Annotated in this window: 48 protein-coding genes (2 of these 48 only partly in view); 15 read left to right on the top strand and 33 right to left on the bottom strand. The window is 69.1% G+C overall.

The genetic code is table 11. The features are described from left to right. Positions 1–954, bottom strand: the 5' portion of a protein-coding gene (locus tag AC1IQ6_RS23350; RefSeq protein WP_146196949.1) for an N-acetylmuramoyl-L-alanine amidase. 432 nt of this gene lie to the left of the window's left edge; only the first 954 of its 1,386 coding nucleotides appear in the window; it begins with the start codon at positions 952–954; the stop codon falls past the left edge of the window. Then, a complete protein-coding gene (gene tsaE, locus AC1IQ6_RS23345; RefSeq protein WP_102775504.1) occupies positions 882–1,421 on the bottom strand; it encodes a tRNA (adenosine(37)-N6)-threonylcarbamoyltransferase complex ATPase subunit type 1 TsaE in 540 nt (179 codons plus the stop codon). Before tsaE ends, AC1IQ6_RS23350 begins: the two co-directional genes overlap by 73 nt. Positions 1,422–1,583: 162 nt before the next feature. Here tsaE and fumC point away from each other — a divergent pair, with 162 nt between their 5' ends. After that, the gene (fumC, locus tag AC1IQ6_RS23340; RefSeq protein ID WP_111826408.1) at positions 1,584–2,969 is read left to right on the top strand and encodes a class II fumarate hydratase; all 1,386 of its coding nucleotides are present in this window, start codon (positions 1,584–1,586) and stop codon (positions 2,967–2,969) included. Between the two features lie 117 nt (positions 2,970–3,086). On the opposite strand, the gene AC1IQ6_RS23335 is transcribed toward fumC, so the two are convergent. Next, on the bottom strand, positions 3,087–3,980 hold the full coding sequence (locus AC1IQ6_RS23335) for an AEC family transporter (protein ID WP_209166812.1): 894 nt from the start codon (positions 3,978–3,980) through the stop codon (positions 3,087–3,089). A gap of 242 nt (positions 3,981–4,222) precedes the next feature. Between AC1IQ6_RS23335 and AC1IQ6_RS23330 the strand changes: the two genes are divergently transcribed. Next, positions 4,223–5,206 carry a tripartite tricarboxylate transporter substrate binding protein BugE gene (locus tag AC1IQ6_RS23330; RefSeq protein ID WP_102775506.1) on the top strand — a complete coding sequence of 328 codons (984 nt, stop codon included), beginning with the start codon at positions 4,223–4,225 and terminating at the stop codon, positions 5,204–5,206. 89 nt (positions 5,207–5,295) lie between these two features. Here AC1IQ6_RS23330 and AC1IQ6_RS23325 read toward each other — a convergent pair whose 3' ends face one another. Further along, positions 5,296–6,201: a LysR family transcriptional regulator gene (locus tag AC1IQ6_RS23325; RefSeq protein ID WP_209166813.1), complete on the bottom strand. Its 906-nt coding sequence runs from the start codon at positions 6,199–6,201 to the stop codon at positions 5,296–5,298. Between the two features lie 110 nt (positions 6,202–6,311). Here AC1IQ6_RS23325 and ggt point away from each other — a divergent pair, with 110 nt between their 5' ends. Next, positions 6,312–8,078: a gamma-glutamyltransferase gene (gene ggt, locus AC1IQ6_RS23320; RefSeq protein ID WP_181391068.1), complete on the top strand. Its 1,767-nt coding sequence runs from the start codon at positions 6,312–6,314 to the stop codon at positions 8,076–8,078. Between the two features lie 181 nt (positions 8,079–8,259). Here the strand turns inward: ggt and AC1IQ6_RS23315 are convergent, their stop codons facing one another. The 3 genes from AC1IQ6_RS23315 to AC1IQ6_RS23305 are packed head-to-tail and all read right to left on the bottom strand — an operon-like array spanning position 8,260 to position 12,137. Continuing rightward, on the bottom strand, positions 8,260–9,396 hold the full coding sequence (locus tag AC1IQ6_RS23315; RefSeq protein WP_209166814.1) for a CoA transferase: 1,137 nt from the start codon (positions 9,394–9,396) through the stop codon (positions 8,260–8,262). Between the two features lie 11 nt (positions 9,397–9,407). Further along, the gene (locus AC1IQ6_RS23310) at positions 9,408–10,388 is read right to left on the bottom strand and encodes a Bug family tripartite tricarboxylate transporter substrate binding protein (protein WP_485865373.1); all 981 of its coding nucleotides are present in this window, start codon (positions 10,386–10,388) and stop codon (positions 9,408–9,410) included. 48 nt (positions 10,389–10,436) lie between these two features. Then, positions 10,437–12,137, bottom strand: a complete 1,701-nt coding sequence (locus AC1IQ6_RS23305) for an acyl-CoA dehydrogenase family protein (RefSeq protein ID WP_485865372.1) — start codon at positions 12,135–12,137, stop codon at positions 10,437–10,439. A 123-nt stretch (positions 12,138–12,260) separates the two neighbouring features. Between AC1IQ6_RS23305 and AC1IQ6_RS23300 the strand changes: the two genes are divergently transcribed. Then, positions 12,261–13,169: a LysR family transcriptional regulator gene (locus tag AC1IQ6_RS23300; protein ID WP_102775511.1), complete on the top strand. Its 909-nt coding sequence runs from the start codon at positions 12,261–12,263 to the stop codon at positions 13,167–13,169. A gap of 136 nt (positions 13,170–13,305) precedes the next feature. After that, positions 13,306–14,982 (top strand): SulP family inorganic anion transporter, encoded by a 1,677-nt coding sequence (locus AC1IQ6_RS23295; protein WP_485865371.1) that lies wholly within the window; start codon positions 13,306–13,308, stop codon positions 14,980–14,982. Here the strand turns inward: AC1IQ6_RS23295 and purU are convergent. The 6 genes from purU to AC1IQ6_RS23265 form a co-directional block, all read right to left on the bottom strand. Beyond that, on the bottom strand, positions 14,979–15,833 hold the full coding sequence (gene purU, locus AC1IQ6_RS23290) for a formyltetrahydrofolate deformylase (protein WP_111826415.1): 855 nt from the start codon (positions 15,831–15,833) through the stop codon (positions 14,979–14,981). The genes AC1IQ6_RS23295 and purU overlap by 4 nt on opposite strands. Positions 15,834–15,869: 36 nt before the next feature. Next, positions 15,870–16,979, bottom strand: a complete 1,110-nt coding sequence (locus AC1IQ6_RS23285; RefSeq protein ID WP_485865370.1) for an NAD(P)/FAD-dependent oxidoreductase — start codon at positions 16,977–16,979, stop codon at positions 15,870–15,872. 3 nt (positions 16,980–16,982) lie between these two features. Next, positions 16,983–17,504, bottom strand: a complete 522-nt coding sequence (locus AC1IQ6_RS23280) for a flavin reductase family protein (RefSeq protein ID WP_102775515.1) — start codon at positions 17,502–17,504, stop codon at positions 16,983–16,985. Positions 17,505–17,533: 29 nt separating this feature from the next. Next, positions 17,534–18,163: a pyridoxamine 5'-phosphate oxidase gene (gene pdxH, locus AC1IQ6_RS23275; protein WP_102775516.1), complete on the bottom strand. Its 630-nt coding sequence runs from the start codon at positions 18,161–18,163 to the stop codon at positions 17,534–17,536. A gap of 112 nt (positions 18,164–18,275) precedes the next feature. Then, complete coding sequence (locus AC1IQ6_RS23270) at positions 18,276–18,926, bottom strand: gamma-glutamylcyclotransferase (protein WP_209166817.1); 651 nt, start codon at positions 18,924–18,926, stop codon at positions 18,276–18,278. Then, on the bottom strand, positions 18,923–20,050 hold the full coding sequence (locus tag AC1IQ6_RS23265; RefSeq protein ID WP_168202233.1) for an MFS transporter: 1,128 nt from the start codon (positions 20,048–20,050) through the stop codon (positions 18,923–18,925). Before AC1IQ6_RS23265 ends, AC1IQ6_RS23270 begins: the two co-directional genes overlap by 4 nt. A gap of 484 nt (positions 20,051–20,534) precedes the next feature. Between AC1IQ6_RS23265 and macA the strand changes: the two genes are divergently transcribed. The 4 genes from macA (at position 20,535) to AC1IQ6_RS23245 (ending at position 26,352) form a co-directional block, all read left to right on the top strand. Continuing rightward, positions 20,535–21,716 (top strand): macrolide transporter subunit MacA, encoded by a 1,182-nt coding sequence (macA, locus tag AC1IQ6_RS23260; protein ID WP_111826419.1) that lies wholly within the window; start codon positions 20,535–20,537, stop codon positions 21,714–21,716. 1 nt (position 21,717) lies between these two features. Next, positions 21,718–23,676, top strand: a complete 1,959-nt coding sequence (locus AC1IQ6_RS23255) for a MacB family efflux pump subunit (protein WP_485865369.1) — start codon at positions 21,718–21,720, stop codon at positions 23,674–23,676. 8 nt (positions 23,677–23,684) lie between these two features. Further along, positions 23,685–25,100, top strand: a complete 1,416-nt coding sequence (locus AC1IQ6_RS23250) for an efflux transporter outer membrane subunit (RefSeq protein WP_485865368.1) — start codon at positions 23,685–23,687, stop codon at positions 25,098–25,100. 421 nt (positions 25,101–25,521) lie between these two features. Continuing rightward, complete coding sequence (locus AC1IQ6_RS23245) at positions 25,522–26,352, top strand: tRNA threonylcarbamoyladenosine dehydratase (protein ID WP_485865367.1); 831 nt, start codon at positions 25,522–25,524, stop codon at positions 26,350–26,352. A gap of 3 nt (positions 26,353–26,355) precedes the next feature. On the opposite strand, the gene AC1IQ6_RS23240 is transcribed toward AC1IQ6_RS23245, so the two are convergent. Genes AC1IQ6_RS23240 through AC1IQ6_RS23230 form a run of 3 tightly spaced genes read right to left on the bottom strand, consistent with a single transcriptional unit; the run spans position 26,356 to position 28,420 of the window. Further along, positions 26,356–26,667 (bottom strand): non-heme iron oxygenase ferredoxin subunit, encoded by a 312-nt coding sequence (locus AC1IQ6_RS23240; protein WP_102775522.1) that lies wholly within the window; start codon positions 26,665–26,667, stop codon positions 26,356–26,358. 12 nt (positions 26,668–26,679) lie between these two features. Next, positions 26,680–27,153, bottom strand: a complete 474-nt coding sequence (locus AC1IQ6_RS23235) for an aromatic-ring-hydroxylating dioxygenase subunit beta (RefSeq protein ID WP_102775523.1) — start codon at positions 27,151–27,153, stop codon at positions 26,680–26,682. A gap of 1 nt (position 27,154) precedes the next feature. Next, the gene (locus AC1IQ6_RS23230; RefSeq protein ID WP_102775524.1) at positions 27,155–28,420 is read right to left on the bottom strand and encodes an aromatic ring-hydroxylating dioxygenase subunit alpha; all 1,266 of its coding nucleotides are present in this window, start codon (positions 28,418–28,420) and stop codon (positions 27,155–27,157) included. A 170-nt stretch (positions 28,421–28,590) separates the two neighbouring features. Here AC1IQ6_RS23230 and AC1IQ6_RS23225 point away from each other — a divergent pair, with 170 nt between their 5' ends. Then, a complete protein-coding gene (locus AC1IQ6_RS23225) occupies positions 28,591–29,493 on the top strand; it encodes a LysR family transcriptional regulator (RefSeq protein WP_102775525.1) in 903 nt (300 codons plus the stop codon). A gap of 15 nt (positions 29,494–29,508) precedes the next feature. Here AC1IQ6_RS23225 and AC1IQ6_RS23220 read toward each other — a convergent pair whose 3' ends face one another. From AC1IQ6_RS23220 to uvrA, 3 genes are all read right to left on the bottom strand, one after another. Continuing rightward, entirely contained in the window at positions 29,509–30,141 is a 633-nt protein-coding gene (locus AC1IQ6_RS23220; RefSeq protein WP_102775526.1) for an aminotransferase class IV family protein, read from the bottom strand. Positions 30,142–30,214: 73 nt separating this feature from the next. Beyond that, positions 30,215–31,351, bottom strand: coding sequence for an aminodeoxychorismate synthase component I (locus AC1IQ6_RS23215; RefSeq protein WP_485865366.1), 1,137 nt, complete (start codon positions 31,349–31,351; stop codon positions 30,215–30,217). A gap of 16 nt (positions 31,352–31,367) precedes the next feature. After that, positions 31,368–37,130, bottom strand: a complete 5,763-nt coding sequence (gene uvrA / locus AC1IQ6_RS23210) for an excinuclease ABC subunit UvrA (RefSeq protein ID WP_485865365.1) — start codon at positions 37,128–37,130, stop codon at positions 31,368–31,370. Positions 37,131–37,370: 240 nt separating this feature from the next. Between uvrA and AC1IQ6_RS23205 the strand changes: the two genes are divergently transcribed. The 4 genes from AC1IQ6_RS23205 to AC1IQ6_RS23190 all read left to right on the top strand — a co-directional run bounded on the left by AC1IQ6_RS23205 (position 37,371) and on the right by AC1IQ6_RS23190 (position 40,029). Beyond that, positions 37,371–38,156, top strand: coding sequence for an IclR family transcriptional regulator (locus AC1IQ6_RS23205; protein ID WP_247747911.1), 786 nt, complete (start codon positions 37,371–37,373; stop codon positions 38,154–38,156). A 19-nt stretch (positions 38,157–38,175) separates the two neighbouring features. After that, a complete protein-coding gene (locus AC1IQ6_RS23200) occupies positions 38,176–38,817 on the top strand; it encodes a bifunctional 4-hydroxy-2-oxoglutarate aldolase/2-dehydro-3-deoxy-phosphogluconate aldolase (protein WP_111826426.1) in 642 nt (213 codons plus the stop codon). Then, entirely contained in the window at positions 38,810–39,742 is a 933-nt protein-coding gene (locus tag AC1IQ6_RS23195; protein ID WP_485865364.1) for a sugar kinase, read from the top strand. Before AC1IQ6_RS23200 ends, AC1IQ6_RS23195 begins: the two co-directional genes overlap by 8 nt. Before the next feature lie 158 nt (positions 39,743–39,900). Continuing rightward, complete coding sequence (locus AC1IQ6_RS23190; RefSeq protein WP_006226408.1) at positions 39,901–40,029, top strand: hypothetical protein; 129 nt, start codon at positions 39,901–39,903, stop codon at positions 40,027–40,029. Positions 40,030–40,123: 94 nt separating this feature from the next. Here AC1IQ6_RS23190 and AC1IQ6_RS23185 read toward each other — a convergent pair whose 3' ends face one another. After that, a complete protein-coding gene (locus tag AC1IQ6_RS23185) occupies positions 40,124–41,089 on the bottom strand; it encodes a LysR family transcriptional regulator (protein ID WP_102775532.1) in 966 nt (321 codons plus the stop codon). A 224-nt stretch (positions 41,090–41,313) separates the two neighbouring features. Between AC1IQ6_RS23185 and AC1IQ6_RS23180 the strand changes: the two genes are divergently transcribed. Next, complete coding sequence (locus tag AC1IQ6_RS23180; RefSeq protein ID WP_485865363.1) at positions 41,314–42,249, top strand: glycosyltransferase family 2 protein; 936 nt, start codon at positions 41,314–41,316, stop codon at positions 42,247–42,249. A gap of 31 nt (positions 42,250–42,280) precedes the next feature. On the opposite strand, the gene AC1IQ6_RS23175 is transcribed toward AC1IQ6_RS23180, so the two are convergent. The 13 genes from AC1IQ6_RS23175 to AC1IQ6_RS23115 all read right to left on the bottom strand — a co-directional run. Further along, positions 42,281–43,015, bottom strand: a complete 735-nt coding sequence (locus AC1IQ6_RS23175; RefSeq protein WP_111826428.1) for an ABC transporter ATP-binding protein — start codon at positions 43,013–43,015, stop codon at positions 42,281–42,283. Then, positions 43,016–44,809, bottom strand: a complete 1,794-nt coding sequence (locus AC1IQ6_RS23170; protein ID WP_485865362.1) for a branched-chain amino acid ABC transporter ATP-binding protein/permease — start codon at positions 44,807–44,809, stop codon at positions 43,016–43,018. After that, positions 44,806–45,846 (bottom strand): branched-chain amino acid ABC transporter permease, encoded by a 1,041-nt coding sequence (locus tag AC1IQ6_RS23165; protein WP_111826430.1) that lies wholly within the window; start codon positions 45,844–45,846, stop codon positions 44,806–44,808. Before AC1IQ6_RS23165 ends, AC1IQ6_RS23170 begins: the two co-directional genes overlap by 4 nt. A 118-nt stretch (positions 45,847–45,964) precedes the next feature. Continuing rightward, positions 45,965–47,116 (bottom strand): ABC transporter substrate-binding protein, encoded by a 1,152-nt coding sequence (locus AC1IQ6_RS23160; protein ID WP_209166826.1) that lies wholly within the window; start codon positions 47,114–47,116, stop codon positions 45,965–45,967. Between the two features lie 171 nt (positions 47,117–47,287). Further along, positions 47,288–48,016, bottom strand: coding sequence for an SDR family NAD(P)-dependent oxidoreductase (locus AC1IQ6_RS23155; RefSeq protein WP_111826432.1), 729 nt, complete (start codon positions 48,014–48,016; stop codon positions 47,288–47,290). 25 nt (positions 48,017–48,041) lie between these two features. Continuing rightward, positions 48,042–48,827: a cyclase family protein gene (locus tag AC1IQ6_RS23150; RefSeq protein ID WP_102775539.1), complete on the bottom strand. Its 786-nt coding sequence runs from the start codon at positions 48,825–48,827 to the stop codon at positions 48,042–48,044. A gap of 38 nt (positions 48,828–48,865) precedes the next feature. Next, a complete protein-coding gene (locus AC1IQ6_RS23145) occupies positions 48,866–50,107 on the bottom strand; it encodes an SDR family NAD(P)-dependent oxidoreductase (RefSeq protein ID WP_111826433.1) in 1,242 nt (413 codons plus the stop codon). Next, on the bottom strand, positions 50,104–51,276 hold the full coding sequence (locus AC1IQ6_RS23140; protein ID WP_102775541.1) for a thiolase family protein: 1,173 nt from the start codon (positions 51,274–51,276) through the stop codon (positions 50,104–50,106). The genes AC1IQ6_RS23145 and AC1IQ6_RS23140 overlap by 4 nt, the downstream gene beginning before the upstream one ends. Next, positions 51,273–52,922 carry an AMP-binding protein gene (locus tag AC1IQ6_RS23135; protein WP_485865361.1) on the bottom strand — a complete coding sequence of 550 codons (1,650 nt, stop codon included), beginning with the start codon at positions 52,920–52,922 and terminating at the stop codon, positions 51,273–51,275. The genes AC1IQ6_RS23140 and AC1IQ6_RS23135 overlap by 4 nt, the downstream gene beginning before the upstream one ends. A gap of 9 nt (positions 52,923–52,931) precedes the next feature. Further along, complete coding sequence (locus tag AC1IQ6_RS23130) at positions 52,932–53,423, bottom strand: aromatic-ring-hydroxylating dioxygenase subunit beta (RefSeq protein WP_485865360.1); 492 nt, start codon at positions 53,421–53,423, stop codon at positions 52,932–52,934. Next, on the bottom strand, positions 53,420–54,739 hold the full coding sequence (locus tag AC1IQ6_RS23125) for an aromatic ring-hydroxylating dioxygenase subunit alpha (RefSeq protein ID WP_102775544.1): 1,320 nt from the start codon (positions 54,737–54,739) through the stop codon (positions 53,420–53,422). The genes AC1IQ6_RS23130 and AC1IQ6_RS23125 overlap by 4 nt, the downstream gene beginning before the upstream one ends. A gap of 23 nt (positions 54,740–54,762) precedes the next feature. Beyond that, entirely contained in the window at positions 54,763–55,740 is a 978-nt protein-coding gene (locus AC1IQ6_RS23120; protein WP_485865359.1) for a PDR/VanB family oxidoreductase, read from the bottom strand. A gap of 62 nt (positions 55,741–55,802) precedes the next feature. After that, positions 55,803–56,704, bottom strand: the 3' portion of a protein-coding gene (locus AC1IQ6_RS23115) for an indolepyruvate oxidoreductase subunit beta family protein (protein WP_111826438.1). The gene runs 643 nt beyond the window's last position; the window shows 902 of its 1,545 coding nt (coding positions 644–1,545); the start codon falls outside the window, past its right edge; the stop codon is at positions 55,803–55,805.

Here is a 56,704-nt window from a genome sequence, read left to right as displayed (position 1 = left end):
CGAGGAGCCGTTGGCCGAGGGCTTGACCCAGGCGTCGGCGTGGATCGAAATGAACAGGTCGGCGCGCACCCGCCGCGCCTTCTGCACGCGCACGTGCAGCGGCACGAAATAATCGTCGTCGCGCGTCAGGTAGGCGCGCATGTAGGGCTGGCTGTCGATCAGCGCCTTCAGGCGCCGGGCGATGCGCAGCACCACGTCTTTCTCGCGCAGGCCGCTGCGGCCGATGGCGCCGGGGTCCTCGCCGCCGTGGCCCGGGTCCAGCGCGATGGTCAGCATGCGCTGCTTGCCGCGGCTGGCGGTGGCCGGCGGCGGCTTGGGCGTGGAGGGCAGGGGCGCGGCGGGCTGCTGGCCCGGCACGCGCGGCGGTTCGGGCGGATCGGCGCGGGTCACCGGGTTGCGCTGGATGTCTTCGAGGATGCGCGCCAGCGGGTCGTCCACGTCGGGGCCGCTCTGCTTGTTCAGGATGGCGATCAGCGGGTCCTGGGCGATCTTCGGGTACAGGTCCAGCACCAGCCGGTACTGGTAGTCGGCCACGGGCTTGAGGGTGAACACCTGCGGCGCCACGGGCTGCTTCAGGTCGAACACCAGGCGCACCACGTTGGGGCGGTTCTGCGCCACGCGCAGGCTCTGGATGTAGGGATCGTCCGGCCGCACCTTGGAGATCAGGTCGTTCAGCGCGGCGCTGATGGTCAGCCCTTCGATGTCCACCACCAGGCGGTGGGGGTTTTCCAGTGTGAATTGTTCGGCCTTGAGCTCGCTGTCGAGTTCGAGCGTGACCCGGGTGTATTCGTCGGCCGGCCAGGTCCGCACGGCGAGGATGGTCGCGGCCTGGGCCAGGCGCGGCAGGACCGGCAGGACGAGCAGGGTGGCTGCGACGCTGATCAGGCGGCGCCGGGTGGCGCCTGCCGAGGGGAGGGCGCCGCTGGGGGCGGGGGGACAATCGCGTTCAACCATGTTTGTCCTCGGGCGGTGTACGCGGTCAGGGTGGCGTCGCGTCCCTCGCCGGCGTAGGCCAGGGAAATCAGCAGGTCGGGCGGGGGTAAAAGACCCTCCGCCCGTTCAGGCCATTCGATCAAAACGACCGCGTCGTCACGCAGCAAATCCCGGAATCCTGCGTCCAACCATTCGCGCGAATCACTAAATCTATAAAAATCAAGGTGATAGAAGTATAAGTTAGAAACTTTATAGGATTCAAGTAGGGCGTAGCTCGGACTTTTGATTCGGCCGGTGATGCCGCATTCGCGCAACAATGCCCGTGTGAACGCCGTTTTTCCGGCTCCGAGGTCTCCGCGCAGGTGGATATGGGCGCCCGCCGGTCCGCCCTGGCGGCCGGACACCATGGGGGCGAGCTGGCGCGCCAGCGACTCGGTGGCGGCCTCGGAGGGCAGGTGCAAGGTCAGGCTGCAGAGAGGGGCGGACATGGCGCGGGGCGAGTGGTAAAAACAGTGAAGAAAGCTCGAAGGTACGCGCAATTATAGGAATGCGGGTTTCTGCTAACCTAGTATTGATTGTCATTCTCAATTTCCCGTGGCCGGCGCGCCGCAGCCGGCCGCGATCGACGTAGCCACGGAGTTGCAAGCGCCATGAAGACCCGCATCGAAAAAGACACGTTCGGCCCCATCGAGGTGCCCGAAGACCATCTCTGGGGCGCCCAGACGCAGCGCTCGCTGCATTTCTTCGCGATTTCCACCGAAAAAATGCCGGCCCCGCTGGTCGAGGCCATGGCGCGCCTGAAGCGCGCGGCCGCCAAGGTCAACGCGGACCTGGGCGAACTCGATCCCAAGATCGCCGACGGCATCGTCCGCGCGGCCGACGAGGTGATCGCGGGCAAATGGCCCAACGAATTCCCGCTGTCGGTCTGGCAGACCGGCTCGGGCACGCAGAGCAACATGAACATGAACGAGGTGCTGGCCAACCGCGCCTCCGAGCTGCTGGGCGGCGTGCGCGGCGAAGAGCGCAAGGTCCACCCCAACGACCACGTCAACCGCGGGCAGTCGTCCAACGACACCTTCCCCACCGCCATGCACGTGGCGGCCGCCGTGCAGGTCGAGCACCACCTGCTGCCCGCGCTGAAGGCCTTGCGCGCCACGCTGGCCGCCAAGAGCGCGGCCTTCTACGACATCGTCAAGATCGGCCGCACCCACCTGCAGGACGCCACGCCGCTGACCCTGGGCCAGGAACTGTCGGGCTACGTCGCCCAGCTCGACCTGGCCGAGCAGCAGATCCGCGCCACGTTGCCGGGGCTGCACCAGCTCGCCATCGGCGGCACCGCGGTCGGCACCGGCCTGAACGCGCATCCGCAGTTCAGCGCCAAGGTGGCCGCCGAACTGGCGCACGCCACCGGCACGGCCTTCGTGTCGGCCCCCAACAAATTCCAGGCGCTGGCCTCGCACGAAGCGCTGCTGTTCGCGCACGGCGCGCTCAAGGCGCTGGCGGCCGGCCTGATGAAGATCGCCAACGACGTGCGCTGGCTGGCCAGCGGCCCGCGTTCCGGCCTGGGCGAGATCAGCATTCCCGAGAACGAGCCGGGCAGCTCCATCATGCCGGGCAAGGTCAATCCCACGCAGTGCGAGGCCGTCACCATGCTGGCCGCGCAGGTGATGGGCAACGACGTGGCGATCAACATCGGCGGGGCCAGCGGCAATTTCGAACTCAACGTGTACAAGCCGCTGGTGATCCACAACTTCCTGCAGTCGGTGCGCCTGCTGACCGACGGCATGGCCAGCTTCGACCAGCATTGCGCGGCCGGCATCGAGCCCAACCGCGAGCGCATCGCCGAACTGGTGGACCGTTCGCTGATGCTGGTGACGGCGCTCAACCCGCACATCGGCTACGACAAGGCCGCGCAGATCGCCAAGAAGGCCCACAAGGAAGGCCTGTCCTTGAAGGAGTCGGCGCTGGCGCTGGGTTATCTGACCGAGGCGCAGTTCGCGGAATGGGTCGTTCCGGCGGCTATGACTAATAAATAGGTCCCCCCCCGAAGCGCTGCGCGCTTCCCCCCCGGGGGGGCGTCGCTGCGGACCGGCGGAGCCGGATCCGCGCGACCCGGGTCGGGGGAGGGCGGCTGTTCAGGGGCGTGCTTTTTTCTAGCCTGTGAGCATCAGCCACAACGGGATCGACAGCGCCGAGAACAGCGTTCCCAGCGAAATCAGCACCGCGACCATGCGGCCGTCGCCGCCCATGCGCATGGCCAGCACGTAGGCCGCGGAGGCCGTGGGCAGCGCCGCGAACAGCAGCAGCATGCGGGCTTCGAGCGGCGGCAGGCCCAGCAGGCGCGCTACCAGCCACGCAATCGCGGGCAGCGCCAGCAGCTTGACCGACAGCATCCAGCCGATCAGCGCGCCATAGCCCTTGCCGCCTTCCCAGGACAGGCTGGCGCCCACGCAGATGATGCCCAGCGCGATGGCGGCCGCGCCCAGCCTGGCCAGCACCGTGTCCACCGGGCCGGGCAGTTGCAGCCCGGCCAGATTACAGGCCAGTCCCAGCAGGGTGGAGACCAGCAGCGGATTGCGCGCCAGTTCGCGCAGCAGGCTGCCGCCGCTGTGGCGCGCCAGTCCGTAGACCGCGGCGAGGTTGGCCATGGGCACCGCGAAGCCCACGATCAGCGCCATGACGGTCTGGCCCTGCGTGCCGCCCAGGCTGGCCGACAGCGCCAGGCCGATATAGGTATTGAAGCGATAGCCGCATTGCGCCGACGAGGCCAGCGCCAGCGACGAGGGCCGCAGCACCGGCCCGGCCAGCCACGACAGCGCCACGCCCGAGCCGATGACGGCGGCCGTGGCCTGCAGCAGCATGGCGGCGTTGCCGGCCGTGATGGGCGTGCGGATGATGGATTGGAACAGCAGCGCGGGGAACAGCACGAAGTAGACCAGCCGTTCCGTTCCGGCAAAGAATTCGCGCGAAAAACCGAGTTTGTGACGCAGCGCCCAACCTAGCGCAACCAGCATGAAATCAGGGAAAACCAGGAGGGCTACCGACATGGGCGAGTACGATTTGATGGGCGTCAAGCGCGCCGCGGCGCGCTATGCGACTGTAAGCATTTGCTGCTATTCTCCGACATTCTGGCGGCCGCGTGTGCCACAAGCAACCAACAAAAGCAGTGCGATTCGACCAGCACCCTAGCCGCGCGCCGTCTAAGTCAATGGCTGACCCGTCTACAGGCGGGCACATCACGCAGGGTCCCGTTCACATACGGGCTCGCATTATTGGAGGAAACACTTCTATGAACAACGTCCGCTCCCTGGCTGCGGCCATCGCTCTGGCCGCCGGCGCCCTCGGCGTTTCAGCCGCCCACGCCGCCGACGCATACCCGAGCAAGCCGATCCGCGTCATCGTTCCGTTCGCGCCTGGCGGTTCCACCGACATCATCGCGCGCCTGGTGACGCAGCGCATGAGCCAGGAACTGGGCCAGCCCATGGTCGTGGAAAACAAGGGCGGCGCCGGCGGCGCCATCGGCGCTTCGGAAGCCGCGCGCGCCGATGCCGACGGCTACACGCTGTCGATCGCCACCGTGTCGACGATGGCCGTCAACCCCGCCTGCCGCCCCAATGACCTGCCCTACGATCCGATCAAGGATTTCCAGCCGGTCACCAACTTCGCCAACACCGCCAACGTGGTGGCCGTGAACCCGAAGTTCCCCGCCAAGGATTTCAAGGGCTTCCTGGAAGAGCTGAAGAAGAACCCGGGCAAGTACTCCTACGGCAGCTCGGGCACCTGCGGCGTGCTGCACCTGATGGGCGAATCGTTCAAGATGGCCACCGGCACGGACATCGTGCACGTGCCGTACAAGGGCTCGGGCCCGGCCGTGGCTGACGCCGTCGGCGGCCAGATCGAAATCATCTTCGACAACCTGCCGTCGTCGATGCCGCAGATCCAGGCCGGCAAGCTGCGCGCCATGGCCATCGCGTGGCCGGACCGCATCGCCGCCATCAAGGACGTGCCGACCTTCAAGGACGCCGGCTTCCCGGTGCTGAACCAGCCGGTCTGGTACGGCCTGCTGGCGCCCAAGGGCACGCCGATGGACGTCGTGAACAAGCTGCGCGACGCCGCCGTGGTGGCCCTGAAGGACCCCAAGGTCATCAAGGCGCTGGACGACCAGGGCTCGGCCCCGTCGGGCAACACGCCCGAGGAATTCGCCAAGGAAATCAAAGAGCAGTACGACTGGGCGAAGGACGTCGTGAAGAAGCAGAACATCAAGCTGGACTGATGGCGCGCGGGGCGGCGCTGTCCGCCCCGGCTGCATGAATCACGGGCGCCTTCGGGCGCCCGTTGCATTTTGCGCGCGGCCCGCCCGCGTCAGGCGATATCGTCGAGCGCGGCCAGGCGCGCGGCGCAGCCGGCCTTGAGCCGGTCTATCAGGTCGCGGTGCAGCGCCGACAAGGGGTCCTGGTTGCGCACCATGATGCTGATGGGCACGCGCAGCGGCGGGTCCAGCCGGCGCAGGTGCATGCCGGGGCGCAGCATGGCCTGCGCGGTGATCGCGTCCACGATGGCGTCGCCGCAGCCGGCGTCCACCAGCGCGCAGCCCACGTAATGGGTCTGCACCTGGATGGCGACCTGCGGGTCCAGGCCCTGCGCGTCCAGCGCCATCTGCAGCAGCGCGCCGGAGGCGTCGCACGCGTCCAGCACGATCAGCGTATTGCCCGCCATGTCGGACAGCTCGGCCAGCCGCAGCGGCCCGCGGCCGGGCTTGCGGCTCAGGTGCACCAGCTCGGTGTGGCCCAGGCCCATGCGGGTCAGGCCGGGATAGTCGTTGGTGTCGAAGGTGATGGCCAGGTCCAGTTCGCGCGTGAGCAGGCCCTGCACCAGCTCGGCGCTGTGATGGGTGTGGATGTCGAAGGTGATGCCGGGCTGCGCGTCGCGGCTGTCGCGCACCACGCCGGGCAGCAGCCCCAGGCCCAGCGCGGGCGCGCAGCCCAGGCGCAGATGGCCGTGGGGGCGGTCGCGCAGGCTGGCGGCCAGCCGGCGCACGCTGTTGAGGTCCTGGTTCAGGCGCGCGACCTCGGGGGTGAGGATCTCGGCCTCGCGCGTGGCCACCAGCCGGCCCTTGACGCGTTCGAACAGCTTGAAGCCCAGCTGGGCCTCGGCGTGCGCCAGCAGCTTGCTGGCCGCGGGCTGCGAAATGTGCAGCGCGGCGGCGGCCTCGGTCAGCGAACCGGTGCGGCGGATCGCTTCGAAAATCTCGATGTGGCGCAGGCGCATGGCACGGGCGGGAAAGTCGATGAAAAACCGGATTCTATGCCGGATACGGCGGCGCGGCGCGTTGCTATGATGGACGCCTGCCGCCATGCCGGCGAACCAAGGAGCTTCCCATGCGCGCACCCGGTCCCGCCGCAGCGATCCTGCTGGCCGCCGTCCTGGCCCTTCCGGCCGCCATGTCCTCCGCCTGGGCGCGCACGCCCCAGGCGGCCGAAGACCTCAATCCCGAAGCCGCCAGCGGCACGCAGGCGCGCCAGCTGGCCCGCGCAAAGCATTTCATGATGGCCTCGGCCAATCCGCTGGCCACGCGCGCCGGCGACGAGATGCTGCGCCGCGGCGGCAGCGCGGTGGACGCGGCCATCGCGGCCCAGCTGGTGCTGAACCTGGTCGAGCCGCAATCGTCCGGCATCGGCGGCGGCGCCTTCATGGTGCTGTATACGGCCGGCGGCGGCGCCATCCAGACCTACGACAGCCGCGAGACCGCGCCCGCGGCCGCCCGCCGCGACCGCTTCCTCGACGCCGCGGGCAAGCCGCTGCCGTTCGCGCAGTCGGTCAACAACGGCATGGCGGTGGCCGTGCCGGGCCTGCTGCGCGGCCTGGAACTGGCGCACCGGGAGCACGGCGTGCTGCCCTGGGCCGAGCTGTTCCAGCCGGCGATCCGGCTGGCCGAGCAGGGCTTCGCCGTATCGCCGCGCCTGCACAAGCTGCTGGCGGGCAACAAGGAACTGCCCAGGCAGCAGGCCGCCGCGGCCTATTTCTACGCGCCCGACGGCTCGCCCTGGCCGGTCGGGCACATGCTGAAGAATCCCGAATTCGCGCGCACGCTGCGCGCGGTGGCGCAGCAGGGCGCGGACGCGTTCTACCAGGGCGAGATCGCGCGCGACATCGTCGCCGCGGTGCAGGGCCATGCCGTGCCCGGCGACCTCACCGAGGCCGACCTGGCCGCCTACCGCGCCGTCAAGCGCGATCCCGTCTGCGGCGCCTATCGCGGCTATCGGCTGTGCGGCATGGGGCCGCCCAGCAGCGGCCCGCTGGCCGTGCTGCAGATGCTGGGCGAACTCGAGCAATACCCCATCGGCCGCTACGCGCCGGGCAGCGTGGAGGCGGTGCATTACTTCTCCGAGGCCGGCCGGCTGGCGTTCGCCGACCGCGATTTCTACGTGGCCGACCCGTCCTTCGTGCAGGTGCCCGTGAACGCCTTGCTGGACCCCGCCTACCTGCGCGCGCGCGGCGCGCTGATACGGCCGGACCGCAGCATGAAGGTCGCCTTGCCCGGCGACCCCGAAGGCAAGCTGCTGTCGCTGGGCAAGGACGACGCGCTGGAGCTGCCGTCCACCAGCCATCTGGTGGCGGTCGACGCCAAGGGCAACGCGCTCAGCATGACGACCACCATCGAAAGCGAATTCGGCAGCAAGATCTTCGTGCGCGGCTTTCTGCTGAACAACGAGATGACGGACTTTTCCTCGTCCTACCAGGACCCCGAAGGCCGGCTCGTGGCCAACCGCATCGAACCCGGCAAGCGCCCGCGCAGCTCGATGGCGCCCATGATCGTGCTGCGCGACGGCAAGCCGTACCTGCTGGTGGGCTCGCCCGGCGGCAGCGCCATCATCAATTACGTCGCCAAGACGGTGGTGGGCGTGCTGGACTGGGGCCTGGACATCCAGGCCGCCATCGACCTGCCCAACATGGGCAGCCGCAACAAGGACACCGAACTCGAAAAAGGCACGCCGCTGGAGGCGCTGGCGCCCGAGCTCGAACGCATGGGGCATCCCGTGCGCATCACCGAGTTTCCCAGCGGCATCCACGGCATCGTGATCGGGCCCGAGGGGCTGCAGGGCGGGGCGGACCCGCGGCGCGAAGGCGTGGCGTCGGGAGGGTAGGATGGGTGTAGCGCGAGACTATATGAATAAAAATTCGAATTCCGAGCGCGCGTAACCCATCGGGCGGCGCGAGCCGCCATTTTTTATGCTTGCCACGAAAATCGGCGGCTTTCGCTGCCCGATGGGTTGCGCGCGCTCGATACCTGAGTTCTTGCTCAAGGATTCTCGCGCTCCACCCCTCCTACGACCCGTCTCCCCGCGCTCCCTCGGCCCCGAGATCCGGCGGCAATCTCCGCAGCGTCGCCGGCGTGCGCGACAGCTTGATCGGGGAGCCGACCCCGCGGTAGTCGCCCTGTTCCAGCACCATGCCGCGATGCCGGGTATGCGGGTGCGCCAGCGCCTGGTCCACGGTGAGCACCGCGGCGGCGGGCACGCCGTTGCGCAGCAGGCGGTCGGCCAGTTCGGCGGCGTCGAATCCGGCCAGCAGCGCCGACAGGTCGGCGCGCAGCGCCTGGCGGTTCCGCAGGCGGTCGGCGTTGGCGGCGTAGCGCGGGTCTTCGGCCAGCGCGGGCGCTTCCAGCGTCTGCGCCAGCAGCGCGAACTGGCGGTTGTTGCCCACCGCCAGGAAGATCGGGCCGCTGGCCGTGGGCAGGGTTTCGTAGGGCGCGATGTTGGGATGCGCGTTGCCGCTGCGCGCCGGCACCTTGCCGCTGTAGAAGTAGTTGGGCGCGTGCGGATGCAACAGCGACAGGGCGCAGTCGTACAGCGTGATATCGAGGAACTGGCCCAGGCCGCTGCGCACGCGCTCGTTGAGCGCGAGCAGGATGGCCACCGCCGCGTTCAGGCCCGTCACCATGTCCACCACCGGCAGGCCGACGCGGGTGGCTTCGCCGTCGGCCTCGCCGTTGACGCTCATCAGCCCGCACATGGCCTGGGCGCAGGCGTCGTAGCCCGGCAGGCCGCCCAGTGGCCCGTCGGCGCCGAAGCCGCTGACCCGGCAATGGATCAGCGCGGGGAATTCCTGTTTCAGCGTCTCGTATCCCAAGCCCCATTTCTCCAGCGTGCCGGGCTTGAAGTTCTCCACCAGCACGTCGGCGTCGGCCAGCAGCCGGCGCAGCAGCTCCTGGCCCGCAGGCTGCGACAGGTCCAGCGTCATGCCTTCCTTGTTGCGGTTCACGCCGACGAAGTAGGAGGCCGTGGCGCCCAGGAAGGGCGGCCCCCAGCCGCGCGTCTCGTCGCCGCCGGGCGGCTCGATCTTGAGCACATCGGCGCCGTGGTCGGCCAGGATCTGCGTGCAATAGGGGCCGCCCAGCACGCGCGACAGGTCGATGACCTTGCAGCCGGCCAGGGCGCCGGCATTGGGGAGGGTTGCTGCCATGGAAAAGTCCTTCAGTCGATGGAGACGTGGGCGCTGGCGATGACGTCGCGCCACTTGGGCACTTCGGCCGTGATGAAGGCGGACAGGCCTTGCGGCGTCTTGTCCTGCGCCTCGACGATGCCCTGGCTGCGCAGCGTGTTGGCCACCTCGGGGTCGGCCAGCGCGCTCTGGAAGGCTTTGTTCAGGGTCTCCACGACCGGCGCCGGGGTATTTTTGGGCGCGACGATGCCGAAGAACACGCTGACGTCATAGCCCTTGAGGCCCTGTTCGGACAGCGTGGGCAGGTCGGGCAGGGCGTCGGAACGTTGCGCGCTGGCCAGGCCGATGGCGCGCAGCTTGCCGGCCTTGACGTAGGGCAGCGCGGTCAGGATGTCGGTGAACGACATGGACACCTGCCCGCCCAGCAGGTCGTTCAGCGCCGGGCCGGTGCCCTTGTAGGGAATGTGCATGATCTGGGTGCCGGCCATGCGGTTGAACAGAATGCCGGCCAGGTGCGAGGACGCGCCGTTGCCCGACGAGGCGTAGCTCAGCGCGTCCGGGTTTTTCTTGGCGTAGGCGATCAGTTCCTGCACGTTGGTGGCCGGCACCGACGGGTTCACCACCAGGATGTTGGGCAGGTGGCCGATACGGATGATGGGGGCGAAGCTGGTCTGCGGATCGTAGCCCTGCTTCTTGTACAGGCTGACGTTGATGGCCAGCGGCCCGGAAGTGCCGAACAGCAGCGTGTAGCCGTCGGGCTTGGCGTTGGCCACGTATTCCGAGCCGATATTGCCGCCCGCGCCGCTGCGGTTCTCGACGATGACGTTCTGCTTCAGCGGCTGCCTGAGCTTGTCGGCCAGGCGGCGCGCCAGGGCGTCGGTGGGGCCGCCGGGCGGGAAGGGCACGACCAGGGTGACCGGGCGTTCCGTGGGGAAGGCCTCGGCCGCCAGCGCGGGCGCCGCGGGCAGGGCCGCGGCGGCGGCCAGCAGCAAGGGGGCGAAGTAGCGGTTCATGTTTGTCTCCAGTGGTGGATGCGCGCCGGCTGTGCCGCCGGCGTCGGTTTACAGCGCGTATTGCAGGATTTCCCGGCAGGCGGCGCTTTCGTCGGGCGGGATGGCGTAGGGATCGCGCGGGCCCAGGCGATGCAGCAGCACCTGGTCGGCCAGCCTGGCGCGAGCGGCCAGCGGCGGGTCCGCGGCTTCCCAGCGCAGCGCGGCCAGGGACACCGCGTGGTACAGCAGCGACGCGGCCTGGCGCGCCAGCTCGGCGCGGTTTTCCCGCGCGGCGTGTTCGGCCAGCGCGTAGGTCTGTTCCAGCGCGCGGGCCTGCATGTCGGCCAGTTCGGGCGGGCAGGGCGCGCCCTCGGCCAGCAGGCGCTCGATGTGGGCGCGCAGCGCCGGCAGCGATTGTTCGCGCGTGATGGCGCGCAGCACGTCCAGCGCCACGATGTTGCTGGTGCCTTCCCAGATCGAGCCCAGATGCGCGTCGCGCACCAGGCGCGGTTCGGTCCACTCCTCGATATAGCCGCAGCCGCCGCGCACCTCCATGGCGTCGCCGGTCACTTTGCGGGCGTCGCGGCAGGCGCGGAACTTGATGAGCGGGGTCAGGATGCGCGCCAGCGCCGGATCGCCGCCGCCCTGGTCGGCCTCGGCCAGCGCGCGCGCGGTCTGGAACATGACGCTGCGCGCCTGTTCGGCCCAGACCGTCATCTTGACCAGCTGGCGCTGCATCAGCGGCATGTCGATGAGCCGCTTGCCGAAGGCGCGGCGGTGCTGCGAGAAATACACCGCCTCGGTGACGGCGCGGCGCATCAGGCCGGCCGCGCGCATGCCGTTGGACAGGCGCGAGTTGTTGATCATGTCGGCCATCTGCTTGAAGCCGCGGCCGCGTTCGCCCACCAGCCAGGCCACGGCGCCTTCCAGGCGGATTTCGCCGCTGGCCATGGAGCGCGTGCCCAGCTTGTCCTTCAGGCGCAGGATGCGGTAGTGGTTGTGGCCGCCGCCGGGCAGGTCGCGCGGCAGCAGGAACAGCGACACCCCCTCCAGGCCGGGCTGCGGCTCGCTGCGGGCCAGCACCATGGCGTAGCCCGCGTCGGGGTTGGAGCAGAACCACTTGTCGCCCGACAGGCGCCAGCTGCCGTCGTCCTGCCGTTCGGCCGTGACCTCCGTGGCGCTGACGTCCGAACCCGCGCCTTGCTCCGTCATGAACATGGCGCCCTGGCGCAGCGCGTCGAAATCCTGCGTCGTCACCTGCGGCAGCACGCGCGCCACCAGGTCGGCGTCGCCGAACTTGCGCAGCGTGCGGGCCAGCGAATCCGTCATGCTGACCGGGCAGCACAGGCCGAACTCGGCCTGCACGAACAAATGGCTCAGCGCGTATTTGGCGGCGGCCGGCATGGGCTCGGGCCAGCCCAGCACCCCGCCGCGGTGCGACAGCGCGGCCAGGCCGAACTCGCTGTAGGCCAGGCGTTCCAGTTCCACATAGGCCGGGTGCTTGTCGATGCGGGATTCGTCCTGGCCGGCGCGGCTGCGCACCGACAGCGTGGGCGGATGCTTGTCGGCCGTGGCGGCCAGCTCGTCCATCAGGCCGCCGGCCAGCTCGCCGAGCCGCTCCAGGTGCGGCAGCAGGTGCGCGTGCAGCGCCGGCGGCAGGTAGCGCCGGCACAGCGCCGCGGCATAGGGGTCGGCGTGGAACAGGTTCAGGCCGCGCGCATCCGGAATCGGGGTGGCGGCGGGCGTGGCGGTCTTGACGGGGGCATCCATGGCGGCATCCTGCGCAAAACGGGGGATGCCTCATGGTGCTTGCCTGGATTAATCTATACAAATACTGTTTTGATTTAGAACAATCCAAAAAAAGTATAGATAGGCAAATCAAAGGGAACGCGCATGGATCTGGACCCGCGCCTGCTGCGGTATTTCATCGCCGTGGCCGAAGAGCGCCATTTCAGCCGGGCCGCCGTGCGACTGCACATCTCGCAGCCGCCGCTGAGCTACGCCATCCGGCAGCTGGAGGAAAACGTCGGCGCGCGCCTGCTCAACCGCAGCAGCCGCCACGTGGAACTGACCGACGCCGGCCAGGTGCTGTACCGCGAGGCCCAGACCCTGCTGCGCCAGGCCGAGGACGTGCGCACGCTGGTGCAGCGGGTGGACGCCGGCCTGCGCGGCAGGCTGCGCATCGGTTTCGTGGGGTCGATGCTGTACCGCGGCCTGCCCGCGCTGCTCAATGCGATGCGGGCCGAGCTGCCCGACGTCGAGCATGTGCTGACCGAGCTGAACTCGCACGACCAGATCGAGGCGGTGCGCCGCGGCGAGCAGGACCTGGGCTTCATCCACGCCAATCCCCTGCCGCCGGGCGTGCAGGCGCGCGACCTGGTGGCCGAGCCTTTCGTGGTGTGCCTGCCGCAGGACCACCGGCTGGCCGGCCGCGAATCGCTGCGGCTGGACGAACTGGCGGGGGACGATTTCGTGTTCTTCGCCCGCGCGGCCTCGCCCAGCTACTACGAGACGGTGCTGGCCATGTGCGTATCGGCCGGCTTCATGCCCGTGATCCGCCACGAGGTGCGGCACTGGCTGAGCGTGGCCTCGCTGGTCTCGCAAGGGCTGGGCGTGTCCATCGTGCCCGCCTGCCTGTCGCGCAGCGGCCTGGCGGGCACGCGCTTCATTGCCTTCGAGCACGCCGCGCGCTCGGTCAGCCAGGCGATCTGGCCGCAGGCCATGCGCACGCCGCTGCAGGAAAAAGCCCTGGAACTGGTGGCGCGGCACTATGCCGGGGCCGGGACATTGGGGGTACACTGACCCGGCCATGTCCTACCGATCGATCCAGCCGCTGACGCGCCGCAAGCGTTTCATTACCCGGCTGCGCCACTGCGGCCCTCCGGCGAAGCACTGAAACCCGTTCCAGGGCTTTTCGGTTTCTTCTCCGGAGTCGATCGTGGATCTTCCCTTTTCGTTTCGTCCGCGCCTCTTGAGCGCGTTGCGCGGTTACGACCGCATCCGTTTCGTGCAGGACCTGGGCGCCGGCCTCACGGTCGCCGTGGTCGCGCTGCCGCTGGCCATGGCCTTCGCCATCGGCTCGGGCCTCAAGCCGGAAGCGGGCCTGTTCACCTCCATCATCGCGGGCTTCCTGGTCGCCCTGCTCGGCGGCAGCCGGGTGCAGATCGGCGGGCCGGCGGGCGCGTTCATCGTCATCGTCTACGACATCGTGCAGCAGTACGGCGTGGCCAACCTCATCATCGCCACTGCGCTGTCCGGCGTGCTGCTGTTCGTGATGGGGCTGCTCAGGCTGGGCACGCTGGTGCGCTTCATCCCGGTGGCCGTCATCATCGGTTTCACCAACGGGATCGCGGTGCTGATCGCGCTGTCGCAGGTCAAGGACTTCCTGGGCCTGGCGATCCCCGAGATGCCGGGCGATTTCTTCGGCATCCTGGGCGCGCTGGGCAGCCACCTGTCCTCCTTCAATCCCTGGGCCGCGGGCGTGGCGGTGGCGTCGCTGGCGCTCATCGTGGCCTGGCAGCGCTGGCTGCCGAAATGGGGCGGACCCAGGGCCGCGCCGCTGGCGCGGGTGCCGGGCTCCATCGTCGCGCTGGTGCTGGCCACGGCCGCGGTGGCCCTGTTCGGCCTGCCGGTGGAGACCATAGGCAGCCGCTTCGGCGGCATACCGGCGGCGCTGCCGGACTTCACGCTGCCGGCGTTCAGCTGGGAATCGGCCCGCTACCTGCTGATGCCCACGATCACGCTGGCGCTGCTGGGCGCGATCGAATCGCTGCTGTGCGCGCGGGTGGCCGACGGCATGATCGGCGACCGCCACGACCCCAACCAGGAACTGATGGCGCAGGGCATCGCCAACTTCGCCACGCCGTTCTTCGGCGGCATGCCGGCCACCGGCACCATCGCCCGCACCGTGACCAACGTGAAAAGCGGCGCCACCAGCCCGATCGCGGGCATGACGCACGCCGTGGTGCTGCTGCTGGTGATCCTGGTGGCCGCGCCGCTGGCGTCTTCCATCCCGCTGGCCACGCTGGCGGCCATCCTGATGTTCGTGGCCTGGAACATGGGCGAGTGGCGCGAATTCGCGCGCCTCAAGACCTACCGGCTGCCTTACCGCGTGACGCTGCTGTCGGTGTTCCTGCTGACGGTGGTGTTCGACCTGACGGTGGCGGTGCAGTTCGGCATCTTCGCCGCCTGCCTGACCTTCATCTACCGCATTTCCAGCCTGTCGCGCGCCGAACGCCTGACGCCGGCCGAGCAGCCGGCGCTGGCCGGGCTGGAGGCGCAGGTGGCGGTATGGCGGCTGTACGGCACCGTGTTCTTCGGCGCGACCAAGCTGGTGGAGTCGCTCGAGGACCATTTGCCGGCGCGCGCGCTGGTGCTGGACCTGAAGAACGTGATCTACGTGGACTCGACCGGGGCCGAGGCGCTGGAAAGCCTGAGCCGGGCCTGCGAGGCGCACGGCGTGCGGCTGATGGTCTCGGGCCTGCTGGGCCAGCCGCTGGACATCGTGCGCCGCGTCGGCCTGTACCAGCGGCTGCTTGGCGACCTGCGGCCGGACGTGGCCGGCGCCACGGCGGCGGCCGTGGCGCTGGCCCGGGGGGAGCGGCAGGATTCCTAGCGGAACACCACCGTCTTGTTGCGGTTCAGCAGGATGCGGTGTTCGACGTGGCTGCGCACGGCGCGCGACAGCACCAGGGATTCGATGTCGCTGCCGACCTGGGTCAGGTCCTGGGCGGTCATCGTATGGTCCACGCGCTCGATGTCCTGGTCGATGATGGGGCCTTCGTCCAGGTCCGAGGTCACGTAGTGGGCGGTGGCGCCGATGATCTTGACGCCGCGGGCGTGCGCCTGATGGTAGGGGCGGGCGCCCTTGAAGCTGGGCAGGAAGCTGTGGTGGATGTTGATGGCGCGGCCGTTGAGCGCGCGGCACATGTCCTCCGACAGGATCTGCATGTAGCGGGCCAGCACCACCAGGTCGATGTTTTCCTGCTCGACCAGGGCCAGCACCTGGCGCTCCTGCTCGGCCTTGGTGTCGGGCGTGACCGGCAGGTGGTGGAACGGGATGCCGTAGGAGGCCGCCAGGCCGGCGTAGTCGTTGTGGTTCGACACGATGGCCGCCACTTCGGCGTGCAGGTGCCCGCTGTGCACGCGGAACAGCAGGTCGTTCAGGCAGTGGCCCTGCCTGCTGACCATGATGAGCAGGCGTTCCTTGCGGCGCGCGTCGTGCAGCTTCAGCTCCATGCCGTATTCCTCGGACATGGGCGCCAGGCGGGCGCGCAGGTCGGCGGCGGCCACGCCGGCCGGCGCGTCGAAGTGCACGCGCAGGAAGAAGCGGCCGGTTTCCTCGTCGCCGAACTGCTGCGAATCCAGGATGTTGCAGCCCAATTCGAACAACAGGCCGCTGACGCGGTACACGATGCCCGTGCGGTCGGGGCAGGACAGGGTCAGGATGTAGTCGTTGTGCTGCATGTGCGTAAGAAAGGGCTGAATGGAAAGTCGTGGAGGTCAGGCGGCCAGGCGGGCCAGGGTTTCTTCGGCCAGGGCCAGGCTGGCCGTCAGGCCGGGAGATTCGATGCCGAACAGGTTCACCAGGCCGGGCACGCCGTGCGCGGCCGGGCCGGCGACGACGAAGTCGGCCGCCGGTTCGTGCGGGCCGGAGATCTTGGGCCGGATGCCGGTGTAGCCGGGCGCCAGCGCGCCGTCGGGCAGGGCCGGCCAGTAGCTGCGCACGGCCGCGTAGAACACGTCGGCGCGGGCCGGATCGAGCGTGTAGTCCTCGACGCCGATCCATTCGGTGTCGGGACCGAACTTGGCCTGCCCGCCCATGTCCAGCGTCAGGTGCACGCCCAGGCCGGCATGCTGCGGCACCGGGTAGATCAGGCGCGAAAAGGGCGCGCGGCCGGACAGCGTGAAATAGCTGCCCTTGCACAGGTAGTCGGCCGGGATGCTGGCGGGCGGCACGCCGTCGATGCGGCGCGCCAGCGCCGGCGCATGCAGGCCGGCCGAATTGATCAGCACATTGCAGCTCAGGCTCATGGCCTCGTCGCCGCCGAACTGCAGCTCGAAGCCGCCCTCGGGGCGCACGCGGCCCGACACCAGCGGCGTGTGGAACACGCACTGGGCGCCCGCGTTCTCGGCGTCGCCCTGGTACGACAGCATCAGCGCGTGGCTGTCCACGATGCCGGTGGACGGCGAGGACAGCGCGGCCGCGCATTGCAGCGCCGGCTCCAGGCGCATGGCGTCTTCGCCCGACAGGAACTGCAGGTCGTCCACGCCGTTGGCGCGGGCGCGCTGCGCGATGCTTTCCAGCTGCGCGGCCTGTTCGGCGTCCGCGGCGACGATGAGCTTGCCCAGGCGCTTGTGCGGCACGCCGCGTTCGGCGCAATAGGCGTACAGCAGGTGCTTGCCGCGCACGCACAGGCGGGCCTTGAGGCTGCCCGCCGGATAGTAGATGCCCGCGTGGATGACTTCGGAGTTGCGCGAGCTGGTGCCGGTGCCGATGGCCTCGGTGGCCTCGGCCACCAGCACTTCGCGCCCGGTGCGGGCCAGCGCCCGCGCGATCGCCAGGCCCACCACGCCCGCGCCGATGACGACGCAATCGATATCTGCGCTCATGGGCTATCCCTTTTTTTCCGCGCGGTCGCCGGCCGGCGTCAGGTCGAAGCCGCCGGCATGGAAGACCAGCGGCGGCTCGGCGCTATGGCCGCAGCGCTCCACCTCGCCCACCATGATGATGTGATCGCCTTCGACGTAGCGGCTGCGGTTGTGGCATTCGAACCAGGCCGCGCAGTGGCCGTCCAGCATGGGCGTGCCGCCGGGCGCGCGGTGCACCGGCAGCCCGGCGTAGCGGTCCGGGGTCTTGCCGGTGGCGAAGCGGCGCGCCAGCGCGATCTGTTCGGCGCCCAGCACGTTGACGACATAGCGCTCGCACTGCTCGAAGGCCGCCAGCGAGGACGAGCCGCGCGACAGGCTCCACAGCACCAGCGGCGGGTCCAGCGACACGGAGTTGAAAGAGCTCACCGTCAGCCCGATGGGCGCGCCGTCCAGGCCGGCGGTCGTCACGACGGTCACGCCCGTGGCGTAGCGGCCCAGCGCGGTGCGGAAAAAAGCAGCGTCAAAATCAGGGGAGGAGGCGGTCATGCAATCATGGATAGGGGGCGCGCCCGGCATCAGGGCGACAGGCGTTCGATCTTCCAGGCCGGGCCGTCGGCGACGTAGCGCAGGCGGTCGTGCAGCCGCGAAGGCCGGCCCTGCCAGAATTCGAAGGCGGTGGGCTTCAGGCGGTAACCGCCCCAGTGCGGCGGGCGCGGCGGCGCGTCGCCGTAGCGTTCGCGGAATTCCTGTTCACGGGCTTCCAGCTCTTCGCGGGTGATCGGCTGGCTCTGGCGCGAGGCCCAGGCGCCGATGCGCGAGCCGGCGGGCCGGCTGTGATAGTAGGCGTCCGACTCCTCGGCGGGGACTTTTTCGACCACGCCTTCGATGCGGACCTGGCGCTCCAGCGGCTGCCAGAAAAACAGCAGGCTGGCGCGCGGCTCGGCCTGCAGGTCCAGGCCCTTGCGCGATTCGTAGTTGGTGAAGAAGGTGAAGCCGCGCTCGTCGAATCCCTTGACCAGCACGATGCGCGCGCTGGGCTGGCCGTGGGCGTCCACCGTGGCCAGGGTCATGGCGTTGGGCTCGGGCACCTTGGCGGCCAGGGCCTCGTCGAACCAGAGCGCGAATTGCGCGAACGGCGAAGCCAGGGCCTGGCTTTCGAGCAGGACATGCTTCTCGTAGCTTTGACGCAGATCAGAGACGGACATGGGAGTAAGGGTCAGCGTTGATAACAGGAAGTTTATACCGCTTGGGCGACTGTCCCTATATTGACCCTGCTCAGGCCGCCGGCAAGCGCCGTCCGGCGGCGCGGCGGCGGCTTCAGGCGCCTTCCGGCAACGGGTGCCCTTCCTGCTCGAGCCGGCGCGCGATGGCGTCCAGGCGGGCATCGTGGATGCCCGCGGCGCGCAGCGCCTGGGCGGTCTGCACCACGTAGTCGGTGCAGGGGCCGTAGCGGCCGGCGGCGCGGCGCACGATGGCCAGCAGTTCCGGTTCGGGCAGCGCCCGGATGTAGGCCGGATTGTCGCGGTTCATGATGAAGACCAGCGCCCGGACGTTGCCGCCGTCGGTGGTGCAGTTGATCCAGCGCGGCAGATAGGCGCCGGTGGACATTTCGCGCTCCCAGAGCGCCGGGAAGTAATTGGGCACCTGGCTGCCGGCCAGCCGGTAGACCACGCCGCGGCAGGAGCCGCCCCGGTCCAGGCCGAACACCAGGCCCGGGCATTCCGGCGTGCCGCGGTTGACGCGCGACCACAGGCACAGCGCCCGGTGATGGCCGCGCAGCGTGGCCAGCCGGCGCTCCACGAAGTCGAAGTCGGGGCGCCAGATCAGCGATCCGTACCCATATACCCATACGTCCTCGCCCGACTGCCAGTGGCGCAAGGCCTCGTCCAGAGAGGCCTGCCGCTCTTCGGGGGTCCAGAGGCGAAACGGCAGGCTGGCGCCGGAGGGAATGGGGGATGGGGTATTCACGGCTTACGGTCGGATTCGATCGGGGGATTGCGATTGGCCCAGCCGCCGGCCATCAGCGCCAGCGAATAGGCCCAGAACAGCGGGGCCACGCCAATTACCGCACCGAGCGCGCCGAAGGTCAACGGCAGGGAAACCTGGGAACCGTTGATCAAGGCCATGCGCAGGCCCACGGCCTCGGCCGCGCGCCCCGGGGGCGAGTGCTGGTGCAGCAGAGACAGCATGCTCGGCTGGCAACAGCCCAGGGCCAGCCCCAGGATGAAAGACAGCACGATCAGCACGGTAACGTCGGTGAACAGCGGGTAAAGCATGAAGTCGATGGCGGCCGTGGCCATGGCCGCGCGGACCAGCGTCCAGGAACGTACCCGGCGCTGGATCAAGGGCAATACCAGACGGATGACGAAAGTTGCCGCCGCGAACGAAGCAAGAATGACCCCGATGGTGGTGGCCGACAGGCCGATGGCCACGCCGAAGATGGGCACGACGAACAAATGGGTGTCCCAGGCGCCGGACAAGATGGTGTTCACCATCAGGATGCGGCGCAGCGCCGGCACGGCCAGCAATTCGGTGACGCGGCGGCGTTCGGCCTCTTTTGCGCCGGAAAGCAGCGCATCTGCCGCCTTCAATTGGTGACGCAGCATGTAAAGCCCGCCCGCCGACAGCAGCGGACCCAGGGCCAGCAGCCCGAAGGCCAGGCGCGTGCCCAGGTGGTCGATGGCCAGGCCGGCGATCAGCGGGCCGGAGAAGCCCGAACCGGCCAGCGCCAGCGACATGAAGGAGAAATTGCGCAGGCGCTGCGCGGGTTCGGCATGGCCGAGCAGGTCCTGGGTGGCCACCTGGTGCAGCATGAAGCCGATGCCGATACAGCACGAGGCGATGAGCAGCGCCAGCTGCGTCTGGAAGACAAAGGGCAGCAGGGTGCCGACGGCGACCAGCGAGGTGCCCAGCACCAGCGGGCGGACGATGCCGACCCGGTCCACCCAGCGCCCGGCGCGCACCGAGAACAGCATGGGCAGGACGGCGAAGACCGCGACCAGCGTGCCGACCTTGAAGGTGGACAGCCCCATCTGCAGCGCCGTCAGCGAGACAGTAATGCGTCCCCCTGTCAGCGCCACGTGATTCATCATGGCCAGCACGCACAAGAGCGCCGCCCCGGAAAACTCCGGGGAACCTGGGGAAGAAGAGGGGGATCTAGGGGAACTGGACACGGCCACGACGTAACTGCAGCCATTCTGTCCCCAACGTCTACCAATGTCGAGGCAAGCTTGTTTTGCGCTGCCGCAAACGGTGGCGTGTAGGGGTTTCACGATAGGCATCATGTAGAGGCAAACTCCGGGGCTTATGGTGCAAGATGCCGGCGTGTTCGGCGCTTCTGGGCGCATTCAGCATGAGTATCCGCCGAAGCCGAACGCTGTATCGTTCTCACAACGGAACAATCAGACTGGTCCGGCCGCATCTTGCGGCTTTACGGTTTTTCACGGTTTCGACACAGATTGGCCATGGTTTGGGCCGGCCATGCGTTTAGGATGCACACATCGCGCCGGGGCCCGTCCCCGGCTCGCAACGCAATACCGGCACGGGCGCCGTCCCGCGCCCCATCCGACAGGTTCAATGAAAAAGTCCCGCAGCAAATTCAAACGCAACCTTCTGATCGTCGTCCTGGTCCTGCTCGCCGGCTTCGCGGTGCGGGCCGCATTTTTCTCGGCGCCGCCGCCGCCCACCTTCGGGGTGGCCGAAGTGACCCGCGCCAATATGGAAGACAGCGTGCTGGCCAGCGGCACCATAGACGCGATCGAGCGGGTCAGCGTGGGCGCCCAGGTCTCCGGCCAGCTGAAATCCCTCAAGGTGGCGCTGGGCGACCGGGTCAAGAAGGGGCAGCTGGTGGCCGAGATCGACGACCTGACCCAGCAGAACGAACTGCGCAACGCCGAAGCCGCCCTGCAGACGCGGCGCGCCGAAAGGGCCGCCAAGGTCGCCATGCTGAAGCAGGCCGAGCTGGCCTTCCGCCGCCAGCGCCAGATGCTGGCCGCGGACGCCAGTTCGCGCGAAGCCTACGAGAACGCCGAGGCCACGCTGGGCGTGACCCGCGCCGAGATCGCGTCGCTGGACGCCCAGATCGCGCAGGCCGAGATCCAGGTGGACACGGCCCGGGTCAACCTGGGCTACACCCGCATCGTCTCGCCCATCGACGGCGTGGTGGTGGCGGTCGTCACCAAAGAGGGCCAGACGGTCAACTCGATCCAGAGCGCGCCCACCATCATCAAGGTGGCGCAGGTGGACACCATGACGGTCAAGGCCCAGATCTCGGAAGCCGACGTGACCCGCGTCAAGCCCGGCCTGCCGGTCTACTTCACCATCCTCGGCGAGCCGGACGAGCGCTACCACGCCACGCTGCGCGCGGTGGAGCCGGCGCCGGACTCCATCCAGAAGGAAGACGCGGCCTCGTCGCTGACCGGCTCGTCCAACGGCAATTCCACCAGCGCCGCCGTCTACTACAACGGCCTGTTCGACGTGCCCAATCCCGACGAGAAGCTGCGCATCTCGATGACGGCGCAGGTCTTCATCGTGCTGGGCGAGGCCAAGAACACCGTGGTGGTGCCGTCCTCGGCCCTGGGCAAGCGCGGCGAGGACGGCCGCTACGTCGTGCGCGTGGTGCTGAAGGACAACAAGACGGAAGAGCGCCAGGTCCGCATCGGCATGAACAACAACGTCCAGGCGCAGGTGCTGGAGGGGCTGGAGGTGGGCGAGCGCGTGGTGTCGGCCGAAGCCGCCCCGGCCGTCCCGGGGGCCTGAGATGAGCGGTCCTCTCATCGAGCTGGCCGGCGTGCGCCGCGAATTCCCCGCGGGCGAGCAGACCATCGCCGTGCTGAAGGACGTGGACCTGTCCATCGAGGCCGGCGAAATGGTGGCCATCGTCGGCGCATCCGGCTCGGGCAAGTCCACGCTCATGAACATCCTGGGATGCCTGGACCGGCCCACCCGCGGCGAATACCGGGTGGGCGGGCGCAGCACCGGGGCGCTGGACCCGGACGAACTGGCCGAACTGCGCCGCGAGCACTTCGGCTTCATTTTCCAGCGCTATCACCTGCTCTCGGACCTGAGCGCGCTGGGCAACGTGGAAGTGCCGGCCGTCTATGCCGGCAAGCGGCGCGAGGCGCGCCTGGCGCGCGCCGAGACGCTGCTGGAACGCCTGGGGCTGGGCGAGCGCGCCGGGCATCGTCCCGGCCAGCTGTCCGGCGGCCAGCAGCAGCGCGTCAGCATTGCGCGGGCGCTGATGAACGGCGGCGACATCATCCTGGCCGACGAGCCGACCGGCGCGCTGGACACGCACACCGGCCAGGAGGTGCTGCGCATCCTGGAAGAGCTGAACGCCGCGGGGCACACCATCATCATCGTGACCCACGACATGAACGTGGCGCGCCATGCCCAGCGCATCATCGAGATCAGCGACGGCGAGATCGTGTCCGACCGGCGCAATCCCGACGCCGCGCGCCCGCAGGCCGCCCGCGACGAGCCGCCGGCGCTGGCGCAGCGGCCCGTGTGGCAGGCCTATCTGGACCGCTGCGGCGAAGCCCTGCGCATGGCGCTGCTGGCCATGAACGCGCACCGGCTGCGCACGTCGCTGACCATGCTGGGCATCATCATCGGCATCGCGGCGGTGGTTTCGGTGGTCGCGCTGGGCGAGGGCTCGCGCCGCAAGATCCTGGACGACATCAGCGAGATCGGCACCAACACCGTGGAGATCTTCCCGGGCAAGGACTTCGGCGACGAGAAGGCGGTCAACATCCGCACGCTGGTGGCGGCCGACGCCGACGCGCTGGCGCGCGAGTCCTATGTGGACAGCGTGACGCCGGAGGTCTCCACCAGCAGCACGCTGCGCTACCGCAACGTGTCGGTCAACGGCTCCATCCAGGGCGTGGGCGAACAGTACTTCAGGGTGCGCGCCATCAAGCTGGCGCAGGGCAAGTTCTTCGACGGCGTCAGCGTGACGCGGCGCGCCCAGGAAGTGGTGATCGACGACGGCACGCGCCGCAAGCTGTTCGGCTCGCACACCGATCCGATCGGCCAGGTGGTGTTCCTGGGCTCCATGCCGGCGCGCGTGATCGGCGTGACCGAGAAGAAGGACACCGTGTTCGGCAGCAACGACACGCTCAACGTCTGGATACCCTACACCACGGCGCTGTCGCGGGTGCTGGGCCAGCAGCATCTCAAGAGCATCACGGTACGGGTCAACGACGCCACGCCGCCGGCCGCCGCCGAGCAGGCCATCGTGCGCCTGCTGACGCGGCGCCACGTGACCAAGGACTTCTTCGTGTTCAACACGGACGCGATCCGCAAGACCATCGAACGCACCACGGCCACCATGACGCTGCTGGTGTCGATGATCGCGCTGATTTCGCTGATGGTGGGCGGCATCGGCGTCATGAACATCATGCTGGTGTCGGTCACCGAGCGCACCCGCGAGATCGGCGTGCGCATGGCGGTGGGCGCGCGGCGCAGCGACATCATGCAGCAGTTCCTGATCGAGGCGGTGCTGGTGTGCCTGATCGGCGGGGCGATCGGCATCCTGCTGTCGCTGGGCCTGGGCGTGCTCGTGTCCAAGGCCACGGGCGGCTCGTTCCAGATGATCTATTCGACGGCGGCGATGGTGGCGGCGTTCACCTGCTCGACGCTGATCGGCGTGCTGTTCGGCTATCTGCCGGCGCGCAATGCGGCGCGCCTGGACCCCGTTGAGGCCCTGGCGCGCGAATGAGGATGACGATGGCGGTTTCTTTCCTACGCAAACCCGCGGCCCTGGCGCTGCTGCTCGCGCTGGCCGGCTGCGGCAGCCTGCTGCGCAGCGACTACGAAACGCCGGCGGTCAGGCTGCCCGCGGCGTGGTCCCATGACGGCCTGGCGCCCGGCGCCGGGACCGTGGCGCAGTCCCAGGGCGGCGCCTGGTGGCGCAATTTCAACGACCCGGTGCTGACCGGTCTGGTCGAGGGCGCGCTGGCGCGCAACAACGACCTGGCCGCCGCCGCCATCCGCGTGCGCCGGGCGCAATACCAGGCGGGCCTGTCCGAAACTCAGCTGTGGCCGCAGCTGGGCGGCAGCGCCAACGTCACCCGCACCCGCACGCTGAGCGGGGACCGCATGACCACGCGCAGCAACGCGGCCGAGCTGACCGTCAGCTACGAAGCCGACCTGTGGGGCAAGCTGTCGCGCCAGCGCGACGCCGCGCAATGGGCGGCCGAGGCGACCGAGCAGGACCGCCAGAGCGCGGCGCTGTCGCTGGTGGGCACCACCGCCACGCTGTACTGGCAGACCGCGTTCATCAACCAGCGCATCGCCAGCAGCGAACAGAGCATCGCCTACGCCCGCAAGACCCAGGACCTGGTGCGCGCGCAATACGCCGCCGGCGGCGCGTCCGCGCTGGAGCTGGCCGAAGCCGAACAGACCGTGGCCAGCCAGCAGGCCGCGCACGCGCTGCTGGTGCAGGCGCGGGTCGAGTACGCGAACGCGCTGGCGATCCTGTTCGACGGCCCCCCCGACCGCAGCATGGCCAACCCCGCCCGCCTGCCGCAGTACCCGCTGCCCGAGGCCCGCGCCGGCGTCCCCGCCGACCTGCTGGGCCGCCGCCCCGACCTGCGCGCCGCCGAACTCCGCCTGCGCCAGGCCCTGGCCACCGCCGACGCCATCCGCGCCAGCTTCTATCCCCCCTTGACCCTGACCGGCGCCTTGGGCAGCGCCAGCCCGACGCTGTCCAACCTCCTGCAAAATCCGATAGGCACCCTGGGCGCGGGCCTGACGCTGCCGTTCCTGCAATGGAACCAGATGCAGCTCAACATCAAGATCTCCCAGGCCGACTACGAGGAACGCGTGGTCACGTTCCGTCAGTCGCTCTACCAGGCGATGGCGGACGTCGAAAACGCGCTGTCCAACCGCACCCAGCTGGCGCTTCAGGCCGAACAGCTCGACGCGTCGCTGCAGGCGGCGCGCCAGGCCGAATCCCTGTACGAAATCCGTTACCGGGCGGGGGCGGTGTCGCTCAAGGACTGGCTGGACGCGCAGGAAAAACGCCGAATCGCGGAAGTGGCGCGGGACGAGAACATGCTGAACCGGCTGGTGAATCAGGTGACTGTTTATCAGGCGCTTGGTGGGGATGATGTGGTTGCATCGGACGCTGCTGGTTCTTGACCCTCGCCGTCGGCGACCGAACCATCGGCATGCGCGCAGCGTCATCATGGCATTCCAAGACATCCATATGCCAAAGAAGGCCGCCCGCGCGGCCGTCTTTGGCGTCCTGTAAAGATCTCCCACCACCATCCCGCCAGGGAGAAGAATGCCAAGCAAGCCGTCCTCCCCAGCGACCGGTAAATTGCAGCCGCTGGAGCCCGGTGCGGCGGTGGCCCGGGGGGAGCGGGGCGTCGATAAGCCCGAGGGAAACCGTAGGGAGCCGAAGGCGGACGAGGTTGACGAAGGGGAAGTCCGGAGCGAAGGCTCCGGACCGCAATCGTGGCCCCGCTCCCCCCGGGCCGCCGCCGTGCCGGGCGTCTAAAGAAGTACAAACTCCAACGACGACCACCCCCAATCCCAGACAACTATAAAATCCTCCCCCATGAACTCCCTGGATTCCCCCCCCGATCTGGCCCGCCGCTTCGGAAGTCTGTCGCGTTTGTATGGCCCCGAAGCCCCGGCCCGCCTCCAGAACTCGCATGTGGCGGTGGCGGGGTTGGGCGGCGTCGGCTCCTGGACCGTCGAGGCCCTGGCGCGCTGCGGCGTCGGCGCGCTCACGCTGATCGACCTCGACCACATCGCCGAATCCAACGTCAACCGGCAGATCCACGCGCTCACCTCCACCCTGGGACAATCCAAGGTCGAGGCCATGGCCGAACGCGCACTGGCCATCAACCCCGAATGCCGCATCACCCGCGTCGACGACTTCGTCTCGCCCGACAACGTGGCCGACGTCCTGCCCGGCCCCTACAGCGTCATCGTCGACTGCACCGACCAGGCCGCCGCCAAGATCGCCATGATCCTGCACGCGCGCGCGCTCGGCGTGCCCATGCTGCTGTGCGGCGGGGCCGGCGGCAAGACCGATCCGCTGGCCTTGCGCGCCGGCGACCTGTCGGCGGCCGTCAACGACGCGCTGCTCGCCAAGCTGCGCAACAAGCTGCGCCGGGAGCACGGGTTCGCGCGCGCCAGCGACCGGCATGGGCGCGCCCTGAAGCGCGTGCCCAAGATGGGCATCCACGCCTTGTGGTTCGACCAGCCGGCCATCCTGCCCGACGCCTGGACCCGTCCCACCGAGGGCGAGGACGACATGGGCGCGGCCGGCCAGGCGCCGGCGCCGCAAGGGCTGTCCTGCGCCGGCTACGGTTCGGTCGTGACGGTCACCGCGGCGATGGGCATGGCCGCGGCCAACGAGGCCTTGCGCCTCGCGCTCTGATCTTCAAAGCGCCACGAACACTACGCCGTCCTCGATCCTGACGGGATAGGTCGCGAGGTTGTCGCGCAACGGCGAGCACAGCGCCCGGCCGTCGCGCACGTCGAAGCGGCCCTGGTGCAGCGGGCACTCGATTTCGTGCCCGGTCAGGAAACCGTCGCACAGCCGCGCACTGCCGTGCGTACAGAGGTTGTCGGTGGCGTAGACCTCGCCGTCCACGCCGTACAGCGCGATCTCGCGCCCGCCGGCCTCCACGGCGATCACGTCTTCCTGCGGCACGTCGGCCAGCGCGATGGCCTTGATCCATTGCATGCTCATTGTGGCGTCCTGTCAGATGGGATAGATAAGTGAATTCGGCACCAGCTCGCTGTCGAAGATGCACAGCCTGGATTCGAACTTCAGGCCGTCGGGGCCGCGCCGCACCACGTCCAGGTAGCGGCCCACGTTGAACACCGTGGTCAGCTGGCTGGGCTTGGTGCGGAACACGGCGTAGTTGGCTTCCGATTCGATGCGGTCGCCCTGCACCGACAGCACGCGCGGCGCGCCCACCACGTGGCGCTGGTAGTAGGGATCGTGGAAGATCGTGTCGGTGGCGCCGTAGATGCGGTCCTTGAGCATGCCGCGGCTTTCGAACGCCATGGTCGCCAGCGGATAGCCGCGCTCGTGGTTCTCGCGCGGCAGCACCTTGTAGACGCATTCCTCCAGGAAGAAATCGGGCCACTTCTCCCATTCCTCGGCGTCCAGCGCGGCGGCGTAGTCGTTGTACAGGCAGGTCAGTTGGTAATAGAGCGGAAAGTCCAGCATCTCAGGCCTCCATGACGCGGCGCCAGTACGCGTACATGCCGCGGATCAGCGTCTCGGTCACCATGTGGTCGGTGTTCTCGGCCGTCTTGCCGCCCAGCTCCGCCACGCTGCGGTGCCAGGGCTTCTGCTCGAAGCCGGCCTGCGAGAATTCGATGACCTCGCCGTCGTCGGCCGACACGAAGCCCGCGGGGCCGAACAGATTGGCCTGGCGCAGCCGGCGGCGCGTCATCTCGGGGCTGTCGTCGGCGAAGCCGAAATGCGTCCAGACGAAATCGAAGGCGTCGTGGCCCACCGGCTGGATGTGGCGGGTGGACAGCGAATTGACCTGCTGCTGGATGATGACGCTGGGAAACAGCGTCATCAGCACGGCGGTGGGGCCGTTCCACCACGGCTCGGGCACGATGTCCAGGAAGCGGTCGTCGTTCAGCGACATCTGCTCCTTGAAGCTGGAGACGCCGCTGGTCACGCTGCCCTTGCCGCCCTGGCCGCGCGTGGAGATCATGGCGGCGTGGCGGAAATGGCCGTCCATCTTCAGTTCGGAGCGGTTGTCCGCCCGCCACAGGCCGAAGGTGACGAACCAGGTGTGCAGCAGCCCCGGATGATAGGGGTCCTTGATGTTCTCCTGCATCAGCTTCCAGTTGCCCGGGATGCGCTGGCGGCTGTAGCCGTGGATCACCAGTTCGCGGCCGTCGAAGACGCGGTCGAAGTAGTGCAGGATGTCCGGCCCCAGGTAGTCCTCCAGCGGCTCCACGTCGTGGTCGAAGGAGGCGAACACCACGCCGTTGCGGCAGGCCACGGCCAGCTTGGTCAGGCCGTGCTCCTCGGGCTTGAAGTCCGGCGGCATGCCGCCGTTGACGCGGCCGTCCTGCTTGACGCCGCGGCGAAACGGCACGCCGATCAGGTTGCCCTGCAGGTCGTAGTTCCATTGGTGGTAGGGGCAGACGAATTCGCTGCGGTTGCCGGCGCGCTCGCGGCAGAACTGCACGCCGCGATGGGCGCAGACGTTCTCCACCACGCGCACCTGGCCGTCGTTGTCGCGCAGCAGGATGACCGAGCGTTCGCCCACGGCGGTGCGCTTGAAGTCGCCCGGCCGCGGGATCTCGGCCTCCAGGCCCACGTAGCACCAGTGCGAACGGTAGAAGAAGCGCTCCATCTCGCGCTGGTGCAGCGCGGCGTCGGTATAGACGCCGAAGGGGATGCGGTGGGAGCCGTCGCCCTGCCAGGGCGGCACGAATTCGAGCGGGCTTTCGGCGGCGGTTGTGCTCATACAGGACTGCATGGCGGGTCTCCTTGGTTCGGCGGGCCAGTGCGGCCCGGCAGAGCCGGCGCGGCATGGGCGCAGGCGTTTGCTGCATGATCGGGCAGCACGCGAAATAAATAAATAGAATCTGCTTGATGAGATAAATCACCAGAATCAATATTGGTGGAGACAAGCGCATGAACCTGCAAGACGTGGACCTGAATCTGCTGGTCGTCTTCAACGAGCTGCGCAGGCACGGCCGGGTCGCGGCCGTGGCCGACAGCCTGGGCATTTCGCAGCCGGGGGTCAGCAACGCGCTGGGCCGGTTGCGCAAGCTGCTGGGAGACGAGCTGTTCCTGCGGACCTCGCGCGGCATGGTGCCCACGCCCTATGCCGAGTCGCTGGCGCGGCCGATCGCCGACGCCCTGGACGCGCTGCACAGCACGCTGAACGCGCGCGCGGCCTTCGATCCCGGCCATAGCGAACGCGCCTTCGTGATCGGCGTGAACGACGTGGGCGAGACTTACTTCCTGCCCAGGCTGATGCGCGCGCTGGAACGCGCGGCGCCGGGCGTGACCGTGCGCACGGTGCGCACGACCTCGATCGACGTGAAGGACGAGATGGAGCGCGGCCGGATCGACCTGGCCATGGGCTTTCTGCCTGCGCTGAAAAGCGGTTTCTTCCAGCGGCTGCTGTTTCGCCAGCCGTATGTGTGCATCTTCCGGCGCGACCATCCGCTGGCCCGCACCGGGGTTTCGGCCCGCCAGTTCCGCGCGGCCGAACAGGTGGCCATCGTGTCGGAGGGTACCGGCCACGGGGTGGTGGACGAGGTGATCGCGCGCGCCGGCATCCGTCGGCGCGTGCGCCTGACGGTGCCGCATTTCATGGCGGTGGGGCCGGTGCTGGCCGCCACCGACATGATCGCGGTGGTGCCGCGGCGTTTCGCGGACTGCGCCTGCGGGCCGTTCGGCCTGGCCACCGCGGCCTGTCCGGTGAAGATTCCGGAGTCGGTGATCAACGTGTTCTGGCACGCCCGCAACCACCGCGATCCGGCCAATCAATGGCTGCGGCAGGTGGTGGTGGACGAGTTCGCCGACTGAGGCGCGGCGCGGACCTCAGCGGCTGCGCAGGGTGACCGGGAACCAGCCGCGCAAGGCGTTGGACAGACGGATTTCCTCGGCGGCGTGCAAGTCGGCCAGGGACAGCACGCGCTCTTCGACGCGGCCCGTGTCCAGCAGTTCGGCGCGCTGCACGCCGGGCAGGCAGCCGCAGTCCACCGGCGGCGTGTACCAGTCGCCGTCCAGCCGCAGGTAGACATTGCTGCGGCTGCCTTCGCACAGCTCGCCGCGCTCGTTCAGGTAGAGCAGGTCGAATATGTGCGGATGCGAGGGCAGCCATTCTATGGTCTTGGTGTACCAGGGCCGGTAGGTGGTCTTGTAGCGCAGCAGCGGTTCGGAGGCGCGCAGCGCCTCGGGCGCCAGCATGGCTTCCTGGGCGGGCGCCAGCGGGGGCAGGGGAGCGGTCTGGATGCTGCGGCTGCCGTCGCGCGCCACCAGCAGGCGCAGGCGGTGCGGTCCCGGCGTGGACAGGCCCAGCGCGGTGATCATGATGTCGCCCTCGACCGCGCGCCCGCCCCAGGCGTAGCCCAGCGCCTGGCATGAGGCTTCGAGCCGGGCGAGATGGCGGGCCAGCAGCGGCACGCGGCGTTCGGCGTCGACCAGGATGGTCTCGATCAGTTCGGGTTGCATGGGACTCCCCTGGTGCACATGAGCGGCCGATGGCCGCGCTCTATCCTACTACCGCCGCGCCCGTCCCGGGCGTTCAGGCCCGCAAAATCCGGGCTTTCCAGTGGCATTCCTGCCATTCCTCGGCGGGGTCCGAATCCTGCACGATGCCGCCGCCCACGCTGTAGACGCCGCGGCCGTCGGCCTGCAGCACCAGGGTGCGGATCGCCACGTTCAGCGAGAAATCGCCGTCCGGGGCCAGCCAGCCGATGCTGCCGCAGTACAGGCCGCGCGGCGCCGCCTCCATCTGGCGGATGCGGCGCATGGCCGCGACCTTGGGCGCGCCGGTGATGGAGCCGCAGGGAAACAGCGCGCGCAGCACGTCCTCCAGGCCGGCGCGCGGGGCCAGCGCGGAAACGGTGGAGGTCATGGTCCAGACGGTGGGATAGCGTTCCAGCGAAAACAGCGCGTCCACCCGCACCGAGCCCGGTTCGGCCAGCCGGCCCAGGTCGTTGCGCAGCAGGTCCACGATCATCAGGTTCTCGGCGCGGTTTTTTTCGCTGGCCAGCAGCGCCTGGCCGAGCCGTTCGTCCTCGGCCGGGTCGGCGTGGCGCGGGGCCGTGCCCTTCATGGGCCGCGTGGTCAGGCGCGGGCCGTCGCGGCGCACGAACAGCTCGGGCGAAAACGACAGCACCGTGCGCGCGCCGTCCTGGATGAAAGCGCCGTGCGCCACCGGGTTGCGCGCCGCGATGCGCCGGTACAGCGTGGCGGGATCGCCCTGGTGGCGCAGGTCCAGCGGTTGGGTGAAATTCAGCTGGTACAGCTCGCCGGCGCCGATCAGTTCGCGCACCGCTTCGATCCGGCGCGCGTAGTCGGGCTCGGTCATGCGCGGCGCGGGCAGGCTGATGGACGCGGCGGGGCTGCCGGCGTCCGAGGCGTCCCAGGGCGCCTCGTCGATGGCGCGTTCGAACACCAGCGCGGTCAGGCGCGCCTGGCCGTCGTCGCGCGGCGCAGTCCAGGGGCCGGAGGGCGGGGCCTGCGCGGCTTCCGGCAGCAGCCATTCGCCCAGTTCGTAGTCCAGCAGCAGCGCCACCCAGCGGCCCTGGCGCCGCGCCGCCTCGATGGCGGCCAGCGCCGGCCCTACCTCGGCGGCGGCGCGCGCCTCGATGCGGGCGCAGTAGCCCTCGAATCGCAACGCGCGGCCGGCCAGCCGGTCTTCAAAACGACATTCCATGCTTTTACTGCTCGGGTTACTGCTGTTGATGCGCCAGGAATTCCTTCAGGACCCGGCCCGTGTGGGAATGGTCGCTCAGGGTCATCACGTGCTCGGGCGAGCCTTCGGCCACCAGCTTGCCGCCGCCGGTGCCGCCTTCGGGGCCCAGGTCCAGCAGCCAGTCGGCTTCGGCGATCACGTCCAGGTTGTGCTCGATCACCACCACCGTGTTGCCGGCTTCCACCAGGCGATGCAGCACGTGGATCAGCTTTTCCACGTCGGCCATGGACAGGCCGACGGTGGGCTCGTCCAGCACGTACAGCGTGTGCGGGATGCGCGAGGCGCGGCCGGTCTTGATCAGGCCGTCGGTCAGCCTGGCCTTGGACAGCTCGGTCACCAGCTTGATGCGCTGGGCTTCGCCGCCGGACAGGGTGGGCGAGGGCTGGCCCAGGGTCAGGTAGCCCAGGCCCACGTCCTGCATCAGCTGCAGGGGGCGGTGGATCTTGGGGTGCGCCGCGAAATAGCCGATGGCGTCGTCCACTTCCATGGCCAGCAGCTCGCCGGCGTTCTTGCCGCGCATCTGCACGCCCAGCGTGTCGCTGTTGAAGCGCGCGCCGTTGCAGGCGTCGCACGGCACCTTCACGTCGGGCAGGAAGTTCATTTCGATGGTGCGCATGCCCTGGCCTTCGCAGATCGGGCAGCGGCCGTCGCCGGTGTTGAACGAGAAACGCGCCGCGGTCCAGCCGCGCATGCGGGCTTCGCGCGTGTCGGCGAACTGCTTGCGCACGTCGTCCCAGAAGCCCACGTAGGTGGCCGGGCACGAGCGCGGCGTCTTGCCGATGGGCGTCTGGTCCACTTCCAGCACGCGGTCTATGGCCTGCCAGCCCGTGATCTCTTCGCAGCCGGCCCAGGCGGGCGCCTTGCCCTTGGACACGGCCTGCATCAGGTTGTCCAGCAGCACTTCGCGCGCCAGGGTCGACTTGCCCGAGCCGGACACGCCGGTGACCACGCTCAGGCGCCCGACCGGGATGCGCGCGTCCACGCTGCGCAGGTTGTGCAGGCGCGCGCCCCTGATCGAGATCATGGGCGTGTCGGCCTCGACCGCGCGGCGGCCCTGCAGCGGGTGCGCCAGCGGCTTGGCCAGATAGCGGCCGGTGACCGATTCGGGCGCGTCCACCAGGTCTTGCGCCGTGCCCTGCGCCACCACGCGGCCGCCGCGGATGCCCGCGCCCGGACCGATGTCGATGATGTGCGAGGCGCGGCGGATGGTGTCGTCGTCGTGCTCCACCACCACCAGCGTATTGCCGTTGCCTTCCAGGCGCGCCAGCGCGTCCAGCAGGATGCGGTTGTCGCGCGGGTGCAGGCCGATGGTGGGCTCGTCCAGCACGTAGCAGACGCCCTGCAGGTTCGAGCCCAGCTGCGCGGCCAGGCGGATGCGCTGCGCCTCGCCGCCGGACAGCGTGGGCGCGGCGCGGTCCAGCGCCAGGTAGTTCAGGCCCACTTCCTGCATGAAGTTCAGGCGGCCGCGGATTTCCGTCAGGATGTCGCGGGCGATCTCGCCTTCGCGGCCGCGCGCCACCAGTCCGGTGAAGAAGGTGTGCGCGTCCGACACCGGCAGCGCGGCCAGCTCGGCGATGGACTTGTCGCGCCAGCGCACGGCGCGGGCCACGCGGTTCAGGCGCTCGCCGTTGCACTGGGTGCAGACCTTGGCCTCGCCCTCGTACCAGGCGTTCCAGGCGGTTTCCTCGCCGGTCTGCGCTTCGTCGAAGCCTTGCAGCTGCAGGCCGGTGCCGTAGCAGCCGGTGCACCAGCCATGCTTGGAGTTGTACGAGAACAGGCGCGGATCGGGCTCGGGGAAGCTGGTGCCGCACGAGGGGCAGGCGCGCTTGACCGAGAAGTGCTGCTGCTGCAGTTCGCTGTCCAGCGCCTCGTGCAGCCTGTTCACCGGCCAGACCACCGACATGACGCCCTGGCCGTTTTCCAGCGCGCTCTTGACCGCCGCGCGCAGCTCGGCCTCGTTGGCCGGGTCCACGACCACGTCGGCGATCGGCAGTTCGATGGTGTGTTCCTTGTAGCGGTCCAGGCGCGGCCAGGGCGCCACGGGGATGAACTCGCCGTCCACGCGCAGGTGCGTGTGGCCCTTGGAGCCGGCCCACTTCGCCAGGTCGGTGTAATAGCCCTTGCGCGCGGTGACCAGCGGCGACAGCAGGCCGATGTGCTCGCCCTTGTGCTCGCGCAGCAGCCGCGCCACGATCTGGTCGGCGTTCTGCGGCTCCACCGCCACGTTGCAGTCGGGGCAGTACTGCGTGCCCAGCTTGACGTACAGCAGGCGCAGGAAGTGGTGGATCTCGGTCATCGTGGCCACGGTGGACTTGCGGCCGCCGCGGCTGGTGCGCTGCTCGATGGCGACCGTGGGCGGAATGCCGAAGATGGCGTCCACGTCCGGCTTGCCGGCCGGCTGCACGATGGCGCGGGCGTAGGCGTTGAGCGACTCCAGGTAGCGGCGCTGGCCCTCGTTGAACAGGATGTCGAAGGCCAGCGTGGACTTGCCCGAGCCGGACACGCCGGTGATGACCGTGAACTTGTCGCGCGGGATTTCCACGCTGACGTTCTTCAGGTTGTGCTCGCGCGCGTTGCGGATCTCGATGGCCATGCTGGCCTGGCGGCGCTCGCGCACCAGCGACTGCAGCGGGCGGCCCACGTCCGCGGCGTAGGTTTCGCCGGGCTCGGCGATGCGCGCGGTCAGGCCGGCCTGCTCGGCCTCCTGGGCGTCGGCGTCGCTGCTCACCACCACGTCGGCCGGCAGGATGCTGACCTCATAGTCGCGCAGCGCCGCGCCGGTGTGCGATGCCGGGTTGTCCATCAGGTCCTGCGGCGTGCCCGTGCCCACGACCTGGCCGCCGGCGTCGCCGCCTTCGGGGCCCAGGTCGATCAGCCAGTCGGCCGCGCGGATCACGTCCAGGTTGTGCTCGATGACCAGCAGCGTGTGGCCGGCGGCCAGCAGCTTGCGGAAGGCGCGCATCAGGCGCGCCACGTCGTCGAAGTGCAGGCCGGTGGTGGGTTCGTCGAACAGGAACAGGCTGCCTTTCTTGGCCACCTTGGCGGTCGAGATGCCGCTGCGCGCGGCCTCGGCCAGGTGGCCGGCGAGCTTGAGCCGCTGCGCCTCGCCGCCCGACAACGTGGGCACCGGCTGGCCCAGCCGCACGTACTCCAGGCCCACGTCGGCCAGCGGCGCCAGGCCCGTCTGCACGTCGCGCAGGCCCTTGAAGAAGTCCAGCGCCTCGCTGACCGTCATCTCCAGCACTTCGTCGATGGACGCGCTCTTGCCCAGGTGTTCGACGCGCACTTCCAGCACTTCGGGGCGGAAACGCTTGCCGTCGCAATCGGGGCAGCGCAGGTACACGTCGGACAGGAACTGCATCTCCACGTGCTCGAAGCCGGTGCCGCCGCAGGTCGGGCAGCGGCCGTCGCCGCCGTTGAAGCTGAAGGTGCCGGCGGTATAGGCGCGCTCGCGCGCCAGCGGCGCCTGCGCGAACAGCTTGCGGATCGCGTCGAACGCGCCCACGTAGCTGGCCGGGTTGGAGCGGGTGGTCTTGCCGATGGGCGTCTGGTCCACCATGACCACGTCGGCGATCTGCTCGGCGCCCAGCAGGCGCTCGAACGCGCCCGGGGCCTCCGAGGGCCGGCCCTTCTGCTTCAGCAGCGCGGGGTAGAGCACGTCCTGCACCAGCGTGGACTTGCCCGAGCCGGACACGCCGGTCACGCAGACCAGGCGGCCCAGCGGCAGTTCGACCGACACATTCTTCAGGTTGTGCGCGCTCACGCCTTCGAGCAGCAGGCGCGGGGTGTTGGCCGCCACCGGCATGGGGCGCGGCGCTTCCACGCGCTGGCGTCCGCCGAGATAGTCGCCAGTCAGGGTGGGGGCCGCGCGCAGCTGCGCCGGCGTGCCGTCGAACACGATGCGTCCGCCGCGCTCGCCCGGGCCGGGGCCGATGTCGATGATGCGGTCGGCGGCCACCATGACCTGCGGGTCGTGCTCCACCACCACCAGCGTGTTGCCGGCGTTGCGCAGCCGGTGCATGACCTCGACCACGCGGTGCATGTCGCGCGGGTGCAGGCCGATGGACGGCTCGTCCAGCACGAACAGCGTGTTCACCAGCGAGGTGCCCAGCGCCGTGGTCAGGTTGATGCGTTGCACTTCGCCGCCCGACAGCGTGCGGCTCTGGCGGTCCAGCGTCAGGTAGCCCAGGCCCACGTCGCACAGGAACTTCAGGCGCGCGCGCACCTCGGTCATGAGCAGGTCGGTGGCGGCGTCCAGCGCGCCCGAAAACGACAGCGTGTCGAAGAACAGCCGCACCCGCTCGATGGGCAGCAGCATCACGTCATGGATGGACAGCCCGCCCAGCCCGTTGAGCTGCTCGCGGCTCCAGTTGGCGCCGACCGGCATGAAGCGCTGGTAGCGGCCTTCCTGCGGCGGCAGCACGGTGTCGGCTTCTTCCTTGGTGCCCAGGCGCCAGAGCAGCGCGTCGGGCTTGAGGCGCGCGCCGTTGCACGTGGGGCAGGGCGTGTAGCTGCGGTACTTCGACAGCAGCACGCGCACGTGCATCTTGTAAGCCCGCGTTTCGAGCCAGTCGAAGAAGCGCTGCACCCCGTACCACTGGTGCTTCCAGGCGTCGTTGCCGCCCTTCCAGTCGGGCGCGCCGTACAGCACCCAGCGCTTGTGCTCCTCGCTCATCTTTTTCCAGGGCACGCCCAGCGGCACGCCGGCCTTGGGCGCGTATTTCTGCAGGTCGTCCTGGCATTCCTTGTACGAGGGCGTGGTCCAGGGCTTGATCGCGCCTTCCAGCAGGGTCTTGTTCTCGTCCGGGATGACCAGCCCGAAGTCGATGCCGATCACGCGGCCGAACCCGCGGCAGGCCTCGCACGCGCCCAATGGCGAGTTGAACGAGAAGCTGCTGGGCAGCGGGTCGGTGTATTCGATGTCGCAGTCGGCGCAGTGCAGGCGGTCGCTGTACTTCCACACATGGGCGTTGCCGCCTTCGGCGTCCATGGCGTAGACGGCCAGGTGGCCGGCGCCCATGCGCAGCGCGGTGTCCAGCGCCTCCATCACGCGTTCGCGCTCGGTGTTGGCGTAGCGGAAGCGGTCCTGGATCACGTGCAGGATGCGGCGCGCTTCGGTGGCGGGCCTGGCGCTCTTGCCTTTCTTGGCGCCCTTGGCCGCGGCGGCCGCGCGCGGCTCGGCGTTTTCTTCGGCGTGCACGCGGGTGTAGCCCTGCTGCTCCAGAAAGCCGCGCACTTCCTCTTCGGTGAAATTGGCCGGCACGGCGATCGGGAAAGTCACCACCAGCCGCGGGTCGCCGGCGGCCGCGGCACGCTCGGCCAGCGAGTGGCAGATCGAGTCCGGCGTGTCGCGCCGCACCACCTTGCCGCAGCCGCGGCAGTACAGCCGCGCGCCGCGCGCGAACAGCAGCTTGAGGTGGTCGTTCAGTTCGGTCATCGTGCCGACCGTGCTGCGCGAGCTGCGCACCGGGTTGGTCTGGTCGATGGCGATGGCGGGCAGGATGCCCTCGATACGGTCCACCTGGGGCTTGTCCATGCGGTCCAGGAACTGGCGCGCATAGGGCGAAAAGGTTTCCACGTAGCGGCGCTGTCCCTCGGCGTACAGGGTGTCGAAGGCCAGCGAACTCTTGCCGGACCCCGATACGCCGGTCACGACGACCAGTTCGCCCGTGGCGATGGTCAGGTCCAGGTTCTTGAGATTGTTCTGGCGGGCGCCAACGATGCGAATTTGAGAGCTCATGGACGGTATCGTAGCCTGACGGAAGAGGCCGGCCCGAACGACGATCCGTCGCTGGTTCCGGACGCGGCGATATGGAATAATTGACTATATTGTGAGGCGTGTGTCCATAATATGGACAACTCAAGCATCACTAGCTGTACAAATAAACAGTATCGCAGATTCGTCCGAAATTCGCGCTATCGGCCTTGCAATTTGTCAGCCTGGCGCCCTGGGATGATTCGCATACGCTGGAGACCCACTTTGCCGGAAACCAAGGTCGCGGGCGCCGCGGCGTTCGCCAAGTTCATGACGGTGCTGCAGGCGGTGGCCGACGCGCCGCAGCCGCCCACCGCCGCGGCCCTGGCGCGCAGCTGCGGCTTTCCCCGGCCCACCGTCTATCGCATCGTCGCGGCGCTGGCCGAGCAGGGCATGCTGGCCGACGCCGGCGGCGCCTACCGGCTGGGGCCGCGCCTGATGTCGCTGGCCAGCCGCGCCTGGTCGCAGTTCGACCTGCGCGCCGCGCTGGCGCCCGAACTGCAGGCCCTGCGCGACGCCACCGGCGAAACCGTGCACCTGGCGGTGCCGGCCGGGCGCGAAATGACCTATATCGACAAGCTCGAAAGCCCCGGCCCGGTGCGCATGGCCTCGCGCGTGGGCGCGTCGGTGGCGCTGCATTCCAGCGCGGTCGGCAAGGCCTACCTGGCAGCGCTGGACGAGGCTTCGCGCGAGCGCCTGCTGCGCGAACTGCCGCTGGCCGCGCGCATGCCCGGCACCGCCACCAGCCTGCCCGCGCTGCGCGCCCTGCTGCAAGAAACCGCGGCGCGCGGCTACGCCACCGACAACGAGGAAAACGAAGCCGGCATCGTCTGCTACGGCGTGGCCCTGTGCGACGCCGCCGGCCGTCCGGTGGCCGGCGTCAGCGTCAGCACGCTGCTGTTCCGCCGGCGCGAAGATCCCCAAACCGCCTATATCGAACCCCTGCTGCGGCTGCGCGACGCCGCCGCGGCCAAACTGGCCGTGCTGCCGGCATCGCCCGGCGGCGCCTGACGCCTCCACAAGGAATCCCATGACCGCTCCTACCGCCTCCAAACTTGCCGCCCTGATGGCCGCGCGGGTCGTGCCCGTGTTGCGCTACACCGATGCGGCCGCCGCCGCCTACGCGGCCGAAGTGGCCGTGGCCGCCGGCTGCACCACCCTGGAACTGACCTGGACCATCCCCAACGTCACCGACCTGCTGCGGGCGCTGCGCGACAAGCACGGCAGCGCGCTGCAGCTGGGCGTGGGCACCGTGCTGGACGAGCAGCAGGCGCGCGAGGCGCTGGTGGCGGGGGCCGACTTCCTGGTCTCGCCCGCGCTGGCCACCGACATCGTCGACCTGGCCCACGCCGCCGACGCGCTGTGCCTGCTGGGCGCCTTCACGCCCAGCGAAGTGCTGGCGGCGCGCCGGGCCGGCGCCGACATCGTCAAGATCTTCCCGGCGGACACCGGCGGCCCCCGGCACCTGGCCGCGCTCAAGTCCGTCTATCCGGACACGCCGCTGTGCCCCACCGGCGGCGTGACCGAGGAAAACATGGGCGCGTACTTCGCCGCCGGCGCGGCGCTGGTGGGCATCGGCAGCAACCTCTACGACAAGGCGGCCTTCGCCGCCCGCGACACCGCCGCGCTGGTGGCGCAGATCGTCCGCACCCGCGAGGCCGCCCATGGCTGACTTCGACATCGTCGCGCTGGGCGAGCCCCTGGTCGAGCTCAACCAGACCCACAAGGACCAGCGCCAATACCTGCAGGGCTACGGCGGCGACACCTCCAACGCCGTCATCGCCGCGGCGCGCCAGGGCGCGCGCTGCGCCTACCTGACCCGCGTCGGCGACGACGCCTTCGGCCGGCAGTTCCTGGATCTCTGGCAGGCCGAAGGCGTGGACACCTCGGGCGTGCGCGTCGACGGCGAGGCCCACACCGGCCTGTACTTCGTGCAGCACGGCCCCCAGGGACACGCCTTCAGCTACCTGCGCCGCGACTCCGCCGCCAGCCGCATGACCCCGGCCGACCTGGACTGCGGGCTGGTCGAACGCGCGCGCTTCCTGCACGTCTCGGGCATCAGCCTGGCGATCAGCACCAGCGCCTGCGACACCGTATTCGCCGCCATCGAGCGGGCGCGCGCGGCCGGCGCGCAGGTCAGCCTGGACTCGAACCTGCGGCTGCGCCTGTGGCCGGTGGACCGCGCCCGCGCGGTGCTGCGCGAGACCATGCGCGCCGCCGACCTGTTCCTGCCCAGCATGGACGACATGCAGCACCTGACCGGCAACGACGACCCCGAACGCACCCTGGACTGGATCCGCGACGGCGGCGCCGCGGGCGTGGTGGTGCTCAAGCTGGGCAAGGACGGCTCCATCATCGACGACGGCGCCCGGCGCACCGCCATGCCGGCGCTGCGGGTGCAGGCCGTGGACGCCACCGGCGCCGGCGACTGCTTCGCCGGCAGCCTGCTGGCGCGCCGCTGCCAGGGCGATGCCTGGGAAGACGCCGTGCGCTACGCCAACGTCGCGGCGGCGCTGTCCACCCAGGGCTACGGCGCGGTCGACCCCCTGCCGCGCGCCGCCGAGGTGCTGGCCCGCTTGAAGCAGCCCGCCGGCTGAGCGCCGGTTTTCCGCCGATTGGCGCGTTCGGGTAATTTCAGGCTAAAATACCAAGTTACCCGAATTTTCCGCCAGCCCAGAGTACTCGGTTGTGCGGTTCTCGTTTACTGCCGTAGTACCAAACTACCTACCGCACAATCTTCATCAGGAGAATAAACATGGCCGAACGCAAACGCGTGCGTCGCAACACCCTGGAACGCCGTTGCCTGGGCAAGGCTTTCAAGCGCCTCTTCGTCAAGTCGCCGAAGGGCGTCTTCAAGATGCTGGAAAAGATCAAGCGCGTCTAAGCCGCGCGCCAGGCCGAGCCGCCTGGCCTCGATCGAAAAAACCCGCTGGCCTGGCGCCATGCGGGTTTTTTATCGTCTGGCCGGAAGCCGATGGCTAACCGGCTTTCGAAGCGTCGTCGCGGGGCGGTCCCAGCTTGGGCAGGATGAAATCCATGAAAGCGCGGGTCTTGGCCGGCTGGATGCTGGACGGATACACCACATAGATGGAGATCGGGTCGACCGACCATTCGGGCAGCACGCGCCTGAGCGAATTGCGCTTGATGATGGGCTCCAGCGCCTGGCAGTGCGGCATGCGCGTGATCGCCAGGTCCAGGCCCGCCAGCGTGCCGGCGATGCTCATGTTGTTGGCCGCCAGGTGCCCCCGCACCGGCACGCGCACCGTCACCGCGCCCTGGCGCAGCGTCCAGTACGAATGCGCGTCGTCGATGGTGGTGCGCAGGCATTGATGCTGCGTCAGGTCGCCCGGCGTCTTGGGCTCGCCGTAGCGCTCCAGATAGCGGTCGGACGCATACAGGTGGTTGTCCAGCGAGACCAGTTCCTTCGCCACCGAGCCGTTCTGCGCCGCGTTGCTGCCGGAGTCCATGATGGACAGCGGGTGCAGGTCGTTGCTGAAGCGCAGCACCACGTCGAACGGCGTGCCCTGGGCGTCCGACGCGGTCAGCATGCTCAGGTCGAATTCGCACTCCACGTCGGGATAGCGCTGCATGAAATCGTTGATGGTTTCCGGCAGCAGCCAGATCGCCAGGCTGTAGGGCATGGACACGCGCAGCGTGCCGGACGGCCCCCCCGACAGCATCTGCAGCTGCTCGTGGGCCAGCCGGGCCTCGTCGATCAGGCCCTGGCAGCGGCTCATGTAGGCCGCGCCCGCCTCGGTCAGGTCCAGCCGCCGCGTGTTGCGGTTGATCAGGCGCAGCCCGATGGCCCGTTCCAGTTCATTGATGCGACGCGACAAGGTCGAGGTCGGCATGTTCAGCGCGCGCGCCGCCATGCTGAAGCTCTTGCGCTTGGCAACCTCCACGAACAAGGCGATGTCATTGAGCTGGACAGTCGACGCTTCCATAGGCATTCCGAATTGGGCCGCCCGAGTTTACGCCACTCGCGCGCGCCGTCCCAAGCCTTGCGCGCCCGCGGCGGCGGCAAGTCCGGCCGGTTTTGTCAGATTTGATTGCAAATTCGAAAGACGCGGCCTCTGTACGCCCAGGCATATCCCCTAAACTTCAGGCGAATACATATAAATACCAAGACCGCAGCGGTTGATCGAAATCGCAAAGGGGCACAGTGGGCATGAATGACACGCCAACATTTTTTACCGTTCTAACGCCCACCTACAACAGGGCGGGAACGCTGCACCGGGTCTATGAATCCCTTTCCCGGCAGACTTTCCGGGGTTTCGAATGGGTGGTGGTGGACGACGGCTCCACCGACAATACCCACGAATCGATTCTGGACTGGCAGGCGCGCGCAGATTTCCCGATCCGTTATTTCTGGCAGAACAACCAGCACAAGAAAACCGCTTTCAACCGCGGCGTGCGCGAAGCGCGCGGCCAGCTCATCGTCGCCCTGGACAGCGACGACGAAATGCCGCCCGACGCCCTGGTCATCTTCAAAGAGGCCTGGGAAAGCATCCCGCCGGCGCGGCGCGACTCCTACGTGGCCGTCACCGGCCTGTGCGCGCGCCCCGACGGCAGCGTCGTGGGCGACCGTTATCCGCAGGACGTTTTCGACAGCACCGCGGTCGACGTCTATTTCCGCTACCGCATCAAGGGCGAAAAATTCGGCTGCATGCGCACCGACATCCTCAGGGCCTATCCCTTTCCCGAGGACGTGGCCGGCTTCGTGCCGGAAAGCCTGGTGTGGTGGGCCATCGCGCGCGCCGGCTACCTGAGCCGCTTCATCAACCGCGTCGTGCGCACCTACCACGACACGCCCGGCGGCCTGAGCCAGGCCGCGGTATCCGCCGCCAACAACGCCCAGGGCCTGTACCTGCTGGCCTGGGACATGCTGCAGCATCACCTGGAATTCTTCCGCTACCGCCCGCGCGAATTCATCATGGCGGCGGCGCGCTACACGCGATTTCGCCTGCACCTGAAGCATTCCGGCGTGCCCACCGCGGTCCAGGCCTACCGGCTCACCAACCCCGTCGCCCGCTTCATGGTGGCGGCGATGTGGCCGCTGGGCTATGCGCTATACCGCCGGGATCGCCGCAGGGGGGTGGCGTAGGTGGCGTACGCAATAGAGCGGCGATTACACATCAAGTCGCCCCATGCCCCAGCCCCAGATAAACCTCCACCACCCGCGGGTCCTGCGCCACCTGCGCGGCCGGCCCGGCCAGCGTGACCGCGCCGGTCTCCAGCACATAGGCATAATCCGCCACTTTCAGCGCGGCCCGGGCGTTCTGTTCGATGAGCAGGATGGACACGCCCATCTCGCGCAGCCGCGCGACGATGCGGAACACTTCCTGCACGATGCGCGGCGCCAGTCCCAGGCTGGGTTCGTCCAGCATCAGCAGCCGCGGCTTGGCCATCAGCGCGCGGCCCACCGCCAGCATCTGGCGTTCGCCGCCCGACAGCGTGCCGGCCAGCTGCGCGCGGCGCTCCTGCAGCCGCGGAAACAGGTCGTAGACTTCGCCCAGGGTCTGGTCGCGGTCGCGCAGTCCGCTGCGCCAGCGGTGGAACGCGCCCAGCATCAGGTTGTCCTCCACGGTCATCTCGGCGAACAGTTCGCGCTTTTCCGGCACCAGGTTCATGCCGGCGGCCACCATCTCCTCGATCTCGGCATGCCGCTGCGGCTTGCCGCCGAAGACGATCTCCCCGGCCGAGGGCAGCACGCCCATGATGGCCGACAGCAGCGTGGTCTTGCCCGCGCCATTGGGGCCGATCACGGTGACGATCTGGCCTTCGCCCACCTCCAGGCTCACGCCCGAGACGGCCTCGACCTTGTCGTAGGCCACGCGCAGCTCGCGCACTTCCAGCAGTTTCGCGCTCATCTATTCCACTCCGCCCAGATAGGCTTCCAGCACCGCGGGGTTGTGCTGCACTTCGGCCGGCAGGCCCTCGGCGATCTTTTCGCCGAAGTCCATGACGACCACGCGGTCCACCAGGCCCATCACGAAGTCCATGTCGTGCTCGACCAGCAGGATGGCCATGCCTTCGGCGCGCAGCTTCTTCAGCAGTTCCGCGAGCTCGCATTTCTCCTGGTAGCGCAGCCCGGCCGCGGGTTCGTCCAGCAGCAGGATGCACGGATCGGACGCCAGCGCCCGCGCGATTTCCAGGATGCGCTGCTGGCCCAGGGCCAGCGAGCCGGCTTCGTCGTGCAGGTGGCGGCCCAGGCCGACGCGTTCGATCTGCCGCGCGGCCTCGGCCAGCAGGCGCGCCTCTTCGGCGCGGTCCAGCCGCCAGGCCGCCGGCAGCACGCCGCGGTGGCCCCGCAGGTGGGCGCCGATGGCGACGTTCTCCAGCACGCTCATGCGGCCCAGCAGGCGCACGTGCTGGAAGGTGCGCGACAGGCCCAGCCGCGCGATCCGGCGCGCGCCGGCGCCGGCCACGGCATGGCCCAGCAGCGTGACCTGGCCGGAGGTCGGCGAGTCCACGCCGGAGATCTGGTTGAACATGGTGCTTTTGCCGGCGCCGTTGGGCCCGATCAGGGCCAGGATCTCGCCGGCGCGGACTTCCAGGTTCATGGCGTTGTTGGCCACCAGGCCGCCGAACTTGCGCGTCACGTCCACGGCCTTGAGCACCACTTCGCCGCGGGGCGGCATGGGCTTGCGCGGCAGCGGCTCGGCGTTCATGTCCAGTTCGCGGACCTTTTTCTTCAGCGGCACGCAGCGCACCAGCACCGGCCACAGGCCGCTGCGCGCGCGGTGCAGCAGCAGCACCATGCCGAAGCCGAAGACGATCACCTCGAAGTTGCCGGTCTGGCCCAGCAGTCGGGGCATCCAGTCCTGCAGCCACTGCTTGAGCACCGTGAACACGCCCGCGCCGACCAGCGCGCCCCACACCTGTCCGGCGCCGCCGATGACGGTCATGAACAGGTATTCGATGCCCATCTGCAGGCCGAAGGGGTTGGGATTGACGAAGCGCTGCATGTGCGCGTAGAGCCAGCCCGAGGCGCAGGCCTGCAGCGCGGCGATGATGAAGATCACCATGCGCGAGCGCGCCGTGTCCACGCCCATGGATTCCGCCATTACGCGCCCGCCCTTGAGCGCGCGGATGGCGCGGCCCTCGCGCGAATCCAGCAGGTTCTGCGTGGACCAGACCGCCACCAGCAGGAAGGCCCAGATCAGGTAATAGATGTTGTCGCCCTGGTTCAGCGTCCAGCCGAACAGCTCGATGGCGGGAATGTCGGGAATGCCGGTGTGGCCGCCCAGGCCTTCGACCGAGCCGAACACGAAGTACAGCGACAGGCCCCAGGCGATGGTGCCCAGCGGCAGGAAGTGGCCGGACAGCTTGAGCGTGATGGCGCCCAGCAGATAGGCCACCGCCAGCGTCAGCGCCAGCCCGGCCAGCAGGGTCAGCCAGGGCGAGGCGCCCAGCCATGCCAGCCAGGCGGGCAGGGCCTCGGCGCGCGTGGTCAGCAGCGCCGTGGTGTAGGCGCCCACGCCCACGAAGGCGGCCTGGCCGAAGCTGGTCAGCCCGCCGACGCCGGTCAGCAGCACCAGGCCCAGCGCCACCAGCGCGTACAGGCCGATGTAGTTCAGCAGCGTCACGTAGAAAGGCGGCAGGGCCAGCGGCGCCAACGCCAGCAGCGCCAGGAATGCGTAGAGGATGTGGCGCGGATTCATTCGTCTTCTTCCTCGACGTGATGGCTTTTCAGCGAGCGCCAGAGCAGCACGGGGATGATCAGCGTGAACACGATGATTTCTTTGTAGGCGCTGGCCCAGAACGAGGAGAAGGCCTCGATCAGCCCGACCAGCACCGCGCCGGCGGCCGCCAGCGGATAGCTCACCAGGCCGCCGATGATGGCGCCCACGAAGCCCTTGAGGCTCACCATGAAGCCGGAATCGAAGTACATGGTGGTGATGGGGGCGATGAGAATGCCCGACACCGTGCCGATCAGCGCGGCCAGGAAGAACGTGGCCTTGCCGGCGAAGATCGGCGAGATGCCCATGAGCCGCGCGCCCAGGCGGTTGAAGGCGGCCGCGCGCAGCGCCTTGCCGTACATGGAGCGTTCGAAGAACTGGTAGAGCACCACGATGAGCAGCGCCGACACCGCCAGCACCCACAGCGCCTGGCTGTTGACGTTGAGCGGTCCCAGCGTCAGGCTGGCGTCGCTGAACGGCGCGGTGCGCGCGCCCTCGGCGCCGAAGGCCAGCAGCCCCAGCCCGACCAGCGCCAGGTGCACCGCGATGGACACGATCAGCAGCACCAGCGTCGAGGCCGACGCGATCGGCTGGTAGAACAGGCGATACAGCTGCGGCCCCATCGGCACCACCAGCAGCAGCGTCAGCAGCGCCTGCGCGGCCATCGGGAGCTGCGCCAGCGGCAGCTTGTAGAACAGCGCGGCCAGCGCCAGCGGATAGGCCAGCTTGGCCGCCATGCGCCACGCGCCGCGGCCGCGGCCCGGCCGCTTGCGCCGAGCCAGCAGGTCGGCGCCGACCTCGGCCAGCGCGAAGGCGAACAGCAGCCAGACCAGCAGCACCGGCTTGCCGGCCTGCAGCGCGGCCATGGTCAGCGCGCCGAAGGCCACGAACTCTCCCTGCGGGATGAACAGCACGCGGGTAACGGTAAACACCAGCAGGATGGACAAGGCCAGCAGCGCATAGATCGCGCCGTTGGTGATGCCATCCTGCCCGAGTATCAGGGCAATCTGAGCATTCATGCAGAATTCCAGCAAATACAACGAGGCTCCCCCCTAAGTGGGATGCCGCGGATCCGGCTCCGCCGGTCCGCAGGCATGCCCCCCTGGGGGGGAAGCGCGCAGCGCTTCGGGGGGGGACCTATTTCACCAGAGTCCAGGCCCCGTCCTTCACCGTAATCAGCTCGCGCCCGCGCTCGTCGAACCCGCTATGGTCGGCGGCCGTCATGTTGTAGACGCCCTGGGTGCCGACCAGCTCCTTGGTCTGTTCCAGCGCGTCGCGCAGCGCGCTGCGGAACTCCTTGGTGCCCGGCTTGCCGGCTTTTTCGGCCAGCGGCACGGCCTGCTGCAGCAGCAGGCCGGCGTCGAATACGTTGGCGCCGAAGGTGGCCGGACGCGAGCCGTTGAGCTTTTCGTAGGCCGCGATGTAGTCGGAAGCGACCTTCTTGGAGGGGTTGCTGTCCGGCATTTCCGGCAGCACCAGCATCAGGCTGGCGGCCAGCACCGTGCCCTCGACCTTCTTGCCGCCCAGCTTGAGGAAGTCGGGCAGGGCCGCGCCGTGGGTCTGGTAGAACTTGCCCTTGTAGCCCTGGTCGTACAGCGTGGTCTGCGGCAGCACGCTGGCCGCGCCGGGGGCGGCCACCAGCACCGCGTCGGGCTTGGCGGCCAGGATCTTCAGGGCCTGCCCGGTGACCGAGCTGTCGAAGCGCAGATAGCGTTCGTTGGCGGTGATCTTCAGGCCCTTCTCGGCGGCCATCCCGGAGAAGACCTTGTACCAGTTCTCGCCATACGGATCGTTCAGGCCGATGAAGCCGACCGTCTTGATGCCGGACTTGACCATGTGGTCCACCAGCGCGCGCGCGATGATGTCGTCGTTCTGGGTGGTCTTGAAGACCCACTTCTTCTGTTCGTTCATGGGCAGCACCACGGCGGCCGTGCCCACCGGCGCCAGCATCGGCACGCCGGCCTCGGCGGCGAACTGGATCACGCCCATGGCGTTGGGCGAACCCGACGGGCCGATCAGCGCGTCCACGTTCTGCTCCGAGATCAGCTTCTTGAAGGCCGTGACCGAGTTGGTGGAATCGCTGGCGTCGTCCAGCGAAATGTATTCCACCGTCAGGCCGCCGATCTGCTTGGGCAGCAGCGGCACGGTGTTCTTCTGCGGGATGCCGACCAGCGCGGTGGGGCCGGTGGACGAGGTGACGACGCCGACCTTCATCTGCGCCAGGGCGGGCAGTGCGAACAGCGCGGCGACCGCAGCGGCGGCGGCCAGGGGGATTTTCTTCGACAGCATGGCAAGACCTCCGGATAGGGAGCAGGGTGGGAGTGCGGCTGGAAAACGGAGAAAACGGGAACTGCGAAAAATGCTTGTTACTTAAAATTTCTGTTGCGCAGGCTCTGCACTGTAGACCCGGGCGTCGCGCTTACCTATCGGTCAAAACCCGAAGCGCGGCTCCCGTGCGGTTCAGATGGTGATGGAGCTGACGCTCGCGCCGCCGCACACGAACAGGGTCTGGCCGGTGACGAAGCTGTTGGCCGGATCGGCGAAGAACATCACGGCGCGCGCCACGTCGTCGGCGCGGCCCAGGCGCTTGACCGGAATGCCGGCGGCCAGCTGCTTTTCGCGCTCGCTGCCGGGGTCGATCACTTCATAGAACATGTCCGTCTGGATCGGGCCGGGCGCCACCACGTTGACCGTGATGCCGTGGGGCGCCAGCTCCAGCGACCAGGTGCGCGCCATGCCCACCATGCCGGCCTTGGTGGCCGAATACGCGGTGCGCGTGGGCAAGCCCAGCGCGCCGCGCGAGGACATCAGCACGATGCGGCCGAACCTGCGCTCCTGCATGCCGGGCAGGGCCGACTGCACCAGACTGATGGCCGCGCCCAGGTGGATCTGGGTCAGGCCGTGCAGTTCTTCCTGGGTGACCTGCGGCAGCAGGTTGGGCCAGATCACGCCGGCGTTGTGGATCACGTGGCTGATCGGAAACCGGGCCGCGGCCTCGGCCCCGGCCTGCGCGGTGGCCTCGGCGTCCAGCAGGTCGACCTGGATGTTGTGCAGGCGCGGATGGCTGAAGTCGGCGGCGCGGCGCGCCATGGAGACGACCTCGTAGCCGGCCTCCAGCATGCTGCGGCAGATTTCGGCGCCGATGCCGGCGCTGCCGCCGGTCACCAGCGCGACGTGGTTTTGCGTCATGGTTTCCCCCTTTTCTTGTCGTCGTTCAGGCCTTGGGCGCCAGCGCCAGCACGCGCAAGGGGCTGCCCGAGCCGCTGCGGATCTTGAGCGGCGCCGAGAAGATCACCGCGCCGGTGGGGGGCAGCTGGTCCAGATTGGTCAGGCACTGCAGGCCGTAGCGGTTATTGCCGTGCATGTAGTAATGGCAGGGATAGGGCGGGTCCAGGTGCTGGGCCTGGCCGGCGTCGGTGCCCACCGATTCGGTGCCGAAACCGTGCACGTCGCGCTCCTTGATGAGCCAGGGCACGACCTCGGCGTCCGGGCCGGGCGAGTGCGCGCCGTCGTCCTGCATGTTGAGGTATTCGGCCGGCTTGGCGCGCTTGGACCAGTCGGTGCGCATCAGCACCCAGGAGCGCGCGGGTATGCGGCCGTGGCGCTCCTCCCACCGCTGCACGAAGTCGACGGTCAGCAGGAAGTCCGGATTGTCGCGGGCCTCGGCCGAGCAGTCGATGACGCAGGCGTTGGCGATGAAGGCCTCGATCGGAATGGTGTCGACGGTATTGTCGGGCTGGTCCTTGCCGGTGATCCAGTGCACCGGCGCGTCGAAGTGCGTGCCGGTGTGCTCCGAGCAAGAGAAGTTATTCCAGTACCAGCCCGGGCCGCGCTCGTCATAGCGCGAGATCTCTTCGATGCGGAAGGGCCAGGCCTGGCCGAATTCCGGCGGCAGCACGATGGTGGGAAATTCCGGCGTCAGCGTCTCGGTCAGGTCCACCACGCGGATGCGGCCCGAAACCAGTTCGGCCATGAATTGGGCGAGTATGGGTTGGCTCACTGTTTGCTCCTGTCGTTCGTATCGTCGGGGCGGCGGCCTCAGGCCCCCAGTTCCCGCTCCAGTCCCTTGGGGTTCTGCGCCAGGCGCGCGCGGAACTCCTGCGCCACGTCGCCGACGTAGACGTCCTCGGTGCCTTCCTTCAGGGCGCGCACGATGGCGGCGGCCAGCGCGGCCGGCGCCACGCGCGGCGGCGGCGTGCGCTGCTCCCATTCGTGGTCCACCGGCCCGGGGAACACGTTCACCACCCGCACGCCCGCGCCGCGCATTTCGGCGCGCAGGCACTGCGCCAGCGACAGCGCGGCCGCCTTGGACGCCGACCACATGCCGCGCGAGGGCAGGTTCATGTGGGCATAGATCGACAGCACATTGACCCAGGCCGCGGCGTTGTTCACGCCGTCGGCCGCGCGGCCGCACAGCGCCGGGCCGAAGCCCTGGGCCAGGCGCATCAGTCCCAGCACGTTCACGTCCATGGCGTCGCGCGCGGTGTTCACGTCCTTGCGCCCGAGCAGGCCGCCTTCGCGTTCCAGGTCGGCGGTGTTCACCAAGATCTCCACCTTGCCGCCGATCGACGCGGCCACGCGCTCGACCGAGTCGGTATCGGTCACGTTCAGGTCCACCGCCTGCACCCGCGGGTCGGACGCCAGCGCGTCGAACGCGGCGTCGCGGCGCCAGGGCTGCGGATCGCCCAGGAACACCATGGGGCTGCCGGCATCGAGCAGGGCGCGCGCCACGGCCTGGCCCACCGCCGACTTGCCGTCGGTGACGAGCGCGCGGCGGAACTTCGGATCGCACGAGGTCTCGCGCAGGGTCTTGTCGTCTTCCATGTTGGGCGTGTTCCTTTCGGGCAGGGCGATCATCACGGCCTGGCCGCTGCGGTCGAGCTTGAGCGCCAGCCGCACGCGGTCGCCGTCGGCGCAATCCTGGTGCACGTGGGCCACCACCGAGGGGCCGGCGGCCATGCGCACCGTGCCCACGCGCCAGGGCAGGCGCTCGCGGAAATACAGGTCGTTGCTGTGGTGCAGGACGGTGCTCGCCAGCAGCACGCCGGCGGGATCGACCGCAAGCCACGGCAGGCGTTCGGACAGGCAATGGCCGCAGACCTCGCGCGGCGGGTACTGCACCGTCCCGCAGTCGGCGCAGGTCTGCAGTTCGAAGCGGCCTTCGGCGGCGGCCGCGGTCAGCCCGAGCGCGGCGCGGCTGCGCGAGCCGGGCGGCAGCGTCGGCTGGCGCGTGCGCGCGACGGGATTCTTGCGGGGCGGCCTGGCCAGCGGTTCCGTCATGCCTCGCTCCTTGCCAGGATGGCCGCGGCGGTGCACAGCCCGCGGTCGTAATTGATCATGCCGAAGCCGCTGACCATGCCCAGGCGCGCGTCGGCCACCTGCGTGCCGCCGGCCGTGCCGGTCAGCTGGCGCAGGGCCTCGACCAGCCCCAGGTAGCCGCCGGCCGCGCCGGCCTGGCCCACCGACAGCTGCCCGCCGTTGGTATTGAAGGGAAAGCTGCCGTCCACGGTGAAGCTGTGGCGGCGCACGAAGTCCGGCGCCGCGCCTTTTTCGCAGAAGCCCAGGTCTTCGATCTGCATCATGTTGATGACCGGGTAGTCGTCGTAGGCCTGCAGGAAATCCATGTCGGCCGGCGCGACGCCGGCCTGTCCGTACAGTTCGTCCACGTCCATGGTCCAGCCGCCGCGCGTCTGGATGGGATCTTCGATCCAGGCGTTGTGGCGCTCGATGGTGGAAAGGATGCGCACATGCGGCAGGCCCAGGGCGCGCGCCCGGTCCTCGCTCATGACCAGGAAGGCGTCGGCGCCGGCGCAGGGCATGACGCAGTCGAACAGGTGGATGGGATCGGTGATGACGCGCGCGTCCAGGTACTGGGCCAGCGTCAGCGGCTTTTTCATCAGCGCGTGCGGAAAGCGCAGCGCGTTGTCGCGCTGCGCCACGCACAGCTTGCCGAAATCGGCGCGCGTGGCGCCGGTGGCGCGCATGTAGTTGGCCGTCAGCAGCGCGAAGCTGGCGTTGGGGCCGCCCGCGCCGTACGGATACACCGCGTCCTGCGCGAAGCGCGAGAACTGGCTGACCGTGTTGCGAAACGAGTCCACGTGGTTGGTGTCGCCCGCCAGGCAGGCCACGATGCCGGCGTCGCCGGCCTGCACGGCGCGGGCGGCGCGGCGCAGGGCCGCCACGCCGCTGGCCCCGCCCATGGGGATGTGGTCCAGCCAGCGCGGGCTCATGCCCAGATGCTGCACCAGGCCGACCGCGGTGTCGGGCGCCAGCGTGAAGCTGGACACGCAAAGCCCGTCCACCTCGGCCTTGGCGATGCCGGCCTGGCGGATCAGCGCGCCCAGCGCGCGTCCCAGCCACCAGTGGGCGGCATGGGTGGAATAGCGTTCGTACGGGATGGTGACGGGCAGGGCCGCCACCACGCCGTCATAGCCCAGGCGCGCGCTCATCGAAGCGGCTCCTGCGGCTGCGCGGCGGGCCGTTTCTTCATCGAGCAGGTATCCACGCAGCGGGCCGTGCCGGGCAGGGTGGGCGCCAGCGCCTTCATCTCGCCGCGCTGGATCTTGTTGGTGGTGGTGAGCGGCAGGGCGTCCACGAAGGCCACATAGCCCGGCGCCTTGTAGTACGCCAGCTGTTCCAGGCTCCATTGCACGATGCTGCGCGCGGCCTCGGCCAGCTCGGCGTCGGAGGCGGGCTGGGTCTCGGGCACCACGCAGGCCAGCACCTCGTCGCCGCGCACGGTGTCGGGCACGGCGGCCACCGCCACCGCCTTGACCAGCGGATGCTGCATCAGCACGCTTTCGACTTCCACGGCCGAGATGTTCTCGCCGCTTCTGCGGATCACGTTCTTCTTGCGGTCCACGAAGCGCAGCGCGCCGTCGGCCTCGCGGCGCACGATGTCGCCGGTACGGAACCAGCCGCCTTCCCAGGCCTGGGCCGTGGCGGCCTCGTCCTTCAGGTAGCCGGCGAAAAAGCCGTAGCGCGGGTCGTCGCCGGCATGGCGCACCAGCAGCTCGCCGGGCTCGTCGATGGCGGCCTCGGCGCCGGCGTCGTCGACGATGCGCACCTGCACGTCGTCTTCCTCGCGGCCGAAGCAGCTGCTGCCGATGTGACGCGGCTCGCGGTTGGCGATGATGACGGCGCCCGCGCCGGTCTCGGTCATGGCCCAGGCCTCCAGCAGCGGAAAGCCGAAGCGCGCCTCGAAAGGCTGGTGCAGCTTGCGGTCCACGCCGGCGCCGAAGCCGAAGCGGATGGCGGGCTGCAGATCGCGCGGCGACGCCTCGGCCTTCATCAGGATGGCGGGCATGACGCCCAGGTAGTGCAGCACCGTGGCGCGCGATTCGCGCACGCTGTCCCACCAGGTGCTGGGATGGAAGCGGTCCAGCGGGATCAGGCAGCCGCCGGTCAGCAGCATGGCCATGGCCGAATACGCCATCGCGTTCATGTGCACCAGCGGCAGCGGCGTCAGCATGCGTTCCTCGCCGGGCCGCAGGGCGGCCAGGCCGCCGATGCGCGCATACCAGCCGCCGGCATGCAGGAAGTAGCGGTTGGGCAGGATGCAGCCCTTGGGGCGGCCGGTGGTGCCGGACGTGTAGAGCAGGGCGCATTCGGTCAGGACATCCGGCTCGCTGCCTGCCAGCGGCGCGCCAAAGGGCGCGGGCGGGGGCGCGTCGTCCGGGCCCATCACGCGCAGCTCGCGGCCGGCGCGCCGGGCGGCCGCGATCAGGTCGTCGTGGCGTTCGGGCAGGGCCACCGCCAGCGCAATCTCGGAGTGCCCCGTCAGGTATTCGAGCTCCGCGGCGCGCAGGTCCGGGTTGATCGGCACCACCGACACGCCCAGCGCGTTCAGCGCGAACCAGTGCAGGAAGAACGCGGGGCGGTTCTCCAGCAGCAGCCCGGCGCGGTGGCCGTGGCCGTAGCCGGCGCGGGCGTAGGCCGCGCGCAGCGTCTCGACGGCGCTGGCGGCCTGGGCGTAGCTCAGCTCGCCGGCGCCGACGCCATAGGCCTGCGCCGTCTCCGGCAGTATGCACAGAAAGGGCCGGGCGCCGTGGCGCGCGGCGGTGTCGAGCAGTGCCTGATGGACCGTGGTGTTCACGAGCCGCTCCTACATGAACAGTTGGATATTGCCGAAGGCCGCGTCGCAGTTGACGAGGTCCACGCGCTTGAGCAGGATGCGCAGGCCGCCGTCCTGCTCCACCAGGTGGTGGGTGGCCCAGCCGGCGTACAGCGTCTGCGTGTCGAGCCGGGTCTCCACGTAATGAAAGGCGGTGCGCACCACGTGGCGGCCTTCGGCCGGCGCGGCTTCGGGGTGGTCGTGCTCGACGGTGGGCGCCTGCAGCAGGTGGTGGCAGCGGCTCCTGGGCTGCTGCGAGTAGGTGCGCTGGCCGGCCAGCCGTTGCACGCGTACGCGCAAGAGCAGCTTGTCTTCGTACATCAGCGAGGCGTGCAGCCTGGGGTCGGTCTGGCCGTGGGCCAGCGGCATCCAGTAGCGGCCGTCCTCGGTGTACAGGTCCAGCCATTCCTCGAAGCGCTGCTCGTCCAGCATGCGCGCCTCGGCGTAGACGAAATCGATCAGTTCACGGTCGCTCGCGCTCATACCGGCTCCGTTGCGGTCATATAGCGGCCCCATGCGCGGTACTGGTTGCGCATCTGCCATTCGTTGGTGCCGTTGGTGGTGACGTTCTTGCGGCCGGTCTCGTCGGGCGAGTAGAGCCGGCCGACGTTCACCCATTCGCGCGCGCGCGAATGCAGGCCGTCCTGCGCGCGCTCGTACATTTCCAGGTCGTCATGGCCGACCACCGAGGTCGGCGCGTTGATCAGCCGGTTGTACATGAGGGTGCGCTCCAGCAGCAGGTCGGGCGCGCCCACCAGGCGGAAGGTCCAGGACTCCACCAGCGTCCGGTCGGCCGCGATCGGCTTGAACACGCGCAGCGTCTGGATCGGGCCCTTGACCATGATGTTGGGGAAGTACACGGTGTTGTGGCGCACGTCGCCCAGGATCTGGCCGGCGCGTTCCTCGCCGTAGGCCGCCACCATGGCGTCCCAGTAGCCCGGAATGCCGGAATAGGAAGCGTGGATGGAGTCGGCCACGCCGGTGTGGCCGTGGCCGTTTTCCCATACGCGTATGCCCATGTTCTCGAAGAACTCGTAGGGCGAGATGAACGGCGCGAACAGTTCCACGGCCATGGGCTTGGGCGTGCCGGCGGGCGCCTGCTCCCAGACCTTGACCGCGGTGCCCGCCGACGATTCGTGCGCCACCATCGGGTGGCAGGTGTCGGTCTGGTTATCGACCAGCATCTTCCAGTTGCAGCGGTGCATGTAGCGCATCACGCCGCCGGCGACTTCCAGCCGGCCTTCGGGCGAGCGGTCGACCATGTTGTCCAGGGTCGACAGCGAATCGCCGAAGAATTCCTCGAACGACTGGCCCTGCGGATTGAGGCGGCAGAACACGAAGCCGCGGTGGTTGCGCACGTCCTGCACGGCGGCCATGCCCTTGCTGGCCTCGCAGTGCTCCAGGCCGGTGTTTTCGTAGCCTTTCTTGAGCGGGATGGACAGCAGGCTGCCGTCGGTCTTGAAGGTCCAGGCGTGATAGGGGCAGCGGAAGAACTTGCCGGTGTTGCCGCAGGCGTCGCCGGCGACCATCGTGCCCTTGTGCGGGCAGCGGTTGTGCAGCACGCGCACGCTGCGGTCGCTGTGGCGCACCATCACCACCGGCTGGTCGCCCACCGTGGTGGTGATGTAGTCGCCCGGGTTCGGCACCTGGCTGTCGTGGCCCACGTAGACCCAGGTGTTGGCGTACAGGCGCTCCATTTCCAGCTCGAACAGTTCCTGGTCGACGAACAGGTCCTTGTGCACTTCGGTCTCGCGCAGCAGGGCGCGGATGGCGTCGGGGTTGTCGCGGTATTTGCTCATGATGGCGCTTCCTTGCGTCGTGCCTACAGATCCAGCACCAGGCGCGCGGATTTCGCGCGCGAGATGCAGATCTGGATGATCTTGCCGCTGGCCTTCTCGGTGTCCGAGAGGTAGTAGTCGCGGTGGTCGGGCTCGCCCTCCAGCACCGTGGCCTGGCAGACCCCGCATTCGCCGCGCTTGCAGTCGTACATCGGATCGCAGCCGGCTTCCTCCATGACCTCGATGATGGTCTTGTCCGCGGGGATGGTCAGCACCTGGCCGGACTGGCGCAGCTCGACCTCGAAAGCCTGGTCGCCGGCCTGCGGCGCGGCCGTGGTGAACAGTTCGAAATGGATGTGGGCGTCGGGCCAGTGGCGGGCGCGAGCTTCGTGGATGACGGCGTCGATCAGGCCCTTGGGGCCGCACACGTACAGGTGCTGGCGCGGCGAGGCCGAATCCAGCAGCGCGCGCAGGTCGAAGCAGCAGTCGGGCTCGTCGTCGGCGTGCAGGCTCAGGTCGGCGCCGGCCAGCGCCTGCAGCTCGGGCAGGAAGGCCAGCTGGCCGCGGCTGCGGCCGCAATAGTGCAGATGGAAGGCGCGGCCGGCGGACTTGAGCGCGGCGGCCATGGAGGCGATGGGCGTGATGCCGATGCCGCCTGCGATCAGCAGCACGGGTTCGTCGCCGGCGGGCGCTTCGTGTAGTGGAAAGTCGTTGCGCGGGCCTTCGGCCGTGACCAGGTCGCCCTCGGACAGCGCGTGCATGTAGCGCGAACCGCCCTGGCTGGCTTCTTCGAGGCGCACGCCCAGGCGGTATTCGAGGGGCTGGGCGTAGCGGCCGGCGTCGGGCGCGAGCTGCACCAGCGAGTAGCAGCGCGGCTCGCGCTGGCCCGGCACCGACACCTTCAGATGCGCGCCCGGCCCGAAGGCGGGCAGCGGTCCGCCGTCTTCGCGGGCCAGCCGGAAAGAGCGGATCAAGGGCGATTCCTGGCGGACTTCGCGAACGATGAGTTTCAATGTTTGCACGGCGTCTGTCTCTCTCTTTGTGCGGATTCGCCGGGGCCGCCGCGCTGGCGGCGGTCCGTCGCTCAGGCCGCCAGCTTTTCGGCCAGCTGGCGCTCCATGGGCTCGCATTTTTCGTGGGCCAGGGCGGTGTCGCGCAGTTCGCGCAGCGTCGCCGCGGCGTTGGGCTGGCCGGCCAGCCGTTCGGCGGCGGCGATGAGCTGGCGGTACTTGCCGCCGCCGCGCACGTGGGTGTCGCTATAGCCCTTGACCAGGCGGCGGCAGTTGACGGTTTCGACGGCCAGCGCGTAGTCGCGCGGCGCCAGCCTGGCGATCAGGTCCAGCCATTGCCGCAGGCCCGCGGCCTCGGTCTGGTGGCGCAGCGTGCCGCGGCGGAACCGCCGCATGCCGGCCAGCGCGTACAGCATCAGGAAGCCGCCCAGCGTGCTGCTCTGCATGCGGCGCCCGCGGCCCAGACGGCGCGCGACGAAACCGCCGAAGGCCTTGGAGCCCTCCAGCCAGCGGCCCAGCCCGGCCGGCAGCGTGCCGCAGATTTCCTCCAGCCGCGGGTGCATGAATTCGGTGGTGTAGACCAGCTGGTCCGGACGCGCGCCCACTTCCTGGCGCACGCGCTCGAAGCGCGTGCCGCGGGTTTTCAGGTCGGCGACGCGGATCACGTCGTCGTAGGCCATGGCCGTGGCCACGTAGCGCGCCGCCGCGCAGGTCAGCGCCCACTGGCGCGCGTCGCCGCCGTGCGCGGCGTCCAGGTCGCGGATGGCTTTCATGTGGCGCAGATAGTCGCCGGCGTAGGCCAGGTCCTGGAACTCGATCTGGCGGCGCACGCCGGCCACCAGCATGGGCTGCGCACAGGCGGGGAAATCGCGCTTGATGGCGTCCAGCAGGGCCTGAGCGCGCGGGCTGGCGGCGGTCTCGGGCAGCGCCGGCAGCGGCCGTTCCAGGTCGATGGCGGCGGGCTGCGCGGGGGCCT

This window comes from Achromobacter sp. MUI-25009338 (genome assembly GCF_057359325.1).
Note: the sequence above shows the minus strand (reverse complement) of the source record. Positions and strands in the feature narration are given on the sequence as shown.

Bases quoted from the DNA above. Each gene is read 5' to 3' on its own strand.
- tsaE (WP_102775504.1), bottom strand. From the start codon at position 1,421: ATGTCCGCCCCTCTCTGCAGCCTGACCTTGCACCTGCCCTCCGAGGCC.
- fumC (WP_111826408.1), top strand. From the start codon at position 1,584: ATGAAGACCCGCATCGAAAAAGACACGTTCGGCCCCATCGAGGTGCCC.
- AC1IQ6_RS23335 (WP_209166812.1), bottom strand. From the start codon at position 3,980: ATGTCGGTAGCCCTCCTGGTTTTCCCTGATTTCATGCTGGTTGCGCTA.
- AC1IQ6_RS23330 (WP_102775506.1), top strand. From the start codon at position 4,223: ATGAACAACGTCCGCTCCCTGGCTGCGGCCATCGCTCTGGCCGCCGGC.
- AC1IQ6_RS23325 (WP_209166813.1), bottom strand. From the start codon at position 6,201: ATGCGCCTGCGCCACATCGAGATTTTCGAAGCGATCCGCCGCACCGGT.
- ggt (WP_181391068.1), top strand. From the start codon at position 6,312: ATGCGCGCACCCGGTCCCGCCGCAGCGATCCTGCTGGCCGCCGTCCTG.
- AC1IQ6_RS23315 (WP_209166814.1), bottom strand. From the start codon at position 9,396: ATGGCAGCAACCCTCCCCAATGCCGGCGCCCTGGCCGGCTGCAAGGTC.
- AC1IQ6_RS23310 (WP_485865373.1), bottom strand. From the start codon at position 10,388: ATGAACCGCTACTTCGCCCCCTTGCTGCTGGCCGCCGCCGCGGCCCTG.
- AC1IQ6_RS23305 (WP_485865372.1), bottom strand. From the start codon at position 12,137: ATGGATGCCCCCGTCAAGACCGCCACGCCCGCCGCCACCCCGATTCCG.
- AC1IQ6_RS23300 (WP_102775511.1), top strand. From the start codon at position 12,261: ATGGATCTGGACCCGCGCCTGCTGCGGTATTTCATCGCCGTGGCCGAA.
- purU (WP_111826415.1), bottom strand. From the start codon at position 15,833: ATGCAGCACAACGACTACATCCTGACCCTGTCCTGCCCCGACCGCACG.
- AC1IQ6_RS23285 (WP_485865370.1), bottom strand. From the start codon at position 16,979: ATGAGCGCAGATATCGATTGCGTCGTCATCGGCGCGGGCGTGGTGGGC.
- AC1IQ6_RS23280 (WP_102775515.1), bottom strand. From the start codon at position 17,504: ATGACCGCCTCCTCCCCTGATTTTGACGCTGCTTTTTTCCGCACCGCG.
- pdxH (WP_102775516.1), bottom strand. From the start codon at position 18,163: ATGTCCGTCTCTGATCTGCGTCAAAGCTACGAGAAGCATGTCCTGCTC.
- AC1IQ6_RS23265 (WP_168202233.1), bottom strand. From the start codon at position 20,050: ATGATGAATCACGTGGCGCTGACAGGGGGACGCATTACTGTCTCGCTG.
- macA (WP_111826419.1), top strand. From the start codon at position 20,535: ATGAAAAAGTCCCGCAGCAAATTCAAACGCAACCTTCTGATCGTCGTC.
- AC1IQ6_RS23255 (WP_485865369.1), top strand. From the start codon at position 21,718: ATGAGCGGTCCTCTCATCGAGCTGGCCGGCGTGCGCCGCGAATTCCCC.
- AC1IQ6_RS23250 (WP_485865368.1), top strand. From the start codon at position 23,685: ATGGCGGTTTCTTTCCTACGCAAACCCGCGGCCCTGGCGCTGCTGCTC.
- AC1IQ6_RS23245 (WP_485865367.1), top strand. From the start codon at position 25,522: ATGAACTCCCTGGATTCCCCCCCCGATCTGGCCCGCCGCTTCGGAAGT.
- AC1IQ6_RS23240 (WP_102775522.1), bottom strand. From the start codon at position 26,667: ATGAGCATGCAATGGATCAAGGCCATCGCGCTGGCCGACGTGCCGCAG.
- AC1IQ6_RS23235 (WP_102775523.1), bottom strand. From the start codon at position 27,153: ATGCTGGACTTTCCGCTCTATTACCAACTGACCTGCCTGTACAACGAC.
- AC1IQ6_RS23230 (WP_102775524.1), bottom strand. From the start codon at position 28,420: ATGAGCACAACCGCCGCCGAAAGCCCGCTCGAATTCGTGCCGCCCTGG.
- AC1IQ6_RS23225 (WP_102775525.1), top strand. From the start codon at position 28,591: ATGAACCTGCAAGACGTGGACCTGAATCTGCTGGTCGTCTTCAACGAG.
- AC1IQ6_RS23220 (WP_102775526.1), bottom strand. From the start codon at position 30,141: ATGCAACCCGAACTGATCGAGACCATCCTGGTCGACGCCGAACGCCGC.
- AC1IQ6_RS23215 (WP_485865366.1), bottom strand. From the start codon at position 31,351: ATGGAATGTCGTTTTGAAGACCGGCTGGCCGGCCGCGCGTTGCGATTC.
- uvrA (WP_485865365.1), bottom strand. From the start codon at position 37,130: ATGAGCTCTCAAATTCGCATCGTTGGCGCCCGCCAGAACAATCTCAAG.
- AC1IQ6_RS23200 (WP_111826426.1), top strand. From the start codon at position 38,176: ATGACCGCTCCTACCGCCTCCAAACTTGCCGCCCTGATGGCCGCGCGG.
- AC1IQ6_RS23195 (WP_485865364.1), top strand. From the start codon at position 38,810: ATGGCTGACTTCGACATCGTCGCGCTGGGCGAGCCCCTGGTCGAGCTC.
- AC1IQ6_RS23190 (WP_006226408.1), top strand. From the start codon at position 39,901: ATGGCCGAACGCAAACGCGTGCGTCGCAACACCCTGGAACGCCGTTGC.
- AC1IQ6_RS23185 (WP_102775532.1), bottom strand. From the start codon at position 41,089: ATGGAAGCGTCGACTGTCCAGCTCAATGACATCGCCTTGTTCGTGGAG.
- AC1IQ6_RS23180 (WP_485865363.1), top strand. From the start codon at position 41,314: ATGAATGACACGCCAACATTTTTTACCGTTCTAACGCCCACCTACAAC.
- AC1IQ6_RS23175 (WP_111826428.1), bottom strand. From the start codon at position 43,015: ATGAGCGCGAAACTGCTGGAAGTGCGCGAGCTGCGCGTGGCCTACGAC.
- AC1IQ6_RS23170 (WP_485865362.1), bottom strand. From the start codon at position 44,809: ATGAATCCGCGCCACATCCTCTACGCATTCCTGGCGCTGCTGGCGTTG.
- AC1IQ6_RS23165 (WP_111826430.1), bottom strand. From the start codon at position 45,846: ATGAATGCTCAGATTGCCCTGATACTCGGGCAGGATGGCATCACCAAC.
- AC1IQ6_RS23160 (WP_209166826.1), bottom strand. From the start codon at position 47,116: ATGCTGTCGAAGAAAATCCCCCTGGCCGCCGCCGCTGCGGTCGCCGCG.
- AC1IQ6_RS23155 (WP_111826432.1), bottom strand. From the start codon at position 48,016: ATGACGCAAAACCACGTCGCGCTGGTGACCGGCGGCAGCGCCGGCATC.
- AC1IQ6_RS23145 (WP_111826433.1), bottom strand. From the start codon at position 50,107: ATGACGGAACCGCTGGCCAGGCCGCCCCGCAAGAATCCCGTCGCGCGC.
- AC1IQ6_RS23140 (WP_102775541.1), bottom strand. From the start codon at position 51,276: ATGAGCGCGCGCCTGGGCTATGACGGCGTGGTGGCGGCCCTGCCCGTC.
- AC1IQ6_RS23130 (WP_485865360.1), bottom strand. From the start codon at position 53,423: ATGAGCGCGAGCGACCGTGAACTGATCGATTTCGTCTACGCCGAGGCG.
- AC1IQ6_RS23125 (WP_102775544.1), bottom strand. From the start codon at position 54,739: ATGAGCAAATACCGCGACAACCCCGACGCCATCCGCGCCCTGCTGCGC.